The 55,915-nt window shown below is 61.9% G+C and carries 55 protein-coding genes and 1 pseudogene (1 of these 56 cut by a window edge); 26 read left to right on the top strand and 30 right to left on the bottom strand.

Features of this window, described 5'->3' with window-relative positions; genetic code table 11:
• From HMPREF2743_RS03630 to HMPREF2743_RS03605, 6 genes are all read left to right on the top strand, one after another.
• Nucleotides 1-980 carry the 3' portion of an MFS transporter gene (locus HMPREF2743_RS03630; RefSeq protein WP_070745528.1) on the top strand. Its footprint begins 271 nt before the window's first position, so 980 of the gene's 1,251 nt are visible here — the last part of the coding sequence; its start codon lies beyond the left edge, outside the window; it ends in the stop codon at nt 978-980.
• 10 nt (nt 981-990) lie between these two features.
• Nucleotides 991-1,890 carry an exodeoxyribonuclease III gene (locus HMPREF2743_RS03625; protein ID WP_070528037.1) on the top strand — a complete coding sequence of 300 codons (900 nt, stop codon included), beginning with the start codon at nt 991-993 and terminating at the stop codon, nt 1,888-1,890.
• Nucleotides 1,891-1,955: 65 nt separating this feature from the next.
• Nucleotides 1,956-2,147, top strand: a complete 192-nt coding sequence (locus tag HMPREF2743_RS03620; protein ID WP_049157254.1) for a hypothetical protein — start codon at nt 1,956-1,958, stop codon at nt 2,145-2,147.
• Between the two features lie 48 nt (nt 2,148-2,195).
• A complete protein-coding gene (gene trpS / locus HMPREF2743_RS03615; RefSeq protein WP_070528041.1) occupies nt 2,196-3,230 on the top strand; it encodes a tryptophan--tRNA ligase in 1,035 nt (344 codons plus the stop codon).
• 62 nt (nt 3,231-3,292) lie between these two features.
• A complete protein-coding gene (locus tag HMPREF2743_RS03610; protein ID WP_070745524.1) occupies nt 3,293-4,375 on the top strand; it encodes a YhjD/YihY/BrkB family envelope integrity protein in 1,083 nt (360 codons plus the stop codon).
• Nucleotides 4,376-4,381: 6 nt separating this feature from the next.
• Nucleotides 4,382-5,122: an RDD family protein gene (locus HMPREF2743_RS03605; RefSeq protein ID WP_070818177.1), complete on the top strand. Its 741-nt coding sequence runs from the start codon at nt 4,382-4,384 to the stop codon at nt 5,120-5,122.
• On the opposite strand, the gene HMPREF2743_RS03600 is transcribed toward HMPREF2743_RS03605, so the two are convergent.
• Entirely contained in the window at nt 5,097-6,317 is a 1,221-nt protein-coding gene (locus HMPREF2743_RS03600) for a D-alanyl-D-alanine carboxypeptidase family protein (RefSeq protein ID WP_070818176.1), read from the bottom strand. The genes HMPREF2743_RS03605 and HMPREF2743_RS03600 overlap by 26 nt on opposite strands.
• A 39-nt stretch (nt 6,318-6,356) precedes the next feature.
• Here HMPREF2743_RS03600 and HMPREF2743_RS03595 point away from each other — a divergent pair, with 39 nt between their 5' ends.
• A complete protein-coding gene (locus tag HMPREF2743_RS03595; protein WP_083316538.1) occupies nt 6,357-7,241 on the top strand; it encodes an amidohydrolase family protein in 885 nt (294 codons plus the stop codon).
• A 3-nt stretch (nt 7,242-7,244) separates the two neighbouring features.
• Here the strand turns inward: HMPREF2743_RS03595 and HMPREF2743_RS03590 are convergent, their stop codons facing one another.
• From HMPREF2743_RS03590 to HMPREF2743_RS03580, 3 genes are read right to left on the bottom strand one after another with little or no spacing between them, the layout of a single operon-like run.
• Entirely contained in the window at nt 7,245-8,483 is a 1,239-nt protein-coding gene (locus tag HMPREF2743_RS03590) for a hypothetical protein (RefSeq protein WP_070528056.1), read from the bottom strand.
• Between the two features lie 11 nt (nt 8,484-8,494).
• Nucleotides 8,495-9,364, bottom strand: a complete 870-nt coding sequence (locus tag HMPREF2743_RS03585) for a C40 family peptidase (protein ID WP_070528060.1) — start codon at nt 9,362-9,364, stop codon at nt 8,495-8,497.
• Nucleotides 9,364-9,648: a hypothetical protein gene (locus tag HMPREF2743_RS03580; protein WP_070528063.1), complete on the bottom strand. Its 285-nt coding sequence runs from the start codon at nt 9,646-9,648 to the stop codon at nt 9,364-9,366. The genes HMPREF2743_RS03585 and HMPREF2743_RS03580 overlap by 1 nt, the downstream gene beginning before the upstream one ends.
• A 61-nt stretch (nt 9,649-9,709) precedes the next feature.
• Between HMPREF2743_RS03580 and upp the strand changes: the two genes are divergently transcribed.
• The 3 genes from upp (at nt 9,710) to HMPREF2743_RS03565 (ending at nt 13,142) form a co-directional block, all read left to right on the top strand.
• On the top strand, nt 9,710-10,345 hold the full coding sequence (upp, locus tag HMPREF2743_RS03575; protein WP_010189385.1) for a uracil phosphoribosyltransferase: 636 nt from the start codon (nt 9,710-9,712) through the stop codon (nt 10,343-10,345).
• 117 nt (nt 10,346-10,462) lie between these two features.
• The gene (locus HMPREF2743_RS03570; protein WP_010189384.1) at nt 10,463-11,644 is read left to right on the top strand and encodes a M20 family metallopeptidase; all 1,182 of its coding nucleotides are present in this window, start codon (nt 10,463-10,465) and stop codon (nt 11,642-11,644) included.
• Nucleotides 11,645-11,717: 73 nt separating this feature from the next.
• Entirely contained in the window at nt 11,718-13,142 is a 1,425-nt protein-coding gene (locus tag HMPREF2743_RS03565; RefSeq protein ID WP_010189383.1) for an NAD(P)H-quinone dehydrogenase, read from the top strand.
• Between the two features lie 35 nt (nt 13,143-13,177).
• Here HMPREF2743_RS03565 and HMPREF2743_RS12345 read toward each other — a convergent pair whose 3' ends face one another.
• Nucleotides 13,178-13,276, bottom strand: a complete 99-nt coding sequence (locus HMPREF2743_RS12345) for an Ltp family lipoprotein (protein ID WP_246818770.1) — start codon at nt 13,274-13,276, stop codon at nt 13,178-13,180.
• A gap of 36 nt (nt 13,277-13,312) precedes the next feature.
• Nucleotides 13,313-14,620 (bottom strand): short-chain fatty acyl-CoA regulator family protein, encoded by a 1,308-nt coding sequence (locus HMPREF2743_RS03560; protein WP_070528067.1) that lies wholly within the window; start codon nt 14,618-14,620, stop codon nt 13,313-13,315.
• Between the two features lie 168 nt (nt 14,621-14,788).
• Here HMPREF2743_RS03560 and prpD point away from each other — a divergent pair, with 168 nt between their 5' ends.
• From prpD to HMPREF2743_RS12680, 5 genes are all read left to right on the top strand, one after another.
• The gene (prpD, locus tag HMPREF2743_RS03555) at nt 14,789-16,300 is read left to right on the top strand and encodes a 2-methylcitrate dehydratase PrpD (RefSeq protein WP_070818175.1); all 1,512 of its coding nucleotides are present in this window, start codon (nt 14,789-14,791) and stop codon (nt 16,298-16,300) included.
• Entirely contained in the window at nt 16,301-17,233 is a 933-nt protein-coding gene (gene prpB / locus HMPREF2743_RS03550) for a methylisocitrate lyase (RefSeq protein ID WP_070818174.1), read from the top strand. It begins immediately after the preceding gene.
• 47 nt (nt 17,234-17,280) lie between these two features.
• Nucleotides 17,281-18,429, top strand: coding sequence for a bifunctional 2-methylcitrate synthase/citrate synthase (locus tag HMPREF2743_RS03545; RefSeq protein ID WP_070818173.1), 1,149 nt, complete (start codon nt 17,281-17,283; stop codon nt 18,427-18,429).
• A gap of 206 nt (nt 18,430-18,635) precedes the next feature.
• Entirely contained in the window at nt 18,636-22,067 is a 3,432-nt protein-coding gene (locus HMPREF2743_RS03540; RefSeq protein ID WP_070818172.1) for a pyruvate carboxylase, read from the top strand.
• 23 nt (nt 22,068-22,090) lie between these two features.
• Nucleotides 22,091-22,267 (top strand): hypothetical protein, encoded by a 177-nt coding sequence (locus tag HMPREF2743_RS12680; RefSeq protein WP_168166447.1) that lies wholly within the window; start codon nt 22,091-22,093, stop codon nt 22,265-22,267.
• Nucleotides 22,268-22,554: 287 nt separating this feature from the next.
• On the opposite strand, the gene HMPREF2743_RS03535 is transcribed toward HMPREF2743_RS12680, so the two are convergent.
• From HMPREF2743_RS03535 to HMPREF2743_RS03525, 3 genes are all read right to left on the bottom strand, one after another.
• Nucleotides 22,555-23,112 (bottom strand): GNAT family N-acetyltransferase, encoded by a 558-nt coding sequence (locus HMPREF2743_RS03535; RefSeq protein WP_070745509.1) that lies wholly within the window; start codon nt 23,110-23,112, stop codon nt 22,555-22,557.
• A 915-nt stretch (nt 23,113-24,027) separates the two neighbouring features.
• On the bottom strand, nt 24,028-25,800 hold the full coding sequence (locus HMPREF2743_RS03530; RefSeq protein ID WP_070818171.1) for an ATP-binding protein: 1,773 nt from the start codon (nt 25,798-25,800) through the stop codon (nt 24,028-24,030).
• A 141-nt stretch (nt 25,801-25,941) separates the two neighbouring features.
• A complete protein-coding gene (locus HMPREF2743_RS03525; RefSeq protein WP_070745504.1) occupies nt 25,942-26,802 on the bottom strand; it encodes a sulfurtransferase in 861 nt (286 codons plus the stop codon).
• Nucleotides 26,803-27,091: 289 nt separating this feature from the next.
• On the opposite strand from HMPREF2743_RS03525, the gene HMPREF2743_RS03520 reads away from it, so the two are divergent.
• Together HMPREF2743_RS03520 and HMPREF2743_RS03515 are read left to right on the top strand one after the other, a co-directional pair.
• Complete coding sequence (locus HMPREF2743_RS03520; protein WP_070745502.1) at nt 27,092-28,150, top strand: Cj0069 family protein; 1,059 nt, start codon at nt 27,092-27,094, stop codon at nt 28,148-28,150.
• 197 nt (nt 28,151-28,347) lie between these two features.
• Nucleotides 28,348-29,511 carry a DUF4282 domain-containing protein gene (locus HMPREF2743_RS03515; RefSeq protein WP_070528092.1) on the top strand — a complete coding sequence of 388 codons (1,164 nt, stop codon included), beginning with the start codon at nt 28,348-28,350 and terminating at the stop codon, nt 29,509-29,511.
• A gap of 302 nt (nt 29,512-29,813) precedes the next feature.
• Here HMPREF2743_RS03515 and HMPREF2743_RS03510 read toward each other — a convergent pair whose 3' ends face one another.
• From HMPREF2743_RS03510 to HMPREF2743_RS03455, 12 genes are all read right to left on the bottom strand, one after another.
• Nucleotides 29,814-30,230 carry a DUF3151 domain-containing protein gene (locus tag HMPREF2743_RS03510; protein WP_012714873.1) on the bottom strand — a complete coding sequence of 139 codons (417 nt, stop codon included), beginning with the start codon at nt 30,228-30,230 and terminating at the stop codon, nt 29,814-29,816.
• A gap of 109 nt (nt 30,231-30,339) precedes the next feature.
• On the bottom strand, nt 30,340-30,936 hold the full coding sequence (locus HMPREF2743_RS03505; protein WP_070528097.1) for a Maf family protein: 597 nt from the start codon (nt 30,934-30,936) through the stop codon (nt 30,340-30,342).
• Nucleotides 30,937-30,940: 4 nt separating this feature from the next.
• Entirely contained in the window at nt 30,941-31,135 is a 195-nt protein-coding gene (locus HMPREF2743_RS03500) for an acyl-CoA carboxylase subunit epsilon (protein WP_070528100.1), read from the bottom strand.
• A gap of 9 nt (nt 31,136-31,144) precedes the next feature.
• Nucleotides 31,145-32,476, bottom strand: coding sequence for a carboxyl transferase domain-containing protein (locus tag HMPREF2743_RS03495; protein ID WP_070818170.1), 1,332 nt, complete (start codon nt 32,474-32,476; stop codon nt 31,145-31,147).
• A gap of 60 nt (nt 32,477-32,536) precedes the next feature.
• On the bottom strand, nt 32,537-34,150 hold the full coding sequence (locus tag HMPREF2743_RS03490; protein ID WP_070818169.1) for an acyl-CoA carboxylase subunit beta: 1,614 nt from the start codon (nt 34,148-34,150) through the stop codon (nt 32,537-32,539).
• A gap of 237 nt (nt 34,151-34,387) precedes the next feature.
• The gene (locus HMPREF2743_RS03485; RefSeq protein WP_010189347.1) at nt 34,388-34,651 is read right to left on the bottom strand and encodes a hypothetical protein; all 264 of its coding nucleotides are present in this window, start codon (nt 34,649-34,651) and stop codon (nt 34,388-34,390) included.
• 161 nt (nt 34,652-34,812) lie between these two features.
• Nucleotides 34,813-36,315 (bottom strand): maltose alpha-D-glucosyltransferase, encoded by a 1,503-nt coding sequence (treS, locus tag HMPREF2743_RS03480; protein WP_070818168.1) that lies wholly within the window; start codon nt 36,313-36,315, stop codon nt 34,813-34,815.
• Complete coding sequence (locus HMPREF2743_RS03475) at nt 36,312-36,497, bottom strand: hypothetical protein (RefSeq protein WP_070818167.1); 186 nt, start codon at nt 36,495-36,497, stop codon at nt 36,312-36,314. Before HMPREF2743_RS03475 ends, treS begins: the two co-directional genes overlap by 4 nt.
• Complete coding sequence (locus tag HMPREF2743_RS03470) at nt 36,497-37,318, bottom strand: carbohydrate ABC transporter permease (RefSeq protein WP_010189344.1); 822 nt, start codon at nt 37,316-37,318, stop codon at nt 36,497-36,499. Before HMPREF2743_RS03470 ends, HMPREF2743_RS03475 begins: the two co-directional genes overlap by 1 nt.
• Nucleotides 37,315-38,292 carry a carbohydrate ABC transporter permease gene (locus tag HMPREF2743_RS03465; RefSeq protein ID WP_070528112.1) on the bottom strand — a complete coding sequence of 326 codons (978 nt, stop codon included), beginning with the start codon at nt 38,290-38,292 and terminating at the stop codon, nt 37,315-37,317. Before HMPREF2743_RS03465 ends, HMPREF2743_RS03470 begins: the two co-directional genes overlap by 4 nt.
• 160 nt (nt 38,293-38,452) lie before the next feature.
• Nucleotides 38,453-39,742 (bottom strand): ABC transporter substrate-binding protein, encoded by a 1,290-nt coding sequence (locus tag HMPREF2743_RS03460; RefSeq protein ID WP_070818166.1) that lies wholly within the window; start codon nt 39,740-39,742, stop codon nt 38,453-38,455.
• A gap of 125 nt (nt 39,743-39,867) precedes the next feature.
• Entirely contained in the window at nt 39,868-40,857 is a 990-nt protein-coding gene (locus HMPREF2743_RS03455) for an ABC transporter ATP-binding protein (protein ID WP_070818165.1), read from the bottom strand.
• A 48-nt stretch (nt 40,858-40,905) separates the two neighbouring features.
• Here HMPREF2743_RS03455 and HMPREF2743_RS03450 point away from each other — a divergent pair, with 48 nt between their 5' ends.
• Nucleotides 40,906-41,565, top strand: a complete 660-nt coding sequence (locus tag HMPREF2743_RS03450; protein ID WP_246824456.1) for a hypothetical protein — start codon at nt 40,906-40,908, stop codon at nt 41,563-41,565.
• Between the two features lie 42 nt (nt 41,566-41,607).
• Complete coding sequence (locus HMPREF2743_RS03445; RefSeq protein WP_070818164.1) at nt 41,608-42,498, top strand: biotin--[acetyl-CoA-carboxylase] ligase; 891 nt, start codon at nt 41,608-41,610, stop codon at nt 42,496-42,498.
• Nucleotides 42,499-42,519: 21 nt separating this feature from the next.
• Here the strand turns inward: HMPREF2743_RS03445 and HMPREF2743_RS03440 are convergent, their stop codons facing one another.
• Genes HMPREF2743_RS03440 through HMPREF2743_RS03430 form a run of 3 tightly spaced genes read right to left on the bottom strand, consistent with a single transcriptional unit; the run spans nt 42,520 to nt 45,795 of the window.
• Nucleotides 42,520-44,412 (bottom strand): carbohydrate-binding domain-containing protein, encoded by a 1,893-nt coding sequence (locus HMPREF2743_RS03440; RefSeq protein WP_070818163.1) that lies wholly within the window; start codon nt 44,410-44,412, stop codon nt 42,520-42,522.
• A complete protein-coding gene (locus HMPREF2743_RS03435; protein WP_070818162.1) occupies nt 44,405-45,172 on the bottom strand; it encodes a polyphosphate polymerase domain-containing protein in 768 nt (255 codons plus the stop codon). The genes HMPREF2743_RS03440 and HMPREF2743_RS03435 overlap by 8 nt, the downstream gene beginning before the upstream one ends.
• Nucleotides 45,173-45,174: 2 nt before the next feature.
• The gene (locus tag HMPREF2743_RS03430; protein WP_070818161.1) at nt 45,175-45,795 is read right to left on the bottom strand and encodes a DUF4956 domain-containing protein; all 621 of its coding nucleotides are present in this window, start codon (nt 45,793-45,795) and stop codon (nt 45,175-45,177) included.
• Between the two features lie 222 nt (nt 45,796-46,017).
• On the opposite strand from HMPREF2743_RS03430, the gene HMPREF2743_RS03425 reads away from it, so the two are divergent.
• Nucleotides 46,018-46,461 (top strand): hypothetical protein, encoded by a 444-nt coding sequence (locus HMPREF2743_RS03425; RefSeq protein WP_070818160.1) that lies wholly within the window; start codon nt 46,018-46,020, stop codon nt 46,459-46,461.
• On the opposite strand, the gene budA is transcribed toward HMPREF2743_RS03425, so the two are convergent.
• The gene (gene budA, locus HMPREF2743_RS03420; RefSeq protein ID WP_070818159.1) at nt 46,458-47,177 is read right to left on the bottom strand and encodes an acetolactate decarboxylase; all 720 of its coding nucleotides are present in this window, start codon (nt 47,175-47,177) and stop codon (nt 46,458-46,460) included. The two genes, HMPREF2743_RS03425 and budA, sit on opposite strands and share 4 nt — an antisense overlap.
• Between budA and HMPREF2743_RS03415 the strand changes: the two genes are divergently transcribed.
• Both HMPREF2743_RS03415 and purE read left to right on the top strand, forming a co-directional pair.
• A complete protein-coding gene (locus HMPREF2743_RS03415) occupies nt 47,163-48,425 on the top strand; it encodes a 5-(carboxyamino)imidazole ribonucleotide synthase (RefSeq protein WP_070818158.1) in 1,263 nt (420 codons plus the stop codon). The genes budA and HMPREF2743_RS03415 overlap by 15 nt on opposite strands.
• A gap of 42 nt (nt 48,426-48,467) precedes the next feature.
• A complete protein-coding gene (gene purE, locus HMPREF2743_RS03410; RefSeq protein ID WP_070745480.1) occupies nt 48,468-48,968 on the top strand; it encodes a 5-(carboxyamino)imidazole ribonucleotide mutase in 501 nt (166 codons plus the stop codon).
• Here the strand turns inward: purE and HMPREF2743_RS03405 are convergent, their stop codons facing one another.
• The gene (locus HMPREF2743_RS03405; protein WP_070745478.1) at nt 48,969-49,862 is read right to left on the bottom strand and encodes a ribokinase; all 894 of its coding nucleotides are present in this window, start codon (nt 49,860-49,862) and stop codon (nt 48,969-48,971) included.
• 31 nt (nt 49,863-49,893) lie between these two features.
• Between HMPREF2743_RS03405 and HMPREF2743_RS03400 the strand changes: the two genes are divergently transcribed.
• The gene (locus tag HMPREF2743_RS03400) at nt 49,894-50,367 is read left to right on the top strand and encodes a YdcF family protein (protein WP_070818210.1); all 474 of its coding nucleotides are present in this window, start codon (nt 49,894-49,896) and stop codon (nt 50,365-50,367) included.
• Here HMPREF2743_RS03400 and HMPREF2743_RS03395 read toward each other — a convergent pair.
• Together HMPREF2743_RS03395 and HMPREF2743_RS03390 are read right to left on the bottom strand one after the other, a co-directional pair.
• Nucleotides 50,364-50,825, bottom strand: a complete 462-nt coding sequence (locus tag HMPREF2743_RS03395; protein ID WP_070745475.1) for a hypothetical protein — start codon at nt 50,823-50,825, stop codon at nt 50,364-50,366. The two genes, HMPREF2743_RS03400 and HMPREF2743_RS03395, sit on opposite strands and share 4 nt — an antisense overlap.
• Before the next feature lie 38 nt (nt 50,826-50,863).
• Nucleotides 50,864-51,904 carry an RNase H family protein gene (locus HMPREF2743_RS03390; protein ID WP_070818157.1) on the bottom strand — a complete coding sequence of 347 codons (1,041 nt, stop codon included), beginning with the start codon at nt 51,902-51,904 and terminating at the stop codon, nt 50,864-50,866.
• A gap of 95 nt (nt 51,905-51,999) precedes the next feature.
• Here HMPREF2743_RS03390 and HMPREF2743_RS03385 point away from each other — a divergent pair, with 95 nt between their 5' ends.
• Together HMPREF2743_RS03385 and HMPREF2743_RS03380 are read left to right on the top strand one after the other, a co-directional pair.
• Complete coding sequence (locus HMPREF2743_RS03385; RefSeq protein ID WP_070818156.1) at nt 52,000-52,494, top strand: RNA polymerase sigma factor; 495 nt, start codon at nt 52,000-52,002, stop codon at nt 52,492-52,494.
• Nucleotides 52,487-53,536, top strand: a complete 1,050-nt coding sequence (locus HMPREF2743_RS03380) for a hypothetical protein (RefSeq protein ID WP_070818155.1) — start codon at nt 52,487-52,489, stop codon at nt 53,534-53,536. The genes HMPREF2743_RS03385 and HMPREF2743_RS03380 overlap by 8 nt, the downstream gene beginning before the upstream one ends.
• An 8-nt stretch (nt 53,537-53,544) precedes the next feature.
• Here the strand turns inward: HMPREF2743_RS03380 and HMPREF2743_RS03375 are convergent, their stop codons facing one another.
• On the bottom strand, nt 53,545-54,102 hold the full coding sequence (locus tag HMPREF2743_RS03375) for a TetR/AcrR family transcriptional regulator (protein ID WP_010189326.1): 558 nt from the start codon (nt 54,100-54,102) through the stop codon (nt 53,545-53,547).
• A 215-nt stretch (nt 54,103-54,317) separates the two neighbouring features.
• Between HMPREF2743_RS03375 and HMPREF2743_RS03370 the strand changes: the two genes are divergently transcribed.
• Nucleotides 54,318-55,493, top strand: coding sequence for an acyl-CoA dehydrogenase family protein (locus tag HMPREF2743_RS03370; protein WP_070818154.1), 1,176 nt, complete (start codon nt 54,318-54,320; stop codon nt 55,491-55,493).
• A gap of 133 nt (nt 55,494-55,626) precedes the next feature.
• Here the strand turns inward: HMPREF2743_RS03370 and HMPREF2743_RS12840 are convergent.
• Nucleotides 55,627-55,915, bottom strand: a pseudogene (locus HMPREF2743_RS12840) (hypothetical protein); the annotation flags it as partial.

Raw genomic sequence — 55,915 nt, 5'->3', positions numbered from 1 at the left:
CACGCCGCCGCCTCATCATCTTGCTTATTGGATTCTTGCTCGTGGGCAACCTGCTCACGGCCGTGGCCCCTAACTACGGCGTCCTGCTGATGGCGCGCTTCATCGCGGGCCTGCCGCATGGCGCATACTTCTCCGTAGCTAATCTGGCGGCGGCCTCGATGGCCCCACCGGGCAAGCAAGGGTTTGCCATGTCGATGGTGGGCATGGGGCTTTCCGTTGCCACCGTGATCGGTGTACCAGCAGCCCAAGCGTTGGGCCAGGGACTGGGCTGGCATTCGGCCTACTACCTGGTCGTGGCCCTTGCAGCTTTAACGATGGTGCTGCTCTTTTTCCTCTTCCCGCACATGACGCGTATGCCGGAAACGGATATGTTCACCGAGCTCGGCGCGTTGAAAAACAGTCAGGTCCTGCTCACCGTATTCCTCGGCACCGTCGGCTTCGGCGGCATGTTCGCCGTCTACACCTACATCACGTGGACCATGACGGAGGTCGCCGGCATGGACCCGAACTACACGTGGATTGTGCTCATGGCTTATGGCATCGGTATGACTGTCGGCAACGTCGCTGGCGGTGCGCTGGCGGACCGAAACCTGGAATTCGGCATCATCTTTGCTCTCATCTGCATGGTTGGAGTGTCGGTGACCTTCTACTTCGTGGCGCACAGCGCGTGGGCGGGCACGATTGTCTTTGGCGTCTTGGCCTTCTTCGGCTCCATTCTCGTGCCCTCACTGCAGCTGCGCTTGGTCAACGTGGCGGGGGATGCACAGACCTTGGCGGCGGCGCTGAACCAGTCCGCCCTCAACATCGCTAATGCAGCGGGCGCGGCCATCGGCGGCGCAGTCGTGGGCGCAGGTTATTCCTATAACTCCACCGCCCTTGCCGGTGCGGGACTGGCGGTGGCCGGCTGCATCACCTGGGTTATCACCATGTGGGACAAGCGCCGCCGCGGCCCTTCCGTGAAGATTATTGAACAGAGTTAGACTGGCCGGCATGAGTTTCACCATCGCCTCCGTCAACGTTAACGGCATCCGCGCGGCCTGCAAACAGCGCAACGAGAACAACCCGGGTATGAACGCATGGCTGGAAACCACGCCCGCCGACGTCGTCCTTATGCAGGAGGTGCGCGCCAACCCCGAGCAGACCCAGAAGGCTCTGGCTCCGGCCCTGGAGGCCGGATGGAACCTGGTACAGGCCGAATCCGCCGCCAAGGGCCGCGCGGGCGTGGGCATCCTATCGAAGCACGCGCTTGGCGACGTCTCCGTAGGCTTCGGCTCCTTCGCCGAATCCGGCCGCTTCATCGCCGCCACCGTGGAAGGCGTGCGGGTGGCTTCCCTGTATTTGCCGTCTGGTGATACCGATTCCCCGAAGCAGGATGAGAAGTACCTCTTCTTGGATGAGTTTTCTGAAGTTTTGGATGAGATGGCTGCAACGTACCCGGAGGCCGTCATTGGCGGTGACTGGAACATCTGCCACCGCGCCCAAGACCTAAAGAACAATAAGGCCAATGAGAAGAAGTCCGGCCACCTGCCGGAGGAGCGCGCCTTTATGGACCGCGTCTTCGGTTCTTTCCCGGATGAGCAGCCGCAGGACAAGAAGGGGCTCGGGGACTGGCTCGGCGTGGTGGACTATGAGACCAAGACCGCCTGGGAGGCGGCTGCGGATCCGCAGTGGTTTGACGTCGCCAGGCGCCTGCACCCAGAGGCGGATGGCCCCTACACCTGGTGGACCTACCGCGGCCAGGCTTTTAACAACGATGCCGGATGGCGCATTGACTACCAGGCGGCCACGAAGGCCATGCTGGAGCGCGCGCAGCGCACGTGGGTGGAGAAGGCGCCGACGGTGGAGGAGCGCTGGTCTGATCACTCTCCGCTTCTGGTCGAGTACAAGTAGCCCACTCCAAGTAGTGGTACGATAATCCCGTCTTAACGTCCTTTTCTATTTCGCAGGAGATGCTCATGACCCGCGCAATCATCTACTTTGTCCTCGGCGCTATTCTGCTTGCCCTGGGTATCTGGTGGTGGACCATCGTCGGACCGTCCTTTGCCTTCCTTGGCCCGATCGTCCTCCAGGGCGTTGGCGGCGCGTTCATGGTGGCTGGTTTCGCCGTCATGATGGACGTTATTAGCCCGACCTCCCGCAAGATTTAACCGACGCAGCGCCGCCCCAGCGGAGGCGGCAGAGTAGAGTAGTCAACCATGACTGACTCCACTTCTGCATCGACCTCCGCTTCTCGAGTCCTCTCCGGCATCCAGCCCACGGCGGACTCCTACCACCTGGGTAACTACCTCGGAGCGCTCAAGCAGTGGATTGACCTGCAAGACTCCCACGAGGCTTTTTACTTCATCCCGGACCTGCACGCCATCACGGTGGAGCAGAACCCGGAGGAACTGCGCCACCGCACCGTGGCGGGCGCCGCGCAGCTTATCGCATTGGGCATTGACCCGGCGAAATCCACCCTCTTCGTACAATCCCACGTCCCCGCACACGCGGAGCTGACGTGGGTTTTGCAGTGCCTGACGGGCTTCGGTGAGGCCTCCCGTATGACCCAGTTCAAGGACAAGTCCCTCAAGCAGGGCCAGGACCGCACGTCCGTGGGCTTGTTTACCTACCCCGTTTTGATGGCTGCGGATATCCTTTTGTATTCCCCGCACTACGTGCCGGTGGGGGAGGACCAGCGCCAGCACCTCGAGCTCACCCGCAACCTGGCGGAGCGTTTCAACAACAAGTACGGCGAGGTCTTCCGCGTACCGGAGGCCTTCATTCCGGAAGGCTCGGCCAAGATTTATGACCTGCAGGAGCCGACGTCCAAGATGTCGAAGTCGGGGGCAAACCCGAAGGGCATCGTAAACCTGCTCGATGCTCCCAAGACCTCCGCCAAGCGCATCAAGTCCGCGGTGACCGATGACCTCGGCGTGGTGGCCTTTGACCGCGAGAAGCAGCCGGGCGTGTCCAACCTACTGGCCATCCAGTCCGCGCTGACGGGGGAGAGCATCCCGGATCTCGTGGACAAGTATGCCGGCCAGGGCTATGGCCACCTCAAGGTCGATACGGCCGAGGCGCTCGAGGCCTTCACCACTCCGCTGAAGGCTCGCTATGACGAGCTCATGGAAGACCGCGGCGAGCTCGAGCGCATCTTGGCCCAGGGTGCCGAGCACGCCACGGAGATTGCCACCCCGCTCGTGGACAAGGTCTACGAGGCGGTGGGCTTTCTCCCCGCGCGTCGCGGCTGAGTTGGCTAGCATGATGAAGACTGTGTAGAGGATTCTGTAATCAATTTTTAAGGGGAAGGCCTGTGGCGCCAACGACACGACCTGATGAGAAGAAGACAGATGATTACGGCATCGAGCGTGCCTATGCCGATGAGCCGGACGCGGTAGATAAAGTCCGTGAGAAGTCCGGCTTCATCGACCACATCATGAAGATGCTGGACCGCTACGGTAGTGAAGGCGGCAACCAGTTCGCAGCCGGAATTACATATTTCTCGGTCCTGGCTCTCTTCCCGATCTTCATGCTCACCGTGGCCGCTGCCGCGACGGTGCTGGCGAACCGCCCCGACCTCATGCAGCAATTGGAGGAGCAGATCGCCAACGCCGTGTCGGGCGATCTGGGGAATTCGATCACGGAGCTTCTTCACACCGCAATTGAACAGCGCGGCGCGATGTACGGCATCGGTGGTCTCACCACCCTGTGGTCAGGACTCGGCTGGATGAATAACTTGCGCATCGGCATTTCGGCGATGTGGATGCAGGATCCGACTGACGCCCCGGGCAACTTTGTGACCAAGAAGCTCAGCGACCTGCTGGGGCTCATCGGCCTGCTCCTGGCCATGGTTATCGCCTTCGGCGTGACGGCGGCGGGTTCCTCCGGGCTGACCCAGAAGGTTTTCGAGTGGGTCGGCATTGAGTCCTTCCCCGGTATGGGAACCGTTTTGGTTATCGCCGGCATCGTGATCGGTCTTATCGCCAACTTCCTCGTCTTCTGGTGGATGGTGGCTTTCCTGCCGCGCACGAAGGTGCCCACCAAGTCGGGCCTGATGGGCGCGGCCATCGGCGCGGTGCTCTTTGAGGCCATCAAGCAGCTGTCCACCGTCATCATGTCTTCTGCAGCAGGCAACCCGGCCGGTGCCGTGTTTGGCCCGGTAATCGTCCTCATGGTGGTCATGTACCTGGTCTGGCGCGTCGTGCTTTATGTTTCCGCGTGGACGGCGACCACCGAGGAGTCTCTCGAGCTGCTAGTCCCGCCGGTTCCGGATCAGGCTGTTATCCGCGTCCGCAACGAAATCCGTCAGGGCCCGAACACGGGCGTGACCTTGGGCGCCGGTGCTGCCCTTGGTGCGGCCGCCGCGGGTGCATGGGCCCTGCTGCGCCGGAAGTAGGGCGGGATGCTACCAGCGTCTTTTGCTCCGAACCTGTACGCGCACTTCACCCTGGATTCGCGCGCGACCTCACGCGAACTGGGCGTGCAACTGGCGGCTGCCGACGCCCGCCTCGAAGGCCTCGGCTACCTTTCCGACAACCCAGAGCGCGAGGAACTCGCAGTTGCCGCCCGCATTCTTTGTGAGCCTTCCTCCCGCGCAAGCTATGACCAAATGCTGGAATCAGGTGCTCGGCTCACGTGGGCGCAGCTGGATGATTACGCCACGACCGGCCGCTGGGGCGCGAACCACCATGCTCCCGCGCCTGATGCGCCCGTTCAGGACGCCCCGCGCGCAACTCCCGGCACCCGCGTGCTCTTGGCCGTCATCGACTACGTCATTGCGGCGATCGGTGCGTCCCTCTTCGTGAGCGTTGGGGTATTTAACTCGGATGTGAGCGAGGTCTGGCTCACCAGTGTCTCCGCTATCATTACGGTGGCCTATTACATCTGCTTCGAGGTCCGCGTAGGGGCAACGCCGGCGAAGCTGATAGCTGGATACACGGTGCGCGATGTCACCACCCACAACAAGCTCACCTGGCAGCAGAGTATCAAGCGCAACTGGTGGCGCGTGGCCTCCCTCGTGCCGCTCATCGGCCCACTGGTTGCCTTCTTTGGTGCCCTTTACGTGGTGACCACGATTGGTCCGAAGAACGCGCTGCGCGGGCAGCACGACATCCTGGCTAATGCCGAAGTAGTGAAAAAGTAGCAACCACTACCACGAGGAGTGCGACGAGTCCTGCCACGAGCCACCCAATCCAGCCCTGCGAGTCCCCAAAGGACGAAGACCCCGCAGTCGCCTCCGAGGCGGCGGGCGCAGAAGGCGTGGTAGGAACCGGGCTGGTAAGTGCAGGTTCCGAGGGCTCTTCTTTCCCAGCCGCGAAATCATCCAAAAGCCCTACGCCATCGCCGGGGCGGACGTCGGAGGCTTCGTCGAGAAGCATCTGCGCCTGCTCCCAGGCGCGGAAACCATGCTCGACGGTTGTATCGAGGAGGACCGCCTGCAGGCGGCGCCCGTCGCGATTAATTGCGCCGACGAAGGTGTGGTGCGCGTCCTCGGTATAGCCGGTCTTTCCGCCGATGCCATCCGGGTCGTTGAGGAAGAGCCCATTGTCATTCCACAGCTCATAACCGGGCATGTCACCCCAGCCGGGAAACTCCACGTGCTCAGTATCGACGATGCGCGCGAAGGTGTCGTTGGCAAAAGCCGCGCGGTAGATCAGCGAGATATCCGCCGCGGACGTCGACATACCCGCCGCGTCCAGCCCGGAGTAACTGGCCGCCACCGTCGAGCGCGTGCCAATCTCCTGTGCCTTCGCGTTGACCTTCTTTAGCGCCTCCTCATCCCCGCCAACGGCCTGCGCGAGGGCGTGCGCGGCATCGTTGCCGGAAGCCATGAGCAAACCCTGCAGAAGCTGCTCCACGGTGTAGACCCCATCGGGGCCGAGGCCGACGGCGGAGCCTTCGACGGAGGCGTCGTCAAGCGTGGCGGTGATGCGCTGGTCGAGGGGAAGCTCCTCGATAACCACGAGCGCCAGCAGCGCCTTGATGATGGAGGCCGGGCGATAGCGCCCGTTGGGATCCTTCATGGCGATGATTTCGCCGGTGTCCAGGTCACTGACCATCCATGCCGAAGCTACAACGTCCTTGTTCAGCCGAAAGCCGCGCGGGGCCGTCACGCCACACGCAGCGCCCTCAACCGCGGGCAGGGGAGTGGGCGCTTCCTGGCCGGGCGCCAACCTTTCTGAGGTGGTCGTCGGTTCCTCGGGAACGAGAGAATGCGGGCAGGCGTCGGTATCCGGCGCGGTGGTGCGCGTGGGCGATGAGGACTCTTCCTCTTCTGCGAACGCGGGCGGCGTTGCGGCCAGGGCGATGGCGGTGAGGAGCGCGGGGACATGTTTCATAGCGTGCTTAATCCTAGACCTCGTCCTAGGATGATCCTCATGCATGACGCACCACTAATTAGCCCAGAGAACAAAGACTCCGGCGCCGAGATTTTCGCCGGTCTGCCCAAGGTGACGCTCTTCGCACCGTTGCCCACGGATGCTTCCACCCCGGAGGAGCTGCGCGCGGCCACGCAGGCTGTTGTGCAGGCGCTTGTCGACGACCACGTGGTTTACGCCGAGCTCCGCCTGCGCCCCAGTGCTTTCTCCTTCGGCGCCGCTGAGGCACTCGCTGCGGCGCAGGAAGGACTCGACGTTCCCGGAATCGATGCCCGCCTCATCGTTGAGGGCGATGCCAATAGCTGGGATGCCGGCGAAGGCGTTGCCGGTGCTGCGCTGACTGAGCTATCTGCGGCTGAGAAGCTCCGCGCAGACTTCATCCCGTGGGAGAGGGACGTTGCCTCTTATGAGGACGCCGTGGCGGCTGTGCAGGCGGGTGCGACGCGCCTTGTTCATGCCACTGATCTCGTCGACGATTTCAGCGCGGATCTCGAAGGCGTTCGCCCAGGTAAAGCCTCGGCGTGGGTGCGGGATCGCCACATCGCGCTGACCTTTGCGCCGCTGGAGGAAATGCCCGCAGAGGAGCTGGCTGATCACCCTCTGCCGCTGTTGCAGCAGCTCGGCTTTACCTGCACGGTGGCGGGCGAGAAGCTCAGCGATGTGTTCCTCGCTCTGAGCGAGACCTTTGGCTATGGCCTCGAGGAGTTCTTCGACCTCACCATCAAGGCCATTGAGAATTCCTTTGCTAGCGAAGAAGACCGCCAGCGCCTCATTGAGCAGGAGATCCTGCCCGCCTATGAGGAACTGGCGGATCCGGAATTTGCGGAAGACGCTTCCGGTGTGAGCGACTCCGAGGCGGAAGAAGTCAGTGAGTCTTCCGAATAGAAACTAGAAGCGGGAGAAGCGTTTCGTCAGCATTTCCTCCAGGCCCTTCCAGGACTCCGCGTGCTCGGTGTAGGGCTTGGAGGGCACGTAACCCGCGTGCTCGGTGGAGCCAAGCATGTAGCCCAGGTAGTCCTGGAAGCGCGGGTTCTGCAGCATGTAGGAGTTGATGGAGTCATCCCCGGCCCAGTCGGCGGCGTCCGCGCAGACCTCGTAGCAGCGGCTCATTTGGTCCGTATCAACGGACTCGGGGCCCTTTTCAATATCGCGGACGATGCCGTAGAAGCTGTACTGGTTATCCGGGTGGACGGTGACTTCGAGCTCACCGGCGTTCGCTGCGGCAACGACCTCCTCCCAGGTGGAAACCTTTGCTAGGTCGTGGTCATCGTTTTCCATGATCCAGCGCACCAGCACCTTGGAGCTGGGGAAGGTGAAGATTTCGCCCCACTTACCCAAGAAAACCGGCTTGCCGTCGAGGTAGGTGCGCAGAGTGTAGACCGTCCTTTGATCAGCGGTGATCTTTACCGGGTCGATGCCCGCGGCGGCCCAGGGGGAGCTGTCATAAGGATCGGCGGATTCCGCGGCGGCCTTGCGCTCTTCCTCGGCCTTCTTGCGTGCTTCCTCCGCTGCTTCGCTGGCGGCGGAGATGCGGGTGGCGGCGTTCGTGGTTGCATCCTGGGTGAAGTCAGAGGAAGGAACGACCTTGACCACCTTGTCGAGGTCTTCGATGACCGAGCGCCAGTTGCTGTGGATAACGCGGCCCACGCCGGACCACTCGCTCATGCCCTGTTCACCGGCGTAGTGATCGGCTCCGCGGGCTGGGTTGCGCAGGATGGAATGCGATGCGAAGAAGATGACGGTGTGCTCTGCGGCGCTGACCTCTGCCAGCGCCTGCGCAATCTCGAGGCAGCGTGCGACGGTGGACACGTTCTCGTGGCTGGGACGGCCGGCCAGGTGCTTCGGCATCCCGATGAGGTCGTAGACGTGCTTCTTTTCTGGCACGACGCGGTCTGCCGCCTGGGAGTTGAAGACCTCCCACTTCGGGTGATCGAGCAAGTCATGCTTCGTGCCAGATTCGAGGAAGCAGAGCATCTCGGCTTCGGTGTTAAAAAGCAGGACCGACTCATCATCACCGAGAAAAGCCTGCCACTCGGAACCGTTTTGGCGCCACTTTGGCGCCCACAGGGTATAGAAATCGCCCTCAGAAAGGGAGAGCTTGATGGGGACAATAGCGCGGGTGTTCATGGGCAAATAGTCTACCCTGTAGGCCTCCAGAAGCCTTTGAAAGCCATCCCCATGTTGTTGGTGCGCAGCGGATTGGTTTGTACGGGGCTACCGGCTTCCACCATCTGCCCGTCACCGGAGTACATGGCCACGTGCCCATCCCACACGACGAGGTCGCCGGGCTGCAGCTCATCCGCGCTCACCTGGCGGCCCACAGTCTGGTTTTCAGCGGTGCGCGGCAGTTCCACCCCAGCTTGGCGCCAAGCCCATTGGGTCAGCCCCGAGCAATCGAAGCTACCGTTGCCGGTGCCGCCCCAGCCATAGGGTGTTCCCAGCTGGGAGAGTGCGGCTTGCACCGCGGCCTGGCCTTGCGCACTTCCTTCACCGCCAGAGGAGGATGAGGAAGCTGTGAGCGCGTGGCGAGCCCCGCCTTCCTCCTGCGGACCGCGCACTGAAGGGCGTACCGCGCGTTGAGCAATGGGCACGAGGGGTGCGGCCGACTGAAGGAGCTCCCCGGCCAGTTGCTTTACGCGCAGCATCGTCTTGCCGACGTACTCCATTGCCAAAGCCTGCAAAGCAGAGCGGGCCGCGGCCTGTGCCGCTGGGTTGGGGATGAGCAAGCCCAGGGCTAAAGGCAGCCCGCGCTGGAGCAGCTCGAAGCCCAGCCCGATGAGGTCCTTGACGGCCGCCGAGATGAGCCCGCGCGCGGAATCTAACGCAGAGCGCGCCGTGGAAAGGTCCTCGGTGGCCTGGCGTGCAGTGTCGAAAAGCGCCTGCGGATCTCCGTGCGCTATCTCCGCTAAGGGTCCGGCAGCAGTGAGATCAGGCACAGTGGGCAGGGAGACATCGGGAAGCTGCGCCGGTTGCATCCGGGCGATGTGGGTGAGTGCTGACTCCAACATCACAGACTCCCACAGGCGCTAGCAAGAGCACCGTCAGCGTCTTCGGCCTCGCGGGCCATGCGGAAGCTGGACTCCGCCACGGCACCAGCATCCGCCCTGACCTGGGCAAGGCGGGCAGAAAGGTTCTCCATGGCGGAGTTAAATGCTCCGGTGAAGCCGCCTAGAACGGGGTCCGTCGGTAGCTCGGGAGGGGGAGTGGTGGAGGTTTGGGAGACGGTGGCCAGCTCGTGTGCCAGCCGGCGGGTGTACTCGGTGTCAATAGTGAATGTTTCAAAGCTAGTCATGCCTTATTAGACTGCACCGCCCGCTGATCGGTTCCCGCCGGATTCTTATACAGTGAAGGGCATGGATATCCACGTAGTAGACCACCCCCTCGCCGCCTCCCGGCTCACGCTGATGCGTGATGCCCGCAGCGATAACACCGCTTTCCGTGCCGCCCTGCGAGATCTGGGCACCATGCTTGTGTATGAAGCAGCCCGTGACCTGCCCGTCGAGCATTTTGATTGCGTTACTCCCGTCGCCACGGCGGAGGGCACCCGCCTGCAGAATCCGCCGATTATCGTGCCCATCATCCGTGCTGGTCTGGGCATGATTGACCCGGCTCTGTCCATGATTCCGGATGCCCAGGTCGGCTTCATCGGCATGGCGCGCGATGAGGAAACTCACGAGCCGGTGCCTTATCTGGAGGCCCTGCCGGAGGATCTCAGCGGCCGCAGCGTCTTCGTAGTCGACCCGATGCTCGCCACGGGTGGTTCCCTCCTGCACTCCCTGAAGCTCCTCGCGGACCGCGGCGCTACCGACATCACGGCGATCTGCATGGTCTCCGCTCAGCCGGGCGTTGATGCGTTGGCCAATTCGGGCTTGCCGGTTCGCTTGGTTACCGCAGCGATTGATCCTGCCCTCAACGAGGACGCTTATATCGTGCCGGGGCTGGGTGACGCCGGCGATCGCCTCTACGGTCCCCGCAATATCGACCTGTAGCGAAACCGTCGGGCAGGCAGACCGCTCAGTATATCTAGCGTGTGACCTGCCCGGCTAACTGAACCGCATGGTCTAGTTGTAGACTCTTCCCAAGAGAAAACCACGGAGGAGGAAGCAGTGATCTCGGACTACGTCAGTGAGTGGTTCAGCAACCACCGCGCGGAGGTCATCGCGTGGCGCCGCCATATTCACCGCCACCCGGAGACCTCCAATAACGAGGTGGAAACCACCCGCTTCCTGTCCCGCACCCTGCGCGAGTACGGCTTGGAGCCGCATCTTTTTCCCGAAACCGGCCTCATGGTGGACATTGGTCCCGATACCGAACTTGGGCGCTTGGCCTTCCGTGCCGATATTGACGCGCTTCCCGTCACCGAGGTCACCGGCCTCGAGTACACCTCTGAGGTCCCAGGCGTCATGCATGCCTGCGGGCATGACATGCACACCACCATTGCGCTGGCCACGGCCTGCGCCTTGGCGGACCTTAATCGCGAGCATCCGCTAGATTTCGGTGTTCGTGTCATCTTCCAGCCCGCTGAAGAGGTGTGGGTGGGCGGCGCCACCGACGTCATTGAATGGGGTGCGCTCGAAGGCGTGAACTCCATCTTCGCCGTCCACGTTGAACCGAAGCTGCGCGTCGGGCGCATCGGCGTTCGCGCTGGAGCGATCACCTCGGCCACCGATGTCGTGGAAATCAACGTCTCCGGCCCGGGCGGGCATACCTCGCGCCCGCACTTGTCTGCGGACGTCGTCTATGCGCTGGGCAAGCTGCTGACGGACCTGCCAGGTTTGCTCTCACGCCGCGTCGATCCGCGCACCGGCACCGTCTTGGTCTTTGGCCAGGTGAATTCCGGCTATGCCCCGAACGCGATTCCGGAGACCGGTTCTGTATCCGGCACCATGCGCACGGCAGACATCGGAATCTGGCGGGATATGCAAACGCTCTTCTCCGAGTTGGTGGAACAGGTGCTAGCGCCCCTGGGTGTGGAACATGAGCTGGTCTACCACCGCGGGGTTCCGCCCGTGCTTAACGACGACGTCTCCACCGCCCTCCTCGCCAGCGCTGCCCAGGCCATCGACCCGCAAGCCGTGGTTCAGGCACCGCAGTCCTCGGGCGGCGAAGATTTCTCGTGGTACCTGGAGAAGGTCCCCGGCTCCATGGCTCGCCTTGGCTGCTGGTCCGGTGAAGGCGAACAGCACGATCTCCACATGGGAGATTTGGCACCTGATGAGCGGGCTATCGGCGTGGGCGTCAAACTCTTTGGCTCCGTAGCAGAACAGTTTGCCAACGTGGAGGATTAAGCGCCTAAGCATTACACTGTGACAAGGATTTCCCCAGAGTTCTTATAGGCAGAATTTTAAAAAAGGAGCGACAGTGTCACAGGAAGCCCCCCGCATCGTAATCATCGGCGGTGGCCCCGCAGGCTACGAGGCTGCGACCGCCGGCGCCAAGTACGGCGCGCACATTACGTTGGTTGAGGAACAGGGCCCCGGTGGCTCCTCCGTTCTCTTGGACTGCGTGCCCTCGAAGTCCTTCATCGCTGGTGCGAACATTCGCACCGATTTCCGCCGTGCGGATGACATGGGCCTGAACCACCAGCTCAGCTCCTTGCAGCTGAGCCTGGAGGCCCTCAACGGCCGTGTGCAGGCGCTGGCTGCTAACCAGTCCCGCGACGTCCGTGCGGGCCTAGAGAAGATTGGCGTCAAGGTCATTGATGGGCGTGCCGCCTTTTCTGAGGATCAGCATGGCGTGAAGGGTGCAGCACACAAGGTTGATGTCACCCACAAGGATGGCACCACCGAAACCCTCGACGCGGACCTCGTCCTCGTTGCCACCGGCGCTACCCCGCGCATTCTGCCGGGCGCGCAGCCGGACGGCGAGCGCATCCTCACCTGGCAGCAGGTTTATGACCTCAAGGAGGAGCCGGAGCACCTCATCGTGGTGGGCTCCGGTGTGACCGGTGCGGAGTTCGTGTCCGCCTTCGCGGAGATGGGCGTGCGCGTGACCATGGTGGCGTCCCGCGACCGCATTCTGCCGCATGACGACGCCGATGCTGCCGACGTCCTCGAGACCGTCCTGGCTGAGCGTGGCGTGGAGCTGGAGAAGAACTGCCGCGTGGAGACGGTCTCCCGCACTGAGGACGGCAACGTGGTGGTCAAGACCCAGGATGGCCGCGAGATCCACGGTTCCCATGTCATCATGTCCATCGGTTCCATTCCGAATACCAAGAACCTGGGCCTTGAGCACGTTGGTGTGGCCACCACGCCATCTGGCCACATCGAGGTTGACCGCGTTTCCCGCACCAATGTCGCTGGCATCTATGCCGCCGGTGACTGCTCCGATCTGTTCCCGCTGGCTTCCGTTGCTGCGATGCAGGGCCGTATCGCCATGTACCACTCCCTGGGTGAGGGCGTGTCCCCGCTGCGTCTGAAGACCGTGGCAACCGCCGTGTTTACCCGCCCGGAGATCGCTGCCGTGGGCTTTACGCAGGCGGAGATTGAGGCCGGTGAGGTTGCCGCCCGCACCATCATGATGCCGCTGAACACCAACCCGCGCGCCAAGATGCGCTCCCTGCAGCACGGCTTTGTGAAGCTCTTCTGCCGCGCTACCTCCGGCCGCGTCATTGGCGGCGTAATCGTCGCGCCGACTGCCTCCGAACTCATTCTGCCCATCGCCGTGGCCGTGACCAACCAGCTCACCGTGAACCAGCTCGCGGATTCCCTGGCGGTCTACCCGTCCCTGTCGGGCACCATCACGGAGGCAGCCCGCCGCCTCGTTGCTCACGACGACCTTGAGTAAGTAGGCTCTAACTCCGATTTAGTTTCGGCTCGTCCTTATAAGCCCAGTGTGCTCACCGCATGCTGGGCTTCTTCCATGGTGAACTGCTTACCGTATTCGCTGGTGAGCTGCTCTAACAGTGCCGGGCCGGACATGGGAGAGAACCTCCTGCGTAGGCGAAAATGAGAGAACTACGAGGTGGCATAGGCCGAAACCGGCGTTGCATTGAGGTCGAGGCTGACGGGCCGGCCCGCCTGCGGGAAGGCGCGCTGTGGGCACGCCGGGCGCGGGCAAGCAGCGCAGCCGGGGCCGATGGGGGTTGCCTCGGAAGGGGAGAGGTTGAGTGCATCCGCGTAGACCACGCGATCCGCCTGTGCGATATCGCAGCCTAAACCCACCACGAATTCTTTGCGCGGCGTGCCCCAGGCCTGGGCCTGGCCTTGGACGAAGCGCGCAATCCACAGGTAGGTGTGGTCATCGGGCATGGAGGCCACTTGGCGCGTGATGCGGTTGGGCGTTTCAAAAGCGCGGTGCACCACCCACAACGGGCAGGAGCCACCGCTGCGGGCGAAGTGGAAAGCGGTGGAGGACTGGCGCTTGGAAATATTGCCCGCGCGGTCGGTGCGGATGAAGGAGAAGGGAACACCTTGGTGGCCGGGTCGCTGTAACGTCGACAAGCGCTGCGCGGTGGTTTCGAAACCAGTGCCAAAGGCCGTCGCGATGACATCGATGTCATAGCGCGTTTCCTCCGCGGTGGCGAGGAACTGGGTATAAGGCATGGTCACGGCGGCGGCAAAATACTGAGCGAGGCCCAGCGTGCCAATAGTCTGTGCTTCCTCGCCCGGTAATTCGGCGACGAGTTCCGCGCAATGCTCTGGGTATGCCAGCAGGCAGTACTGGAGCGCCATTTCGAAGACGAGCTGGGATTCCGTAAGTCCCGCGCGCAGGTGCAGCTCCCGGTTGTGGAAGGCGCGGCGCCGCGGGGACGAGGAGGAAAAGCGCGTCGTAACACCGAACTCTTCCTGTAAGACGGAGGCCAAGCGCCCGCGGCGCAGGACTCGGTCCCCGAGCGAATCGGAAAGCTCCTCGGCGGCGATGTCGAGACTGTGGACGTAGTTGTGCGCGTCATAGAAGAAATCACGGACCGCCTCGAAGGGGCCGGGTTCCGCGGGGGTGTGCGCGGCGGCGTCGACAAGCCGGGGCACAAGTTCGGGGAAGCGCCCGCTGAGATCGGTAAGAGTTGCCTCAGATGCTTCGGGGAAGAGCTGGCGCAGCTCGGCGAGGGCACGCAGGTCACGGTCCCCGGCGAAATAGGTGGCATCAACGCCGAAGCGTTGGGTCAGCTGCATGAGGACGGTGACGGTGAGGGGGCGCTGGTCATTTTCCAGCTGGTTGAGGTAGCTGGTGGATAGCCCTAGCTGCTTCGCCATGGCGGCTTGCGTGAGTTTGCGTTCCTTGCGTAGTGCGTGGATTCTCGCCCCCGCGTAGTGTTTGCTCACCGTCTGACTCCTCCTAAAAAGCCTCCCTGCCTGGGAATTCCACAAGTTTCGCAAGGAACGCAAATCCCTGCAACAGATAGTCACAGTTTACACATGTGGCAGGGCGCACGGGGCGTGGTTAGTGTGAGCTCTATCGCAATCGTTGTTCTTGTCTAGGAGGGAATCCCGTTGATTAACCACGAAGTACGTACCCACAAGTCCGCCGAGGACTTTCCTATCGAAGAGCACCTGGCCTACAAGATTGCCAAGGTTGCAGCGGATCCCGTCGAGGTCCCGGCCGAGACCACCGAGATGATCATCAACCGCATCATCGATAACGCCTCCGTGGCCGTGGCCTCAGCCACCCGCCGCCCGGTGACCTCCGCCCGCGTTATCGCGCAGGCCCACCCGGCTCAAGAAGGCGGCGCCACCATCTTCGGCGTTGACGGCACCTACTCCGCCGAGTGGGCAGCCCTGGCCAATGGCACTGCCGTGCGCGAGCTGGACTACCACGACACCTTCCTCGCCGCCGATTACTCCCACCCGGGCGATAACATCCCACCGATTCTCGCTGTGGCTCAGCACAAGGGACTGACCGGCAAGGACCTCATCCGCGGTATCGCCACCGGCTACGAAATTCAGGTCAACCTGGTCAAGGGTATTTGCCTCCACGAGTGGAAGATCGACCACGTGGCACACCTCGGCCCCTCGGTCGCAGCAGGCATTGGCACCATGCTGAACCTCGATGTCGACACCATCTACCAGGCCATCGGCCAGGCACTCCACACCACCACGGCTACCCGCCAGTCCCGCAAGGGCCTCATCTCCTCCTGGAAGGCCTATGCACCGGCGTTCGCCGGCAAGATGGGCATCGAGGCAGTGGACCGCTCCATGCGCGGCGAGGGCGCCCCGGCCCCAATTTGGGAAGGCGAGGACGGCTTCATTGCCTGGATGCTCCACTCCCCGGAGCGCACCTACACCGTCCCCCTGCCGGGGGACGGGGAGCCCAAGCGAGCCATCCTGGACACCTACACCAAGGAACACTCCGCGGAGTACCAGGCACAGGCCCCGATCGACATGGCCTTTGCCCTCAAGAAGACCCTGGCAGAGAAGGGCCTGAAGACGGAGGACATCGAGTCCATCGTCCTGCACACCTCGCACCACACCCACTACGTCATTGGCACCGGCGCCAACGACCCGCAGAAGATGGATCCGAACGCCTCCCGCGAGACTTTGGATCACTCCATCATGTACATCTTCGCCGTGGCCCTCCAGGACGGCGAGTGGGATTACGGGACCTCCTACTCCAATGAGCGCAAGCACCGCCAGGACACCATCGACCTGTGGCACAAGATTTCCACCGTTGAGGACCCGGAGTGGACCCGCCGCTACCACTCCAACGACCTCAGCGAGAAGGCCTTCGGCGGCAAGGCCGTCATCACCTTCAAGGATGGCACCGTGATCGAGGACGAGCGCGCGGTGGCCGACGCCCACCCGCTCGGCGCCCGCCCCTTCGGCCGCGAGGAGTACATCAACAAGTTCAAGAAGCTCGCCGCCGGCAAGGTATCGGAGGAGGAGCAGGAGCGCTTCCTCGCTGCCGCCCAGAACCTGGAAAACCTCACCGACCTGAGCGAGCTCAACGTTCGCCTCACCGACGAGGCTATCGCCACCGCACCCGAGACCCCGAAGGGACTGTTCTAAATGGCTGGCCTATTTGGCTCCACTATCAGCAATGCAGACAAGCGCAAGAGCTTCCGCGAGGCGCTGAACGCACCGGGAATTACCACGCTGCCGGGCGCCTTCAACCCGTTGACCGCGCGGCTCATCCAGGACATCGGCGGCTTCGGCGGCGTCTACGTCTCCGGCGCGGTGCTGGCTAATGATCTGGGTCTACCGGACATTGGTCTCACCACCCTCACTGAGGTGGCGCAGCGCGCCGGGCACATCGCCCGCGCCACGGACCTGCCTGTGCTTGTCGACGCCGACACAGGCTTCGGCGAACCGATGTCCGCCGCCCGCACCGTCGCCGCGCTGGAGGACGCCGGCCTGGCCGGCTGCCACCTGGAGGACCAGGTCAACCCGAAGCGCTGCGGCCACCTCGATGGCAAGGAAGTGGTGCCGACGGATCTTATGGTTCGCCGCATCACCGCCGCCGTCAACGAGCGCCGCGATGAGAACTTCATCATCTGTGCCCGCACCGATGCCGCCGGCATCCACGGCATCGATGAAGCCATCGAGCGCGCCAAGGCCTACGCCGACGCCGGTGCGGACCTCATCTTCACCGAGGCCCTGTACTCGCCGGCAGACTTCGAAAAGTTCCGCGCCGCCGTGGACACCCCGCTGCTGGCCAACATGACGGAGTTCGGCAAGACCGAGCTGCTGTCCGCCAAGCGCATTGAGGACTTGGGCTATAACGCCGTCATCTGGCCGGTATCCACCCTGCGCGTAGCCATGGGTGCTACCGAAGAATTCCTCCGTGACATGCAGGAAACCGGCCTGCAATCCGAGGAATGGCTCGACCGCATGCAGCACCGCTCCCGCCTGTATGAGCTGGTGCGCTACGACGAGTACAACGCCTTCGACCAGAGCGTTTTCACCTACTCCAAGGACAGCTACAAGCCCACCTTTGACTAAACCCCACGTCCCAGAACTCACACCACACCCCTAAAGGAGAAAACACCATGTCTGAAACCCCAGAGATTTGCAAGGGTCTGTACGGCGTTGTCGTCGACGAGACCGCCGTGTCTAAGGTTGTCCCGGAAACCAACTCCCTGACCTACCGCGGCTACCCGGTCCAGGAGCTGGCGCGCTACTGCTCCTTCGAAGAGGTTGCTTACCTGCTGTGGAACGGCGAGCTGCCCACTCAGGATGAGCTGGTCCGCTTCTCCGCCCGTGAGAAGGCGCTGCGCCACCTGGACCGCCACCTCATTGACCTGATCACCTCCATGCCGAAGTCTTGCCACCCGATGGACGTGCTGCGCACCGCAGTCTCCTTCATTGGTTCTCAGGACCCGGAGGAGTACACCAAGGACTCCGAGCACATCCGCCGCACCGCGCTGGAGCTCATGGCGAAGCTGCCGACCATCGTTGCCCTTGACATCCGCCGTCGCCGCGGCGAGGGCTACCTCGAGCCTTCCCGCAAGAAGGGCTTTGCGGAGAACTTCCTGTGGATGGTCTTCGGTGAAAAGGAAGGCTCGCCGGCCCTGTCGCGCTCCGATATTGAGGCCTTTGATAAGTCCCTCATCCTCTACGCTGAGCACTCCTTCAACGCCTCTACCTTCGCTGCCCGCGTGGTGACCTCCACGATGTCGGATACCTACTCCGCCGTCACCGCCGCCATCGGCGCGCTGAAGGGCCCGCTGCACGGTGGTGCTAACGAGGCCGTGATGAAGAATTTCCTGGAGGTCGGTGACCCGGCCAAGGCGGAGGAGTGGACGCTCAACAAGCTCAAGAACAAGGAGCTCGTCATGGGCTTCGGTCACCGCGTGTACAAGAACGGTGACTCCCGTGTTCCGACCATGGAGGCTGCCTTCCGCGAGCTGGCCAAGGACCACGGCCAGGAGCAGTGGGTGGAGATGTACGAGAACATGGCGAAGACCATGTACGAGAACACCTCCATCAAGATTCAGCCGAACCTGGACTTCCCGGCTGGCCCCGCGTACCACATCCTTGGTTTCGACATTGAGTTCTTCACCCCGATCTTCGTGATGGCCCGCATCACCGGCTGGACCGCACACATCGTTGAGCAGAACGAGAACAACTCCCTGATCCGCCCGCTGTCTGCCTACAACGGCAAGGAGCAGCGCTCCGTTCCGCCGAAGCAGATCTAGGCGAAACGGAACTAGCTGACGTAAAAGTAGTCAGAAAACAAAACCAGCGCACGATTCTTTCTTCTCGTGCGCTGGTTTTGCTTCTTTGTCCGAATTATGTGCAGCGTGTGGATTTCTGTTGACCTATATGTCGATTCTCGCCCGCGTTGTCGCCTCGGGCACTATCCTTAAGTTCGTATTGTGCTTATCTGAAAGGATCACTCCCAGTGTCTGATACCGCCCACAAGTCCTTCTCTAAGATCTTGGTGGCCAACCGCGGTGAGATTGCCGTGCGCGCCTTCCGCGCTGCCTTTGAAGTCGGCTCCAAGACCGTTGCAATTTATCCAAAGGAAGACCGCAACTCCTTCCACCGCGCCTTTGCCAATGAGGCAGTGCGCATCGGTACCGAGGGCCAGCCGGTCAAGGCATACCTTGACATCGATGAGGTCATTCGCGCCGCCAAGAAGTCCGGTGCGGATGCCATTTACCCGGGTTACGGTTTCCTTTCGGAGCGTGCCGATTTGGCCCGCGCTTGCCGCGACAACGGTATTAAGTTCATTGGCCCTACCGCTGAGACCTTGGACCTGACCGGCGACAAGGCCGCTGCAGTCGCCGCAGCTGAGGAAGCAGGGCTGCCGACTCTGAAGGACTCGAAGCCCTCGACGGACGTCGACAAGCTGGCGGAATACGCCAAGGACTTTGAGTTCCCCGTCTTCGTGAAGGCAGTGGCCGGCGGTGGCGGCCGCGGTATGCGCTTCATCGAGAACGAGGCGGAGCTCAAGACCAAGTGCGCCGAGGCTTCCCGCGAGGCTGAGGCAGCCTTCGGCGATGGCAACGTATACCTCGAGACCGCGGTGATTCGCCCGCAGCACATCGAGGTGCAGATTCTGGCTGACTCCCACGGCAACGTCATCCACCTGTTTGAGCGTGACTGCTCCGTGCAGCGCCGCCACCAGAAGGTCGTGGAGATTGCCCCGGCACCCACGCTGGACCCGGAGCTGCGTGACCGCATCTGTGCGGATGCCGTGAAGTTCTGCGAGCACATCAACTACGAGGGCGCCGGTACCGTCGAGTTCCTCGTCGATGAGAAGGGCAATCACGTCTTCATCGAGATGAACCCGCGCGTGCAGGTGGAGCACACCGTGACCGAGGAGGTCACGGGCGTGGACATCGTGAAGTCCCAGATGCAGATCGCCGCGGGCTTCTCCCTCGAGGAGTTGGGCCTCAAGCAGGAGGAAATCCACATCACCGGCGCGGCGCTCCAGTGCCGCATCACCACCGAGGATCCCTCCAATGGCTTCCGCCCGGATACCGGCACGCTGACCCAGTACCGCTCACCGGGCGGCGCAGGCGTGCGTCTCGACGGCGCAACGGCCGTCGGCGCGGAAATCTCCCCGAACTTTGACTCCCTGCTGGTGAAGATGACCTGCCGCGGTGTCACCTTCGAGCAGGCCGTGGCACGTGCACAGCGCGCGCTCAACGAGTTCACCGTGGCCGGCGTGGCCACCAACATCGGCTTCCTGCGCGCACTGCTGCGCGAGCCGGACTTCGTCAACACCCGCGTGGACACCAGCTTCATTCCGGAGCACCCGGACCTGCTCAAGGCTCCGCCGGCCGTGGATGAGTCTGGTCGCATCATCGACTACATCGCGGACGTGACCGTTAACAAGCCGAACGGCGAGCGCCCGACCACCCTGCGTCCCTTCGATAAGCTGCCGGATCTGGACTTTAACTCTGAGCTGCCGCGCGGTTCCCGCGATGAGCTGTTGGAGCTCGGCCCGAAGAAATGGGCGGAGAAGATCCGCAAGCAGGACGCTCTGGCCGTCACCGATACCACCTTCCGTGACGCCCACCAGTCCCTGCTGGCTACCCGCGTGCGCGGCACCGCGCTGGTCACGGCCGCTGAGGCCGTCGCCCGCATGACCCCGGAGCTGTACTCCGTGGAGGCATGGGGCGGTGCGACCTACGACGTCGCCATGCGCTTCCTCAAGGAAGACCCGTGGGTGCGCCTGGATCTGCTGCGTGAGGCCATGCCGAACCAGAACATCCAGATGCTGCTGCGCGGTCGCAACACCGTGGGCTACTCGCCGTACTCCAACGATGTGTGCACCGGCTTCGTGCAGGAGGCCGCCAAGTCCGGCGTGGATGTCTTCCGCATCTTCGACGCGCTGAACGACGTCACCCAGATGCGCCCGGCAATCGACGCCGTCCTGGAGACCAACACCACCGTGGCTGAGGTTGCCATGGCTTACTCCGGCGACATGTGCTCCCCGGATGAGAAGCTCTACACGCTGGACTACTACCTCAAGCTGGCCGAGGAGATCGTGAACACCGGCGCTCACGTCCTGGCTATCAAGGACATGGCGGGCCTGCTGCGCCCGGAGTCCGCATCCAAGCTGGTTATGGCTCTGCGCAAGGAGTTCGACCTGCCGGTTCACGTGCATACGCACGACACCGCAGGCGGCCAGCTGGCCACCTACTACGCGGCAGCGCTTTCCGGAGCGGACATCGTGGATGGTGCCTCCGCACCGCTGGCGGGTACGACCTCCCAGCCTTCGCTGTCCGCCATCATCGCGGCGTTCTCCAACTCCTCGCGCGATACTGGTATCTCCCTCAAGGCAGTCTCCGACCTGGAACCGTACTGGGAGGCAGTGCGCCAGCTCTACCACCCGTTCGAGAAGGGTATTCCGGGACCGACCGGCCGCGTCTACCGCCACGAGATTCCGGGCGGCCAGCTGTCCAACCTGCGTGCGCAGGCTACCGCGCTGGGCTTGGAGGACCGCTTCGAAATCATCGAGGACACCTACGCAGCCGTCAATGAGATGCTCGGCCGCCCGACCAAGGTGACCCCGTCCTCCAAGGTGGTCGGTGACCTCGCACTGCACCTCGTGGGCGCTGGCGTGGACCCGGCTGACTTTGAGGCCAACCCCACCAAGTACGACATCCCGGATTCCGTCATCGCCTTCCTGCGCGGTGAGCTCGGTACCCCTCCGGGTGGCTGGCCGCCGCTGCGCGACAAGGTCCTGGAAGGCCGCGCGCCTGGCGACGTCACCGTCAAGCCCGTACCGGAGGAAGAGAAGAAGCACCTGGCCTCGGATGATTCCACTGAGCGCCGTGCTTCCCTCAACCGCCTGCTCTTCCCGAAGCAGTTCGAGGAGTTCAACGAATTCCGCCGCACCTACGGCAACACTGAGGCGCTGACGGACACTGTCTTCTTCTATGGTCTGGAAGAAGGAAACGATTACATCGTTCACTACTTCCCGGAGGGCTCCAACGACCGCGCAGACCTCAAGCCCATCACCTTGCGTCTTGACGCGATGGGTGAGCCGGACGAGAAGGGCATCCGCAACGTCGTGCTCAACGTCAACGGCCAGATCCGCCCGCTCAAGGTGCGCGACAACAACGTCGAGTCCACCGTCGCCACCGTGGAGAAGGCCGACCCGTCCAACGAGGGACACGTGGCCGCACCGTTTGCCGGCGTGGTGAACCCCACCGCCAAGGCTGGCGACGAGGTCAAGGCCGGCGACCAAATCGCCGTCATCGAGGCCATGAAGATGGAAGCCTCCATCTCCGCCACCAAGGATGGCACCATCGAGCGCGTCGCCGTTGGCGCTGCCACCAAGGTTGAGGGCGGCGACCTCATCGCCGTCATCAACTAAAGGCCGACTTAGGTCATGAATGGGTGAGCAGCGTCATTCTTGGCGCTGCTCCCCGGTGGTTTTCGGCGGTGGGGTGGGATTTTTCCGCACTGCATTGGCCTAAGTCAGAAGGGCATCTGGCAGAAGGCATCGTTGGGTCCAAAAACGCCATCTGTACTGAGCAAAAGGCGTTTTTAGCCGTGAAAACGCCTTTTGACTGATGCCTTTTGCCAGGCGCCCTTTGTCAGATGCCTCCAGCATCTCGATGGAGGCATGCAGACGTTGCGCGTTGCTAGGGGAGCGAAGAAGCTAGTCGCGTTTCGCGAAGATACGTGCAGCGTTCTACGGAAACGGTCGTTGTGACCCGACCTAGGTTGTAGGTGGGTGAGCAACGTCGCTCTTGGCGCTGCCGTCGGCGCGCCGCCGAAGGCGTCGAGTATAGTCGACACTTTTAGAAGAAACCGAGGAAGTGTCGGGTATAGTCGACACCTTTTGTCGGCTTGTGGTACTAGAAGCGCTTGAGCATCACGTGGGCATCCGGGCGGCCCGGGATGTCGATGTCGACGAAACCTTCGGATTCATATAGCTTGCGGGCGCCGGTATTCTCCGGTTCAATCCACAGCGAAATGGCCGGTGCTTGCTGCGCCTCGGCGAGGTCACAGGCGTTGCGCAGGAGACGTCGCCCAGCGCCGAGGCCCCTGTAGCGGGACTCCACAGCGATGAAGAGCTCGGGAATCTCCTCCGGATCTAGGTCGGTGGCCCACTGGGACTCATCAAAAGGATCGGCCTCGGGGTTTCCGGTGTAAGCAGCGCCCTTCGCTTCAGTGGTGTAGTAGCGCAGCCACGCACCACCGACGGGAACGCGGTGGCTGGAGACGGCGATGACGCCGCCGTCGACATGGGGCGACCATTCGTCGACGTACAGCCCCACATCAGGTGTGTGGAAATCCCCGATATGGGCGTCCTCGTCACCGAGGACATCGGCGAGGAAAAGGAGACGGGAGAGGTAGGTACGGTCGTGCTCCTTGGCCAACCGTACGCCGAACTCGGAATCGTTAACGCTCATGCCTTTCGAGGCTACTTGATCTCTGAATTTAGCTACTCACTGAGTGACTCGAGGGGCGTGGGTGGATTCTCTATGGTCCAGAGAAGAGTACTCGTGTCGGTGGTATGGCGTGTAACTCGCGGGTTCAGTAACTCCTCGACTTTCAAGATCGAGCGGAAGGCGTGAAGGGCCTCCCTACGACGTCGTGAGCTTATGAATGGCTCATTGTGGGCCGCACGGTTTCTGACACGATTGATTCGTGCTAGGTGTTGTTCGACTTCCTTGCGGCGTGTGTGCGGCGCAAATGCTTTGTGCAGTGCAGGAATCCACAACAATTGCTCATGAGCTGCGTCTGTTAAGTGGCGCCAGAATCCAAAGGGGAGCTCGGCGACTAAAGCTCCAGGACTGACATGTTTCGTATGATTGCGCCGCAGAGCTTCGGCTATTGATTGTCGATTCTTATCATTCGAATCTATTTGTACTCCGTCGCGCATTCGGTGGAGAGGTGCATTCACTGGTGACTGAGGATCTATCAGCCAATGCTGGTCGCCCAGCCACCACCGCTCCAGAACAGTGTTATAAGAGTTTCTGAGTAGTACTTCGGCATGTGAGGCGTCGTGGAGAAATGCCATCGCGACGCTGATGTTCCATTCATACAGTGCTAATGCAGCTTTGCCGTCTTGATGGGCAGCACGAAGGAATGGCTCCCAACGCGGTGTTGAGAGCCATTGCGTAATCCACTGGCTATCCTGATGCGCCACTGCTGCATCCCCCCGGAGCGACAAATCAGCACCCCGGTAAGTAGTACTCAGCGGGTCAGTGACCCAGAGCAGAGCTCCACCGGGGTATCACGTCAGAGAGTACTTAACTGTGCTAATCGAGGCAAGGTTTTAGCAGTTTTGTACTGCTCTCTGCTGACAAAGAAGCGCTAGCGAACTACTTGATCTCCAGAATCGGCTCGCCCTTGTTGATCTGCGTGCCGGTGGACACCTTGAGATCGGTCACGGTGCCGGATTTGTGGGCCTTGACGGGGTTTTCCATTTTCATGGCCTCGAGGACGACGACGACCTCGCCCTCTTCGACTTCCTGGCCTTCTTCGACGGCGACCTTGATGACGCTGCCCTGCATCGGCGCGGTCACGGCGTCACCGGACACGTTGGCTGCTGCGCCTTTACCGCGGCGCTTCTTCGACTTCTTGCGCTTGGTGCCGCCACCCAAGAGCAAGTTGCCCGGCAGTGCCACCTCGATGCGGCGGCCGCCAACCTCGACGACGAACTTCTGGGAAGCTTCCTGCTCCTCGTTCTCGGGTGCTTCGGCGGTGTCGGTGTACTCGGGCAGCTCGTTGACCCACTCTTCCTCGATCCACTTGGTGTAGACCGTGAAGTTGCCGTCCTCGGCGGTGAAGGCAGGATCGGTGAGGATTGCCTGGTGGAAGGGGATAACCGTGGGCAGGCCTTCGATGCGGTACTCGGACAGCGCGCGGCGTGCGCGCGCGATGGCGGCCTCGCGGTCTGGGCCCCAGACGATGAGCTTGGCCAGCATGGAATCGAACTGTCCACCGATGACGGAACCCTCGCGCACACCGGAATCCATACGCACGCCCGGGCCGGAAGGCTCGGAGTAGGAGACGATGGTTCCAGGAGCCGGCATGAAGCCCGCGGCGGCGTCCTCGCCGTTGATGCGGAATTCGATGGCGTGGCCGTGCGGAGTTGGGTCCTCGGAGATGGAAAGCTCGCGACCCTCGGCGATGCGGAACTGCTCGCGAACGAGGTCATAGCCGGTGGTTTCCTCGGTAACGGGGTGCTCCACCTGGAGGCGTGTGTTGACCTCAAGGAAGGAAATGAGTCCATCCGCACCTACGAGGTACTCCACCGTACCGGCGCCGTAGTAGCCAGCCTCGCGGCAGATACGCTTGGCTGACTCGTGGATGGAGGCGCGCTGCTCATCGGTGAGGAAGGGGGCAGGGGCCTCTTCGGCGAGCTTCTGGAAGCGGCGCTGTAGGGAGCAGTCGCGGGTGCCCATGACGACGACATTGCCGTGCTGGTCAGCCAGAACCTGGGCTTCGACGTGGCGGGCCTTATCCAGATAGCGCTCGACGAAGCACTCGCCGCGGCCGAAGGCAGTGACGGCCTCGCGCGTGGCGGACTCGTAGAGATCCTTGATCTCCTCGCGGGTGTGGGCCACCTTCATGCCGCGGCCACCGCCACCGAAGGCAGCCTTGATGGCAACGGGCAGGCCGTGCTCGTCGGCGAAGGCCTCGACCTCCTCGGCGCTGGCGACGGGGTCCTTGGTACCGGGTGCCATAGGGGCGTCGGCACGCTCGGCAATGTGGCGGGCGGTGACCTTGTCACCCAAGTCTGCGATGGACTGCGGGGAGGGGCCAATCCAGGTCAGGTCGGCGTCGATGACGGCTTGGGCGAAGTCGGCGTTCTCGGAGAGGAAGCCATAGCCGGGGTGGATGGCGTCGGCGCCGGACTTGGAGGCGGCGTCGAGAATCTTGCTGAAGTCGAGGTATGACTCCGCCGAAGTTTGACCGCCGAGTGCGAAGGCTTCGTCGGCAAGCGTGACGAATGGGGCGTCAGCATCGGGCTCGGCATAGACCGCTACGGATGCGATGCCAGCGTCGCGAGCCGCGCGGATGACGCGGACCGCAATCTCACCGCGGTTGGCCACGAGGACCTTGGTGATGTTCTTGGTTTCAACTGCCACGGCAGGAACCCTCCTCCATTTTTTCTGATAGGACTGCGTACTATTCTTGCACACCAAAACATGAGGATACCGTCATATCTTGGTTTCGTGTCAAAAAATAAACCCGCACCAGCGTGGATGCGGGCTTATTTCGGCGTGTTGCTAGCGCTCAACGGGCATACGAACCATGTTGCCCCATTCTGCCCACGAGCCATCGTAGACGCGCGGCGCCTTAAAACCGAGCAGGTACTTAAGGACGAACCAGGTGTGTGCTGCCTGGGCGCCGACGTGGGAATAGAGGACGGTTTCCGTGTCCGGCTCCAGCTCGCCGTAGTTGACCTTCAGTTCGCTCAGCGCGCGGAAGCAGCCGTTGGGGTAGACCGCGCGATCCCATTCCAAGTTGATGGCCCCGGGGATGTGGCCGTGGGTCAACGTGGTGCCGTAGGCGGACTCGCCGGTGCCGTTCTTGAGGGCGGCTTCGCCGCAGAACTCGTCTGGGCTGCGGGTGTCGACCACCGTGGCGGTGGATTCGCGCAGCTCGTCGACGAAGATGCGTGAAGATTCCTCGCGAGAGACCTCGGGGTAGGAGGAGGTAGATGGTTCGGGGACCATGAAGGAAGTATCGCGCTCTTCGGACATCCAGGCGTCCCTGCCACCGTCGAGAAGCCGCACGTCTTCGTGGCCGTACAGCTCAAAGATCCACAGGGCGAATGCGGCCCACCAGTTGGATTTATCGCCGTAGAGGACCACGGTGTCCTCGCGCTCGATGCCCTTGGAGCGAAGGAGGGCTGTGAAGTCTTCCGCACTGATGATGTCCCTCGTTGTGCTATCGAGCAGTTCCGTCTGGACGTTGATGCGGATGGCGGTGGGGATGTGGCCGATATCGTAGAGGAGCGAGTCCTCATCGACCTCGATGACGTGGAGGCCGTTAATGCCCAGTCGCGCGGATAGCCACGGTGCGGACACAAGACGCTCGGGGTGCGCGTATTCCTGGAAAGGGGGATTCGGGTCGAGTTCGGCCACGGTCCACCTGCCTTTCTCGTTAAGGGGGAACGTTCGCTTCAACCTTAGCGTGCTTGGTCGACTAGTGGTCACGGGGGAGAGCCTTTTGTGGTGTTGGATACATTTCTGCGACGTGGAGCCGCGTGTGACATGCACTGGTTATAACAAGCGTGCAGGTCAGCGGCTAAAAACTGCGTTAAGCTTGTCTTTTACCGCTTTTTAGTGTCGATTCTTCAGGTGAGCGCGTGGGCCGAACCTGGGTTATTTTAAGAAGTGACACTCATTAACCCCCTAGCGAAAGGGAATTACTGTGCACAAGGCAATCGTCGTCTTCGAGGTTGAGGGCGGATCAGACAAGCAGATCAACGGACACCGTAAGGACACCATGCCGATCGTCGACTGCATCAAGGATGCGGGCTGGCACGCAGAGGTCGTGTTCTACCGTCCCGAGTGGTCTGAGAAGCTCTTTGAGTACGTATCCGAGAACTTCGATGCCTACATCTCCCGCGTGAACCCGGGCAATATCCCGGGCGGTGAGAAGGGCTACTTTGACCTGCTCTCCAAGCTGTCCGACGCTGGCCTGGTCGGCATGTCCACCCCGTACGAGATGATGGCCTACGGCGCTAAGGATGCCCTAGTCAAGCTCAACGACACCGATCTGGTTCCGGCTGACACCGCCGCCTACTACGACGTCGAGTCTTTCCACAACACCTTCCCGACCTCCCTGTCCTACGGTGAGCGTGTGCTCAAGCAGAACCGCGGCTCCACCGGCTCCGGCATTTGGCGCGTGCGCCTTGCCGACGAAAAACTGGCCGAGTCTGTCGAACCGGGTACCGCACTGCCGCTCGACACCAAGATTAAGTGCACCGAGGCTGTGGACAACCACACTGAGGAGCGCGAGCTCGGCGAGTTCATGGACTTCTGCGATCAGTACATCGTGGGTGACAACGGCATGCTCGTGGACATGCGCTTCATGCCGCGCATCGTTGAGGGCGAGATTCGTATTCTTCTCGTGGGCCCGGATCCGGTCTTCGTGGTGCACAAGAAGCCGGCCGAGGGCGGCGACGCTTTCTCCGCAACCCTGTTCTCCGGTGCCAAGTACACCTACCAGAAGCCGGAAGAGTGGCAGGAGCTCGTCGACATGTTCGCTGAGGTCCGCCAGGTCATCGCTGAGAAGCTCGGTGGCGACAACATCCCGCTGATCTGGACCGCGGACTTCATGCTGGCTGACGGTGAAAACGGCGAAGATACTTACGTCCTTGGTGAGATCAACTGCTCCTGCGTGGGCTTCACCTCTGAGCTGGACATGGGCATCCAGGAGAAGGTGGCCGCTGAGGCCATCAAGCGCGTGGAGGCCAAGCACGCATAAGCGATTATTTTCGCGCTAGTCTTGACAAGTTTCCCCTGCCACGGCAGGGGAAACTTTCTTTTTTCTGGGGCAAGTTCCCCACGCCGAGCTGCCGGTGAGCGAGATCTCAGGTACGTTCGAAGGGGTAAAAAATTACGCCAGTGTAGCGCTGTAGCGTACTGCGAAAATCGATGATTCTCCGAAAGGTCTAAGGAATAATGACGAACCCCAACCAGTTTGGTGAGAACGCCGACAACAGCGATAACAACGTGGGCGACAACAACTTTAACGGTTCCAACGGCGACAACGCTGGGAACGACAATTTCGGCGGCTTTGGTGGCTACGGCAGCGCCCAGTCCAACAACGATAGCTCGGAGTCTGGCTGGAATGCCCAGGAATCGAACTCTGGCTTTGGCTGGGGTGGTCAGGCAGGCTACGGCGACTACTCCGAGAGCTCCGCTGAGACCTCCTCGTTCGGAAGCGCGTCTTCCCAGAATTCGCAGCCGGAGTCTGAAGGTGAGGCCAAGGACAGCACTCTTGGCTCCAGCTTTGCTGCGTCTGAGTCTGCCTCTGGTTCTGCCAACGCGGAGTCAGCTGACCGCAAGTCTGAAAGCCATGACACCCGCGCTAACCATGACTCTTTTGGTACCTCCTACGCTTCCTACAACACCGATAGCAGTGCTGGTGCCGAGCACTCCGCTGAGTCGGCGAACTCGAATCAGGGCTACGGCAACCACGGTTACGGCAACAGCGGCTTTGGCAACGAAGGCTTTGGCGGCACTGCGCAGGCAGAATCCAACCAGAGCCAGGGTTTTGGGCAGCAGTCTGGTGATGGCTTCGGCGCCCAGGCTTCTCACTCCAACTCCACGTCCGGTTTTGGTAGCTACCAGCAGCAGAACCAGGGCTTCGGTGCCCAGGAGCAGCAAGGTTTCGGCTCCCAGGGACAGCAGGGATTCGGGGCGCAGGAACAGCAGGGTTTTGGTCAGCAAAACTCGCCCTTTGCAGCCTCCCCGCAGAATCAGTACCCGCAGCAGGCAGCGCCGAATGGCGGTTCTTCCAAGGGCACGGGCTTCTTCAAGGCGCTGTTTGACTTCTCCTTCAGCAACTTCGTCACCCTGAAGTTCTCCTCCTTCATCTACATTCTGCTCGTTATCCTGGCAGGTGCAGCATGGGCGGGAATGATCCTCTTCTCCTTCTTTGCTTTCGCTGACAGCTTTCTCATCGGAATCTTGACGTTCCTGGGCGCTGTCATTTTTGGTGGAATTGGGTTCCTCTTCTACGTCATCCAGTTCCGTTTGATCCTGGAGTTCTTCGTGGCGAACATCCGCACCGCGCAGAACACCGGTGACCTTGTTGCCAAGGCAGACGGCGACAAGGCTTAATCGCATACCAATCCCTGCGCTGCTTTAAGTTAGACAGACTAATCCCGCGGCCTCAGTATTCGAGGTCCGCGGGATTTTTGTATTTAAAGCGCCGTGCCCGTCTGAGAGGTCCGCTAGCTGCCACGGATGGTTCCAGTCATATGGTTCGGGTCAGAAGGTTCATGTGCCCCCAAACAACCCTTCTTTGGGCACCTAGATGGTTCACCTGCCCCCAGCTAAACCTTTTGAGTAGAACCAGGTTGCCAGAACCATGTGGTGGGCCGGGGGGAGGCGGGCCAGCGCGCAACGGCGCTACTGGCTGCCTAGTCCAGCAGCGTGGCGACGGACTCGGGGTCGGCGTCGGAAAGCATTTGGCGGATGCGGTCATACTCCGCGTCCTCACCGATGGCCTTCGCAGCATGGCCCAGTGCGGCAATCGCGCGCAGCACGCCCTGGTTGGGCTCATGGGAGAAGGGGACCGGGCCCCAGCCCTTCCACCCATTGCCGCGCAGGCGGTCGAGGCTGCGGTGGTAGCCGGTGCGCGCATAGGCGTAGGCGGTGATGAAAGCGGTGGGCTCAGCGCCCTTGTGCTTGTCTAGTTCCTGCTCCGCCAGCAGTGCCCACAGCAGCGGGGAATCCGGGTGGGCGACAATTCCGGCGGTGAGATCGGAAGTGCTGTCAGCACCCGGATCGGCCGGCAGCTTGATGGGCGGGGGAGCGAGCATATCTTTCATTTCCATGCCGCCCCACTCTAGCCATGTGGCGCTACGGCCACCAGAGGGGGCGAACCTGGGAAGGTTCGCCCAAAGATAGAAGAATTAGCCCGCAGCTGGATGGATTCGCCCGAAACTAGGACTGGGCCCAGAAGTCGGAGACGTTGAGCCCAAAGGAGTACAGCGCGCGGCGCAGCACCGGCAGCGAAAGGCCGATGACGGAGGAAGGATCGCCCTCAATGCGGTCGATGAACCAGCCGCCGAGGGCCTCCAAGGTAAAGGCGCCGGCGCATTCCAGCGGCTCGCCGGTGCGGGCATAGGCCTCGATATCGGCGTCCGAGGCCTGGGCGAAGTGCACCGTCGTGCGCGAGGCCTCCACGAAGCGCTCGTCGCCGCGCAGTACGCAGTGGCCGGTGATGAGCTCCGCGGCGCGACCGGCCTGCGCGTGCCAGCGCTCTACGGTGGCCTCGGGGGTGTGGGGTTTGCCTTGGAGGGAGCCGTCGAGAAGCAGCATGGAATCCCCGCCCACCACGACATCCTCGGGATAGTCAGGAGCAATGGCCTCTGCCTTGGCAGTAGCCAAGGCGCAGACGATCTCGGCGGGCTCAGCACCCGCTAGGCGCTCCTCGATGGCCCGCTCATCCACGTGGGCGGGGGCGATGACGGGTTCCACGCCCGCACCCCGCAGGATGGACAGGCGGGACGGGGACTGGGAAGCCAGAACCAGGCGCATGTGCTTAGTAGTAGCGGACGTTGCGGAAGGCGGACGGGTTAAACACGTCGCCCGGCTGGCCCCACAGGTCGCGCTCGGAGCGGGTATCGGCGGCCTTGGCGCGCGCCTCGGAGTCGAGCTGGCTGAGCACCGTGGTCAGGGCCGCCACCTCAGCATCGGTGGGGTTGCCGTTGAGAACGGTAAACAGGGAAGCGGTCATAGGAAACCTCTACAAAACGATATTGCCGTGTTTCTTCGGCAGAGTCGGAATAATCTTGCGATCCAGCAGGCGCAGGCCCTCAATGAGGGAACCGCGGGTGGCTGCCGGGGTAATGACAGAATCGACGAGACCACGCTCAGCGGCCTGGTACGGGGTGAGGTAGGCGGCGGCCTCCTCCTCACTCAGCTCCAGCTCGGCGGCCAGCGCAGGGGCATCGGCCACGGCGATCTCGGCGGTCGGCCACGCATAGGACAGGTCCGCGCCGAGCTCCTTGGAACCGAAGGCGATGTATCCGGTGCCGTGCGCGCGGCGGACGATGACACTGATCTTTCCCACGCTCGCCGCGGAGTAGGCGTGCACGAGCTTGGCCAGCGCTGCCTTCTCCACGTCCAGCGCCGGAGTGTCGACGAACTCGATGATGGGGGTGTTGAAGGCATCGCAGAGGCGGATGAAACGCGCGGCCTTAGCGGCAGCTTCCGCGTCGAAGGAGTCGCGGTTGGCGATGATGCCCACCGTGCGGCCCTCCACGCGGCCGAAGCCGGTGAAGACACCGCGCACCTGGGCACCGAGCTCGAAGACATCCTCACAAGTGGCGGTGACCACGTCGGCGAGATCGACGGCGCCGTCATCGCCCACGAGGACATCGAGCGCGTGGTCGGCCTCGCTGATGTTGTCTTCCACCGAACCCGAAACGATGGTGGCCTCGGTGCGGGGAGCTGCAGCACGGTTATTGGAGGGCAGGTAGGAGAGCACGCGCTTGGCGACGTTCACCTCGTGCTCCCCGTGCGCCTGCAGGTCACCGTCCGGAGCGATGACGACATCGGACAGCGCGGCCACCAGCGAGGCCTCCTTGGAGTCCGCGTAGACCGCCGTGACCTGCGGGATGAGGCCGGAAGCGGTGGTGGCGCGGGCAAGGATGCGGGCCTGCATGGCGGAGGAGACAATGCCCTCCTGGGTGCGGGGCTTGTCGCTGGCGACGAGTGCGACGATGGGCACGCCGGTCTTAATGGCCAAGTCATAGAGCTTGGTGACCTTTTCGCCATAGACCTCGCCCATGGTGCCGTCGAACAGCGAGGCGTCCTGCGCATAGGCGCAGACCTTGCGGCCATCGACGGTGCCGAAGCCGGTGACGACGCCATCGGTGTAAGGGCGGATGTGCTCGCGGCCGAACTCGGTGGAGCGGTGGCGAGCAAGCGCGTCAGTCTCTACGAAGGAACCGGCGTCAAAGAGCGCCTCGATGGCGCTGCGGGCCGCCGGGACTTCGCCCTGCGGCGCCCGGGACTCGGTGAGCTTGGAGCTCAGGTCCTCGATCTTGCCAGCGGTCGTCTTCAAGTCAGTCATGGGACACTAGTGTAATACAGTGCTTCTTCTGCACTAATCTGTGCTTGATCCGAGCGCGGCCTAGAGCGGGATGTTTCCGTGCTTTCGCGAGGGGCGCGCAACATTCTTGTCCGTGAAGAAGCGCAAGTTTTTGGCGATTGCACTGCGGGTTTCGGAGGGGAGAATGACGGCGTCGATAAGCCCGCGCTCCGCTGCCTTATACGGGTTGAGCATGTGGTCTTCGTATTCGCGCTCGAAGGATTTGGTCAGCTCAGCCACGTCGAGGCCCTTCTCGTGGGCGGCCTTGATCTCCTTGCGGTAGATAAAACCGACGGCGCCGGCAGCACCCATGACCGCGATCTGGGCAGTGGGCCATGCCAGGTTGACGTCCGCCCCCAGGCCCTTGGAACCCATCACGCAGTAGGCGCCGCCGTAGGCCTTGCGCAGGGTGACAGTGATCTTCGGGACGGTGGCTTCGGCGTAGGCGTAGAGGAGCTTGGCGCCGCGGCGCAGGATGCCGTCATGCTCTTGGTCGGCACCGGGAAGGAAGCCGGGGACGTCGACCAGCATGATGATGGGGATGTTGAAGGCATCGCAGGTGCGCACGAAACGCGCGGCTTTCTCTGAAGAATCGATGTCGAGGCAGCCGGCAAAGACCTGGGGCTGGTTGGCAACGAAACCAACAGTGCGGCCCTCGATGCGCCCGAAAGCGGTGACCACGTTATCGGCGCGATCGGCCTGGATCTCTAGGAAGTCGCCGTCATCGGTGAGGGCCTCGATGACCTCCTTGACGTCATAGGGCTGGTTCGGGGAGTCCGGGATGATCTCATCCAGCATGAGGTCGTCGGCGGTTTCTTCGCCCAGGTCTTCGTAGGGCTCAACCGGGGTCAGCTGCCGGTTGTTAGAGGGCAGGTAGGTCAGCAGATCGTGGACCCAATCGAGCGCTTCTTCGTCGCTCGAAGCGGTGTAGTGCGAGGTGCCGGACTTGTGCATGTGGACGCCAGCGCCGCCGAGTTCTTCCTGACTGACTTCTTCGCCGGTGACGGTCTTGATGACGTCCGGTCCGGTCACGAACATCTTGGACTTCTCATCCACCATCACCACGAAGTCGGTCAGCGCGGGGGAGTAGGCGTTGCCGCCGGCGCAAGCGCCCATGATGACGGAGATCTGCGGGACGACGCCGGAGGCCTTGACGTTCTGGTAGAAGGTCTTGGCAATCCAGTCCAGGGACACGGCGCCATCCTGGATGCGAGCGCCGGCGCCCTCGTACAAGCCAATGAGCGGGCGGCCGGTGGTGATGGACAGCTCCATGATCTTGATCATCTTCTCGCCGTAGACCTCGCCGAGCGCACCGCCGAAGACGGTTCCGTCTTGGGAGAAGATGCAGACCTCGCGGCCGTCGATGGTGCCCCAGCCGGTGACGATGCCATCGGTCAGCGGGCGCTTCTTGCCCATCCCGAAGTCCGTGGTGCGGTGCACGGCGAGCATGTCGGTTTCTACGAAGGAACCTTCATCGAGGAGGTAGTCCAAGCGTTCCCGAGCCGTGAGGCGGCCCTGGGCGTGGACCTTTTCGTGGGCTTTTTCGCCCATGGGCTGCGCCGCTGCTTCGCGACGCCTCTTCAGTTCAGCGATCTTGCCTGCGGTGGTGTCGGCGCTCAGGGAATCAAGCTCCGACAAATGTGAGGAAATAGTCATGTTTCGACAGTGTAGAGAAGTTTTGTATAGGAATGTATAGCGGCAAGCGGGTGATTTCCCTCACAGCCTGCGTTTGTGCAGGTAGGCGGGGTGGGAAAGGTGAGGGTTTCCTCGCAAACGGCGTGTTGGATGCATGGCTGTCAGTGTAGTGACCGCGGTTTTCGAGTGTTTGGGCGGTAGGGGTCAATAAAAAGCCTCGCCCCTAGGGTGTTGGGGCGAGGCTTGGATTATGCGGTTTTATTCGGAGGTTGGGGCTAGCCAACCCAGGCTGTAGAGGAAGAGTTCGGCGTCTACGAGATCCTCTTCCTTGGGGAAGGTGCCCGTGAGCGTGGCGTAGGACTCTTCAATGTCCTTGTGGGTGGCTGGGATGAGACCGTGCTTGAGCAGGTCTTCGGCGATGTGCGACACCAGCGGCGCCGAGTGCACCGTGTCAAGGTTGATTCCGGTGGCGCTCTTGAATTCGTTAGTGATGGCGGAAAGGAATCCGGTCAGGGTATTCATTTGGCTCACCTCTCTATTTCTTGTCGTAATGATGCGGCCGTCCGCATCATGGGGTTGAACCAACTATATAGGTAAAATCCCCCAAAAGCTAGCTTTCGTTCACGGCGAGTTAACTTTTAGTTAACCTAGCGCGAAATGTGAGGTGAGGAACACGGCGCCTTCTAGACCTCAACTGGCAGCCAGGCGTAGCCATATGGCCCGAGCTCCACAGGGCCCAGGTCGACGGTCTGATCCGTGAAGTTGTGCAGGCACAACAACTCACCGCGCTGGAATCCCAGCACGCCCGTCTGACCGGTTTCCACGGCTTCGAAAGGCGCGGTGCCGAGTTCCGGATGCGCCTTACGCTGCTGGATTAGGCCGCGGAGGCGGTGGAGGAGCGAGGAGTCGTCGGCAAGCTGCTCTTCCACCGAAACTCCAACGCCACCGACGATGGGCCGGCGCGTCTGGGCAGAGGTGCTGAACCCTGCACCCTCGCCAGGCTCCCACTGCATGGGTGTGCGCACGGCATCGCGGTCGGGCAATTCAGGGGCATCGTTCATGCCAATCTCATCGCCGTAATACAAGAAAGGTGCGCCCGGCAGAGTCATGAGTAGTGAATAAAAAAGCTCAATCTTGCGGTAATCATTCCCCAACAGCGGGGCAAGGCGCCGCGCGATGCCCACGTGGGCACGCATCTGCTCATCCGGCAGGTAGTGCTGATACATGATCGCGCGCTGGTCCTCGTCGACCATCTCGAGGGTCAGCTCGTCGTGGTTGCGCAGGAAGGTGCCCCACTGGCAGCCCTGGGGAAGCTCTGGAAGTTCCGCCATGATGTCGTAGACCGGTGTGGCGTCCCCCAGTGCGAGGGCTTGGTAGAGCCGCGGCATCACAGGGAAGTTGAACACCATGTGGAAGCGATTGCCCGTGCCATAGAACTCCATGGTTTCTTCGGGTGGCTGGTTGGCCTCCGCGATCATGATGGCCTCGGGGTAATTCTCGTCGATGAAGGCGCGGACTTTCTCCACAAACTCGACCGTCTCCGGCAGGGACTCGCCACCTAGCCCATCGCGTTCGTAGAGGTACGCGATGGCGTCGAGGCGGAAACCGTCCACGCCCTTATCCAGCCAGAAGGAGAGAATTTTGAATACTTCCTCGTGGACCTTCGGGTTGTCGTAGTTCAGGTCCGGCTGGTGCGAGTAGAAGCGGTGAAAATAGTACTGCTTGCGCTCCGGGTCCCACGCCCAATTCGAGGTCTCCGTATCGGTGAAGATGATGCGGATCTCCGGGTAGCGCAGGGGATCATCGCCCCACACGTAATAGTCGCCGTAGGGGCCTTCCGGATCGGTGCGCGAGGCCTGGAACCACGGATGGTCGGTGGAGGTGTGGTTGAAAGCCAAATCCGTCATGAGGCGCATGCCGCGAGCATGGAGCTCGGCAACGAGCTCGTCAAAGTCCTCCATCGTGCCGTAATCAGGGTGGATGGAGTAGTAGTCGGCGATGTCATAGCCGTCATCGCGCAGCGGGGAGGCATAGAAAGGGGAGAGCCACAGGCAATCCACGCCGAGCCACTTCAGGTAGTCCAGCTTCTCAATAACTCCACGCAGCGTGCCAACGCCTTCGCCGCGGGTGTCCTTGTACGAGCCCACGAGGGCCTGGTAGAAGATGGCGTTATCGTGCCAGGTCATCGGAGATCCTTCCGTTTGGCCCGCCACAGCAGATACTCCGCTAGGCACAGCGTGCCCGCGAGGAGCCCCGGCCAGATGGCGGGGGAGGGGTGAAAAAGATTGAGGACTGCTTGCACCAGCGCCAGGAAGGCAAAGAAGCCAACGAATCCCAGCGCGGTGTCCCACAGCAGTTCACGGCGCATTAGGCCTTAACACCTCCGGCGGTGAGGCCGGCGACGATGCGGTGCTGGAAGATGAGCACCATGATGATGAGCGGAACAGTCACCAGCGCGCCCGCAGCCATGGTGGCGGCGTAGGGGTACTCGAAGGCTGAGGGACCCGAGAAGCGCGCGATAGCTACGGTCACCGGCTCAGTGGCGGTGGTGGAGAGCTGCTTAGCCAGCATGAACTCGTTCCACGTCGTGATGAAGGCGATGATAGCCGTGGTAAACAGTGCCGGCGCAGCCAAGGGCAGGAGAACGAGGCGGAAAGCCTGACCGCGGGAAGCGCCGTCCACGCGGGCAGCCTCCTCCAGCTCCCAGGGCAGCTGACGGAAGAAGCTCAGCAGCGTGTAGACAGTCAGGGGCAGCGCGAAGGAGATATTCGGGATGATCATCGCGCGGTAGGTGCCAATCCACTCGAGGTTGCCAAAGAGCTGGAAAAGCGGGGTCACCAACGCGATGGCCGGGAACATCGAGGCGGCCAGGATGATGCCGGTGACAATACCTTTGCCCGGGAAGTCATAGCGCGCCAGTGCATAGGCGGTGAACACGCCGATGAGGACCGCCACAGCGGTCGTGACCAGAGAGATGATCAAGGAATTGCCCAAGGCATTGAGGAAATCATTGCCCTTGTCTGTGGCCAGTGCATCCCGGAAGTTATCCAAGGTTACGTGCGTGGGCCACGGGGTGGTGTCGAAGGTATGGGACTTGTGCCGCAAGGCGGTGACAACCATCCAGTAGAAGGGCGCGAGTCCCCAGAACATGATGAAGAGGATGCCGAGGTAGTGGCCAAGCTTTTTCATGACTTCTTCTCCTTCTTCTGGCGAGCAGTACCGGAGACATCAGCGCCGAGGAAGCGCACCAAGATGAACGCGACGGTGAAGATAAGCAGGAAGATAAGGGTGGACAGCGCGGAGGCCGAGTTGAAGTGGCCCTGGCGCATGTCCTCCACGACGAGCTGGGAAATGGTGGCCGTGGGCGAGTTGGAAGAGGCGGAGATCATGATGACCGGCAGGTCGTACATGCGCAGCGCGTCCAGCGTGCGGAAGAGGATAGCCACCATGAGTGCTGGCCGCACCAGCGGCAGGGTAATGGTGAAGAAGGTTTGGATGCGGGAGGCGCCGTCCACGCGGGCCGCGTCATAGACATCGCGCGGAATCATCTGCAGGCCCGCCAGGATGAGCAGCGCCATGAACGGGGCTGTCTTCCACACGTCGGCGATGATGACCGCGAGGCGGGCATAAAACGGGTCTGTGGTCCACGCAATGCGTGAGCCGATGAGCGCGTTGACGATGCCGTCCGGCGCGAACATGAACTGCCACAGCTTCGCAGTGACTGCGGTGGGAATGGCCCAGGGGACCAGCACCGCCGCGCGCACGAGACCGCGACCGCGGTATTCGCCGTTCATCACCAGCGCCATGAACATGCCCAAAATCGTTTCCAGGGTCACCGTGACCACGGTGAAGAAGAGCGTGATCTTGAGCGCGGGCCAGAAATCAGTGGCAATGACGCCGTCCGGGCACGCGGTGGCCTGGCCGGTGGCAGACATACAGCGATTGGTGATCCAGTACAGGTAGTTCTCGAGGCCTGCGAATGCGCCTTCCTCGAATACACCCGTAGTCGGGTTAAGCCGCTTGTTGCCCTGGAAGGACAACATCACAGCGCGCACGATGGGATAGCCGATGACCACGGCCAGCGCTATCAGCGCCGGTGCGATGAGCGCAGCAACGCGCAGATACTGTCTGCGAGGCTGCGCGGTAGCTGGTGCTCCAGCCATGCGGTGCCTGCCTTTCTGATTTATAGGGGGAGGGGTTATCGGGGGTTGGGGAAAATCATAGCGGGTGGCTTAGACATTCATTAGAACAAAGCCAGATCAAAGAAGGAGGCGCGGGCAAGTCACGTGGACTTACTCGCGCCCCCATTTCACGCTGGGAAGATTAACCCTGGGAGGCTGCCTCGATGGCTGCCTTCATGTCCTTCGTAGCGTCATCGACGGACTTGTCAGCGGTCAGTGCCGCGTAGGCGTTATCCTGCACGGCCTTGGAGATGGCGGTGTAGAACGGGGAGACCGGACGCGGAGCGGCGTTCTCCAGGGACTCCTTGAGAGCCGGAAGGTACGGGAACTCCTCGACGAGGGACTCATCGTCGTAGATGGAGGCCAGTACCGGCGGGAAGGAAGCCTCGGCGAAGGACTTCTGGTTCTCCTCGTTGATGATGAACTTCATGAAGTCCAAGGCCGTAGCCTTGTGCTCGGAGTTGATGTTGATGCCGTTGTTGTAGCCACCGAGGGTGGAGACACCGACGCCGTCCTTGCCCACCAGCGGCTGGACCTCAAACTTCACGCCAGCCTCTTCGGCATTGGTGTACATGTACGGCCAGTTGATGGCAAAAGCGGTCTTGCCCTCGGTGAAGGCCAAGTTGGTCTCCTCCTCCGTTGCGGCGGTGGAGTCCTTGGAGATGGTGCCGTCCTCGTAGGCGTCGACAAGCGCCTGTAGGCCTTCCTTGGCCTCGTCGGAGTCAACGGCGACGTTGCCCTCGTCATCCAAGATGGAGCCGCCCCAGCCCTCGATGAAGCCGGCGGTGTTGACGGTCAGGCCCTCGTACTGCTTGAGCTGAGTGGTGAGGCAGGAAGCATCATCCTTAATAGCTTCGCAGGCAGAAGCGATGTCCTCGAACTTCTCCGGAGCCTTCTCCGCCAACTCGGTGTTGCGGAAGAGCAGCTGGCCGTTGGTGTTCTGCGGCAGCGCGTAGAGGGTGTCGTTGTAGGTGGCGGATTCCACGGTGGGCTCCAGCAGCCCGGAGGTATCCACCTCGAGGTCACCGGTCAACGGTGCCAGCCACTGGTTAGCGGCGAAGTCCGCGGTCCAGACCACGTCCAGCGCCATGACGTCGTAGTCGGAGTTGCCCGCCTGCAGGGATTGCACGAGGGTCTCGCGCTGAGCGTCGGCCTCGCCGGCGAGCTCTTTGAGCTCGACCTTCTCGTCCGGGTGCTCGGCGTTCCATGCCTCGATGATGGGCGTGATCTTGTCGGTATCGTTCTTGCCCATGGCAAAGGTGATGGGGCCGCGGCCGTCACCATCAGTCGAGGAGGCATCGGAGCCAGTGCTTGACGACGATCCCTCGTCGCTCGACGAGCAACCTGCCAAGGTCAGTGCGAGGGCAGCGGTGGTGACGACAACGCCGCGGCGGACGGAACGCAGCGAGCTGGGGAGAAACGGCTTCTTCATTGAATATTCACCTTTCGGAAAACTTCTGATGACTACAAAATAGGGGATCATCCCCACATCGCACGCGGTTTTGACTTTTAATTCACTCCAAGCGGGGGTGAAATCACCCCTGTTTGTGTTGCTGCTTAAGTTTCGATGCGCTGGCCGGTCTCCGGATCGAAGCGGTGTGCCTCGCGGGGGTTAAAGGTCAGCACGACGTTCTCACCGCGTTGCGGAACGTCGTCGCTCGCGCGAGCCACGAAGCGCTGCTCGCCCACCATGACGTAGACGAAGGATTCGGAGCCCAGCTCTTCCACGAACTCCACCGTGCCCTGGAAGCCAATCGGCCCCTTGTTAATGAACATCTTCTCTGGGCGTACGCCGACGCGTCCGCCGTTGTAGTCGAAGATGTTCATCGCAGGGGAGCCAATGAAGCCGGCGACGAATTCGTTAGCAGGAGCGTCGTACAGCTCGCGCGGTGGCGCGACCTGCTGCAATTCACCGTCCTTGAGCACGGCGACGCGATCTCCCATGGTCATGGCCTCCACCTGGTCGTGAGTGACGTAGACAGTGGTGGTGCCGAGGCGCTGTTGGAGGCTGGCCAGCTCCGCACGGGTTTGTACGCGCAGCTTGGCGTCGAGGTTGGACAGGGGTTCATCCATGAGGAAGGCCTTCGGCTCGCGCACGATGGCGCGGCCCATGGCCACGCGCTGGCGCTGACCACCGGAGAGGTCTTTGGGCTTGCGCTGCAGGTACTCCGTGAGCCCAAGGGTCTTCGCGGCTTCCTCTACTTTGGCTGTGATTTCAGCCTTGGGCTTCTTGGCCAGCTTGAGGGCAAACCCCATGTTCTGGGCCACGGTGAGGTGCGGGTAGAGCGCGTAGTTCTGGAAGACCATGGCGATATCGCGCTCGCCGGGCTCCAGTCCCGTGACGTCTTTGCCGTCAATAAGGATGCGGCCGCTGGATACCGGCTCCAGCCCCGCGAGGGCGCGCAAGGTGGTGGACTTACCGCAGCCGGATGGGCCGACGAGGACTAGAAACTCGCCGTCCGCAATCTCGAGATTGAGGTCTTTGACCGTGGGTTTCTCGGCACGGGGATAGGTGATGCCGACGTTCTCAAAAGTGACCTTTGCCATGGATTCACACTAGCACCTGGCGGTGCGTGCATTAGGCTGGAATTCGCTATGAAGAAGCTCGCTCCTTTCCTCGCGCTGCTCTTGGTCGGTTGCTCCGGTACGGAATCCTCGGAGTCCTTTGCGCCACTGACAACCGTTTCTACGGGGACCGCTGATGCGTCTTCGGCATCTTCGGAGTCCACTACGGAGTCATCGACCTCTGCGACGAAGTCTTCGTCGGAAGAGCCTTCCCCGACGATGCCCGCGAAGGAATCTGCGACGTCATCGTCGGCCACTGCGTCCGAAGAAGCCCAGCGCGATACCGTGTTCCGCGCTATTTTTGCGGATACCGTCGATGCGTCTGAGGTCCGCTCACAGTTGGTGGACAACGGCCACGTTGATCGGTCTACCATGCGCGCCAGCATGAAAGGGATGGGGCTGGAGGTCTCGGACTCGGAATTGCAGGAATATGGCGAGTGGGTCTGTGAGTGGGTCACCCCAGCAACCCGTTATGTGTTGGTAACTGAAGGAAAGCCGGATAACCTTGGGGCACAAGACCGCGCTGATTACGACAAGTTGATTGGGGATACTGTTTCTTTCCTGGCAGATACGCGGCAGATCACCGTCACGCCTGAGCAGGTCACCCATGCGTTGCCGCAGGCGGTGCTGACTACCTGTCTTGACGATGCTACGGCCCGCACAATTCTGGCCAATCCGGATTACTTTTAGTTACTGCTAGGAGGCCGTGGCCCGGCGGGTAACCTGGGGTGCATGACTGCACTTGATATGGACCGAATTCGCGAGGCGCTGAGCGAAGACTTCGCTGTTATCGATTACACCGAGTCCACCGGCTCCACCAACACCGATCTCATGCAGGCCGACAAGGTGGCTGATGGCACCGTACTGCTGGCCAATGAGCAGGTTGCCGGCAAAGGCCGCTTGGGCCGCCAGTGGGTGAGCCCGGCGGGATCACAGCTCATCTTTTCCGTTCTGATCCTCCCGGATTCGCTGGATCACCTCGGAACCCTGCCCCTGGCGGCCGGCTTGGCCGTGACCGACTCGGTGGAGAAAGCAGTACTCAAGTGGCCGAATGACGTGCAGATTGATGGCAAGAAACTCTGCGGCATTCTCGCCGAGGCCGGCCCGGTGGGCGAGGCCTTCAAATCTGCTCCGAAGACGGAAGTTTCCAAGGCTGAAATCAACAAGGCCGAAGTGAACAAGGCTGAGATTAATAAGGCAGAGATCAACAAAGCTGAAGTCAGTAAAGCTGAAATCGCCCCCAAGACTCAGACTGCGAACCCGCCTTCAGCTCGCGTGGTCGTGGGCATGGGCATCAACGTCACCCTGACCCGCGAGGAACTGCCCATCGAGGCCGCGACATCGCTCGCGCTCGAAGGCCTTGAGACCGACCGCACGCAGCTGGCGGTCACCGTGCTGAAGAACCTGCGTCGCCGCATTACCCAGTGGGAGCAGCAGGACCCACAGCTAATGGCTGATTACCGTAAGGTCTGTTCTTCCATCGGGCAGGAAGTCCGCCTCGAAGCCCCGACCGGCGACGTCATTGGCACCGTCGAGGGCGTGGCTGACGACGGCCGCATCAACGTCGGCGGTGAGTACTACTCCGCGGGTGATGTCACCCACCTGCGCCCAGCTGGTCAGTAGTGGATTCAGCCAGTAGTTGAATTAGACGCTCGTAGCGTCGTCTTCGCGGCGGCGCTCCTGGTTCGCTTGCGGCATCTGTCGCGCCGATGGGGCGGCACCTTCCTCCGGTGCTTCACCTGGTCGGCCCATACCGCCGCCCATGCCACCGCCGGGGCCACCCATCATGCCGGTAGAGACTTCACCAGCTGTAACTTCGGTGTCGTTTCCGTTGACGGAGAAGGTGTAGCTCTCACCGTTGGTGATATCGGCGTTGGAGTAGACCACATTGCCGAATTTCTTCGTGGCGGTGAAGCTGGTGACTTCAGTGCCGGAGGAGTCGGTGACAGTGACTTTGTCGCCCTCTTCACCGGATATATTCGCGGCCACGAAACCTTGAGCTGTATCGCTGGTTGGGGTGATGGCCATGCCGGCCGAGCCCACCGCTAAAAGAGTTCCTCCAGTGACGGTGAGGTCGCCGTTGACATCGAGGGCGCCATTGCCGTCATCCGTCGGCCCCCATACGGTCACGGTGCCGCCGGAGATCGTCGCATCACCATTGGAGTCCAGACCGTCGCCGCCGGCATTAACCGTGACTGTGCCACCGGTAATGGTGACCTGTTCACCGCTGTTCTCCATGCCTCCGCCGCTAGGACCGCCGGGGCCGCCTGCAGCGTCGGTGCCGCTCGGAGGTTGTGGCATGTCGCCGTTGTCCATGCTTGGCGGCTGCAGCATCTCACCCTTATCGCCGGTCGGCGGTTCAGGCATCTCGTTCGTGTCTGTAGTCTCCTCGGTATCGGTGGACTCTTCGGACGCAGCCTTCTCCGCAATGGCCTCCTCACCGGCCTGGGCGGTGATGGAGCCGGAACCATTGATGCCATCGTCGGCAGCAGTGAGGTTGATATCGCCGGCGGAAATAGTGATAAGACCTGCTTCTAGAGCCTCTTCGGATTCGGACACTGTCACGTTTGCACCGTCGAGGATGGCAGCCACCTCTGCGTGCACACCATCATCGCCAGCGGCGAGTTTAAACTCCCCGGAGGTCAGCCGGATAGCGCCATCGGAGTGTAGGGCATCGTACTCGGCATCAATGGTGACTTCGGTGCCTTCACCAATGATGTAGACACCAGCGTTGATGCCCTTGTCGGTTGCTGTGCCCTTGATGGTGCCTCCCTCTAGAAGGACGTCTGTGGAGGAAGAGATGGCATCGTCCCCGGCGGTCGCGGTAATCGTGCCACCAGTGATACGCACCCAGCCCTTGGTTTCATCGTCATCCTTGGTGGACTTCAGGGCATCGCCATTTTTGGCGGTGATGTCGAGCTTTCCGCCCTTGATGGTGAGTGAGTCCGTGTCGCGTAGGCCGTCGTCGCCAGCGTTGACGGTGATGTTGCCGGAGAGTACAACGAGGTCATCCTTGGACACGATGCCATCAGTGTCGTCGCCATCGGCTGACACCTGCAGCGAACCATCGCCGCTAAGGGTGAGATCAGCTTCGGAGTAGATAGCACCGGAGATGTTTGAGCCCTCGGTATAAATGGCGACGTCATCGGCACTGTTGACGGTGATAGTGCCCACGGAGGCGTCGGCAAGCACCAGTACTACCTGGGCGTCCTCCGGGGCGGAGACAGTCACATCGCTGACATCGCCACTGATGCGGTAGACGCCCGCCTTGGTGATGTCACCGCCCTTATACTCTTGGGCATCATTAATCGACCACTCGTCGTCGTTGATGGTGGTGGCATCGGAATTGAGTGCGCGTATCTGTTCCGCTGTGCCTGGTGACGCCGTATCCAGCCCGTTTGTGTCGACAGCATTGGTGTTGCTGACGGATGCGGTGGTCGTGGTAGCGGTGGACGCCGAGTCCACCGGTGAGCACGCAGCGAGGGTAGCGGACACTGCGAGGGCGGCGATCGCGGTTTTGAGTATGTTCTTACGCATAGTGGGGCTCCTTAAAGTAAGTGTTCAGTAGTCGGTGCCATTTGTTGGAGGGCAGTTCGGGGTACAAGGCGGCGAGCCCAGTACCGAATTTCGAGACTCTGGTGGGGCGGTGTCCTTGTGACCACAGGATGCGATCCAAGGGTGAGGGGTTAGCGCCCGACTTTGTCTCGATGAAGGCGAGATCTAAGCCCGAAAGGTGACGGTTGTCCGAAGTCCAGGTGAGATCAACGTCGATGGTGGCGCGGCCGATGCCGGGAGGACGCAGCGTGGCGCGGCGGTAGGTGTTGCTCACCGTTGGGGAGAGGGATTCCGGCACCCATTCGGGCAGATGGCGCAGTTCTTCGGCTACGAAACCTCGCGCACCTTCGGCGAGCCTCTCGCTCAGCGCTTCGGCCGCGCTGATCGGGACTCGGCTCTTGACCGTGACTCCTCGTGGGCCGCGCGTCTTGACCTCGCAGAAAGCCAGGCCAGAATCGACGTAGACCCGCTGGCGTACCTTGAACCGGCGGCGCCGTTTCTGAGCGGTCATCCGGTAGGAAAGCTGTTCCGGCGTATCGAAGTAAGTGGTGGCATAGGCCTGTAGCCGGCGCCCACCAATCTCTAGGGCGCGGGTAGTAGGCGGCAGTGCGGCGAGAACTACATCGAGCTCATCGAGGCGCAGGAGGTATTTGCGGTCGACGCGCGTCATCATCGCTGCCTCGGCGTTGATGTCGGTGAGGCTGATGGAAGGTAGCGCCGCCAGTCTGGTATCGATGCTCATTTTTACCGGGCCAGCTCCAGGCGATGTGCCGCCGAATCAAAAGGGTTGCGGGCGCTTTCTTCCTCGGCTGTCGCTGTTGCACGACGCTTGGCGCGGACGCTGACCCGGGTGGTGTCATTGACTAGGTCGAGCTCGAGGACGGTGGTGGACAAGATATCGGCATTGAGAAGTTGCGACAGCGCGAATTCAAGCTCCGTCCTGTCTGAAATTGCCCGATCGAGTTGGATTTCTTCGCTAAAGTAGGCTCCGAAAAGTCGGCGGGAATCGGACACCGCGATGGTGACAAGCAGCAGTGCGACGACGCCTAGCGTGAGCGGGTTCAAGGTCGTCGAGAGGCCACAGATGAGGCCGATGGCTAAGGATGCGAAGAAGTAGGCGATTTCGCGCTGCGAGATCTCCGAGGAGCGCAGGCGGATGATAGAGAGGACACCGAAAAGGCCGAGGCCAAAGCCCATCGAAACGTCCACGGTGGTCAGCATTGTGGACACTCCGAGCACGCCGATGTTGACGCCGAGGAAGGCGACGACGAGATCGGCGCGGTGGTGCCGCGGGAAATACACGGCGAGGATCAAAATGAGGATGGCAACAATATCGACGGCCATCATGATTGTCGTGGTGGTCATGGAAACTCCTCTTGGCTAGTGACCATTTAATGATGGGTCAACAAAATGTGGGAACCCTTCCGAATGTTTGGGAGTGTCTGCAAAGATTGCGAAAAGCTTCCCAGGGAGGTTGCTGTGTGGTTCCTGTGTGCGTCACCGGACAGTTATTTCCCACACACGATGCGTGTGTGGGAAAGTAGCTGGCACCCATGACGCAACCGAGGGGGAGGTACCATGTGCCCCATGAATCTCATGCAGATGGGCCGCGGCGAAGTTGTTCGCGCGGACATGACCGCCCCGTTTCGCACGCTGCTCTTTCCTTTTCTAGAGCTCGTCGTGATTACTGGGCTGTGCTGGATCGCCATCGGCTGGTGTGACTATAACGGCATTGACCTGGCGCTTCGCAATGGCTTAGTAGCTATATGGGCCTTGCTTGCCGTCTGGCGCTTTGTCCTTCCCCTCATCAAAGCCCGCCGCAAACGCTTCATCGTGACCAACCTGCGCGTCATCGCCCGCGAAGGCAAACGCGTTGATTCGATCCCACTCACCGATATCCGTGGTGCCCGCCGTCGCCGTGGCGGGATCTCATTGGCACTCCACGGCTATGACAAGCCGATGTATTTCCCCTCCATCCCCAAAGCAAAGCGCGTCGAGGACATTCTCAACGAGCAACCGGTGTGGGGTTAGTCCTTAATCTCCGTCGTGTGTAGCTGCTGGTCCAAGTCATCAGGGGCCAGGTTGGCGGAGCGGAACTCGTGGGTCAGCGGCAGACGCAGATCGAGGTCCGTTCCGGGGCAGAGCTCAATGGTGGCCTCATCCACCGTGTAGTCCAACACGTGCCCGCCGGAGGTACGCGCAGCGTCGATGAAGTGCACGTGGCATCCGGGAACGGAAATTCCTTTTTCAAAGACCGGCGTGCGGAAACCGCCGATGATACCCTCGACGTCGTCAAAGTGCAGCTCCTTATCGCCGCCCACCGCTTGGGCCATCGGCGGGTAGGGCTTGCTCTGCTTGACCACCGTGCGGGTAACCACGTTGCTGAACCGCCCAGAGATGCGCACCGCGTACATGAAGTTAGCGGAAGGTTCTACCTCATCGATGAATGCCGAAAGCTCCTCGCGCCTCAGGCCCTTGGGCGCGGCCACCTTAATACGGGGGACGAAGTTCGTCGCCACCGCAAAGGGCGTGCCCTGGTCTAGGTCAGCGACCGTTGCGGTACCATCGCCGCGCAGCTGGTAGCACACCCCGTCGAGGATAATCATCTCCCCGTCCAGCGCATCGAAGGTACCAATGCCGAAATTGCCCTTGCCCAAGAGCTCGCCGATGGTCATTTCGCCGTCGTAAATGCCATCCAACAGCGCGGTCATGAGGGAGTTCTGAAAGATGGTATGCCGGACGATCATGGCCCCAAGGCTAGTATTGAAAGAGTGAGTGAACAACACAAACCCCTCGTTACTGTTTATGGAGACGGCCAGCTTGCACGCATGATGCAGCCGGCCGCCGCGGAGCTCGATATCCACCTGCGCGTGCTGGCCTCCGCGCCGGATAAGTCCGCCGCACAGGTGATCCCGGACGTGGTGCTCGGTGACTATCACGATCTCGACGTGCTCACCGCCGCCGCAGAAGGCGCGGATGCAATCACTTTTGAGCACGAGCACATACCCACCGAACACGTGCAGGCGCTCATCGCCGACGGTCTCAACGTTCAGCCCCAGCCTTCCGCCCTCCTCTACGCGCAGGACAAGCTGCTCATGCGCCAGAAGCTGGCCGAGCTGGGCGCCCCGGTGCCGCGCTTTGCTGCCATCGACTCGGTGGAGGATGCGCGGGATTTCGCCGCGCTTGTCGACGGTCACGTGTGCCTCAAAGCCCGCCGCGGCGGCTACGACGGCCATGGCGTGTGGTTCCCGTCCGCGGAGGAGCTGGAGCCGCTGGTAGAAGAACTTCTCGCAGCAGGCACCCCACTTATGGCAGAGGAAAAAGTTGCTCTTACCCGCGAGCTGTCCGTGCTCGTCGCCCGCCGCCCCTCCGGTGAGGTGAAGGCTTGGCCGGTCACCGAATCCGTGCAGCGGGACGGCATCTGCGCCGAGGCTTTTGCTCCTGACCCGAACCTGTCCCCAGAGCTGGCAGAGCGCGCCATGCAGGTAGGCATTAAGGTGGCCACCGAGCTGGGCGTTACGGGCGTGCTGGCGGTGGAGCTCTTCGCCTTCGCAACGAAGCAAGACGCCGGCTCCATCATTGCGTCCGCCTCGGGTGCCCCGGGAGTATGCGTGGAGGAGGATATCGCAGTCAACGAGCTAGCCATGCGCCCCCACAACACCGGCCACTGGACCCAGGATGGCTGCGTGACCTCGCAATTCGAGCAACATCTGCGCGCCGTGCTGGACTTGCCGCTCGGCTCCACCGCGCCGTTGGCGCCGATTACGGTCATGGCCAATGTGCTGGGTGCCGAGGAGGATCCGCAGATGCCCATGCCGCAGCGCGTCCGTGAAGTCATGGAGCGTTACCCCCAGGCGAAGATCCACCTCTATGGCAAGGACCACAAGCCGGGCCGCAAGATTGGCCACGTCAACGTTGTCGGTGAGGACGTGGAGGAAACCCGCCGCATCGCCCACGATGCCGCCCACTTTCTCGTCCACGCGCAGTGGGCTTAAGCCCGCAGCGAGCTTGAAACCTATTTAATAAGGAGAGTTTTTATGGAACCACTCGTCGGCCTGATCATGGGATCCGATTCCGATTGGCCCACCGTCAAGCCCGCCGCAGAGGTGCTCGCCGAGTTCGGTGTGCCCTTTGAAGTGGGTGTCGTTAGCGCGCACCGCACCCCGGAGAAGATGCTGGCTTATGCCAAGTCCGCGCACGAGCGCGGCCTCAAGGCCATCATCGCCTGCGCCGGTGGCGCGGCTCACCTGCCGGGCATGGTCGCCGCGGCCACGCCACTGCCGGTCATCGGCATTCCGCGTGCGCTGAAGGATCTCGACGGACTCGATTCGCTGCTCTCCATCGTGCAGATGCCGGGCGGCGTGCCGGTAGCCACCGTCTCCATCGGCGGAGCGAAGAATGCCGGCCTGCTTGCCGTGCGCATCCTCTCCGCGGGTGACCCGACACTGGTGGACAAGATGGAGGCTTACCAAGAGAACATGGCCGCCGAGGTGGAGAAGAAGGACGAGAACCTGCGCTCCCAGCTCCTCGGGGAGTAATTAGCTGGGGAGCTTGCTCCCGAGATCGGGGTAGGACGCCTGCGCGCCTTCTCCAGTGACGGCGTAAGCCCCGACTCGAGCGGCATAGGTGGCGGCCTCCACGAGGTCGTCGCCGTGGAGTAGTCTCGCGCATAGCGCGCCGGCGAAGGCATCGCCCGCGCCGGTCGTATCGACGGCGGTGACCTGCGGGGAGGGGACGTCGACAAGCTCAGCCCCTTCGGCCACGAGGGCTCCCCGTGCACCCAGCGTGAGGACCACCGAGGCAAAGCCGGCCTCCGTGAGGCGCCGCGCCAGCTCCTCCGGCGCGCCCTCGCCGCTAAGGCCCAGTTGCTCTAGGATGAGCCCGGCTTCGTGCTCGTTGGCCAGCAGCGGATTAGCACGCAGGAGAGCTTCCGTTTCAACCTCGATGACCGGCGCGAGGTTGACCACGACCCGCCCCGTCGCTAGCTCAATAGCCTTGGCAAAACCCTCCGCCGGAACCTCGCCTTGGAGCAGAACCAGCTCCGATTCGGTGATAGGGGAGGAGTGGGGGGTGACGAAGGAATCGTCGACAAGCGCATTGGCCCCCGGTACCACGATAATGGTGTTTTCGCCCTGCTTATCCACGGTAATGACCGCCAGGCCCGTCACCTCTTCGCTGGCCTCGACGTGCGAGAGGTCCACGCCGCTGGCCTGCAAGTAGTGCATCGCGGGCGCGGCATAGGCATCGCTGCCCACCGCGCCGACGAAGCTGACCTTGGCACCAAGCCGAGCGGCAGCGACCGCCTGGTTCGCTCCTTTGCCGCCCGCGGTGATGGTGCCGCCGTGCCCCAAGAGGGTTTCGCCCGGTTGCGGGTGCCGCGCGGTGTGGACCACGAGGTCAGCGTTGATGGAACCGACTACGCACATGCTCATGCTGACTAGTATGCACGCTAAGCTAGCGGGCATGCAGTTTCCGCTTCTGGTGTTGGGCGCGCGCGTGGAGGGCGGCGAGCCCGGCTCGCTGCTGCGCAGCCGCTTGGACCGCGCGGTGGTGCTGGCGCGCGTGCTGCCGGAGGAACCGATCATCGTGTCCGGTTTCGGTGAGGCGGAGCCGATGGCGCGCTACCTCATCGAGCGTGGTGTGGACTCAGAGCGGATTCGTGTGGAGCCGCTGGCTGCCAGCACCAACGAGAACCTCGAGCGCGCCCACGCGTTGTGCCCGGACTATGACTATTTCCGCGTGGTGACCAATGACTTCCACGTGTTGCGCACCCGGATGTGGGCCTGGCACCTGGGGATCCGCGTTCACATGCACGGCGTGCGCACCCCGCGGAAAGACCGTCTGTGGAACTACCTGCGTGAGGTGGTGGCAACTCCTCATTCGCTGCTGCGCATCGTGTGGCGGCGGGTGGTTGCGCGGTGGCGGCCTGTGGCTTAGGCGCCGAAGAACATGAGCACGATGGCGATGAGCCAAATGACAAACCAGTGGCGCTTTTGCGGCGTGGTTGGGTTGGCCTTCTGCTGTAGTGACTTGAGGAAGTACCAGGCGCCGGGCAAAGCGAAGCCGATGCCCATGGCCACATCGCCGTCAGTAATTCCGGAGAAACCTATGAGGACCGAGAACAGACTCAAAAGCCCTTTGAACAGGGAGAAGCTGTGGATCGTGCCGCCCGTCGAGTGCTGCTCAAGGGAATAATCCGTTTGCGGCGCCGGGGCGTATGCGCGCTCAGGCTCAGCAAAAGGTGCCGCGACGGGATCCGCATAAGGCTCTACGGAAGGATTCGCAGAAGGCGCCGCGTAGGATTCGCGCGCAGGTTCCGCGAAGGGATTAGCCCCACGGCCGTTGAATGGCTTGGCCGGCTCCTCGAAAGGATTGGAGTCAAAGGGATTGCTCATGCGATTTACCCTAGGCCACCAGTGCACCGAACCCCGAATTAGAGCTTGGCCAACGTCTTCCTGATTCCTTCTTTCAGCGTGGCGCGTGATTGTTTCATCGGATGCGCAATCGCGCGCAGGCCCATGTACGCAATCTGGTCCGCCGCCCGGTTCAGCGGGTCGCCCGCATGCCCCATCACGCGGCGAATGGTCACTTCGCAGACTCCCTCCACGTCATGCCACGCTTGCTGGAAGCGCGAGCGCGAGCCCGAAGACAACCCCCTCCACACGCCCCGCGAGCGCATTGCCTTTGAGCCCTTCTGCCGAATCTGTTCCACCGCTTCTAATGCGGCGACGGAATCTGACTCGATGATCGCCTTGGTTGCGCCGACCTTGAGCAGGTACTTCAGTGCCAGGGTCAAGGATTCGAGCTCAAGTTCATCGGTGCTGGCCGTCGTCTTGCGCGTGCGCAACCGGTAGTCACCATTGCTGGCTACGAAGCACATGGATCCCTTGAACACCGTGTCCGAGGAGGCATCCGTGGCGATGCGCACGGTGGCGCCTTCGGGCCAGGAGGAGGCCGTCGAGAAGTTCGGCCACCAGTGCGCCTTCGGCGTTTCTACCTTTACGACCTGCTTCTTGCGCGGGGCCTCGCCTTCCTTCTTCGCGCGGCGCGCGGTGATCCCGGCCTGCTTGCGCCGCACGGAGCTGGCGCTTTTCGACGCCCTATTCTCCTCCGCAAAACTCCCCGTCACGGCATAGCCGCGTTCCTCCAAGGCGGCGCGCAGTGCCGCTTGCCGGCGCCCAGTGACGATCCATTTGCGCCCTCGAATATTCTTCGTGGCCTTCTCGAATTCGCGGACGGCTACCTCAACGATGTCGCCCTTCTGAATCTGGCCCTTGCGCACGAAGCGCGTTTTCTGGGTATTAACGGCGATGACCCAGCCGTCAATCGTGCCGTTCTCGGCGGAATCCCAGCGCTCATCCCACAGTGCAATAGCCACGTGCACGGGTGCTGAGATCATGTCCTTGGTGATCTTGCGCGTGCCGTAGGTGCGCGACTGCGTGCCCGTCAGGGCGGAGAGCTCGAGTGGTTCCATAGCTCTACTAGTAAACCATTTCAGCGCCTCTCTGTAACGCTTGGCTTTCTAATGCAACATACTCAGTGAGCCCACGAACAATATGGAGTTATTTAGTGTCTGTACTTACCTTGCCTGGCTCGCGCAAACGGGAGTTCTCCCGCCTGTTTCGCGAGTATTACCCGGCGGTTCTGGCCTACCTGCGCCGCCGCGTCCCACCGAGTCACGCAGAAGAGCTGGCGGCTGATGTGTTTGAGCGAGCGTGGGCTGGCTTCGACTCCTTGCGCGGCACGCCGCTGCCGTGGCTCTATGGCATCGCCCGCAACGTGATGCGCGAGTTCTACCGCACTCGCCGGGAAACGGAGAACCTTGATGACCATGAACTGGAATCCTATGCCGGTTATGACGCCGTCGATGCCAATCTCGACATCACTCGTGCGTTGATGCAGTTGCCGCATGCCGAGCGCGAAATCCTCACCCTCCATGCGTGGGAGGGCCTCGACCACCCCGATATCGCCGAGGTCCTCGGCATTTCCCGCAATAACGTGCGCGTTCGCTTGCACCGCGCGCGTACCCACCTTTCCGAACTCACAGGAGAAACCGATGCCTAACTCTCTCGATATGCTCCGCGCCGCCAATCCGGTACCGGACGCCGCGCTTGACGACGCATCCCTCGCCCGCTCCGAAGACACCCTCGCAAAGATTACGAAGGGCCGTCCCACGTGGACAATAGCGGCGGCCTCCGTCGCGGTGCTTGCGCTCATCGGTGGTGCCTTCCCGCTGCTCAATAACTCGGAGCCCGTGGCCTCGGCCGCGGAGATTCTGACCCAGGCCGGCGAAGCTGCCGCAACCCAGCCTGATGCCGTGGATAAAGGCGTGACCGCGAAGGAATACATGAAGCGCGTCGATACGCTTGGTGATGCCACCGCGATCACCGAATACGCGGTGGATGCCGGCGGTGCCGTGGAGGTTTCCTCGCAAGGAGAGGTTCCGGGCTTTGATCCGCAGCCTTCCATCAATCCAGAAGACCTCGTCGTTGCGACCGATCGCGCCGGGCTGGAGAAGCTGGCGGATTCCTTCCCCAACCGCGCGCTGGGCGCGCTGGAGCTGTTGCTCCAGCCGGGCTTGAGCAGTGAGCAGCAGAAGATTGCCTATGACATGCTGGCGGACGCCGACGGCAACGAGGTTGGCACCGTCGAGGGCGAAGGCGAGGACCAGCTGGTCACCGTGATTCGCGATTCCGACCGCGTCTCCTTCTCCGTCTTGCCCGCCACCGGCCAGCTGGTGCGCGTGGTCGGCCTGGTGGGACCAGACGTGGAAACCACCATCGATGCCACCGCGATCCTAGACTGTGTGTCCGTGACGGGCCTCGAGGGCCCAGACCGCATCTCGCTGGCCTGTGCGGATAACAACTACTTGGTCAATGAGCTGGACTGGCAGCGCTGGGGAGCCGACTCCGCGGAGGCGGAGGGCGTGGCCATTGAGAACGATTGCGACCCCAACTGCGCGGAGGGCACGTTCAGTGAGGATCGCGTCAAGGTGGTCGTCGACAAGCGCGTGGCGTGTGGATACCACGCCGAGGTCTACTCCCGCGTTCGCGTGCAGTACCCGGATGGGCGCGAGGAAGAGCAGCAGATTGGCTGCGCGCCCTAGGTGAGTTCTTAGGTAAGCTGACGCAGGGCGAACTGGCCGTACATGTCACCTAAAGCCTCGGCGGTGTAGTCACCGTCGGGGCTGAACCATTGGGCGACGCCGATGCCCATGTCGATGAGCGCCCAGCAGGCGATTTTGAGGTTTTCGGCGTGGAAGTCGCCCTCGTTGACCACGGCCATCCAGCGGGCGACATAATCGCGGCGCAGTTGCAGGACGACGGATTTGTGGGGCTCTTCGAGGTTGGTGAGCTCGTTGTTGACCACGCGGACGCGCCGGGCGTGGGTGGCGTGGTAGATGACGTGGGCTTTCATGGTGGCGACGAGCTTGTCGCGGGGATCGCTCAGCCCGGCGAGGCAGGCGGCGTTGGCGCGCAGCAGGTCCTCCATGGCGGTGATGGTGACCTCGGCGAGGAGTTCTTGCTTGGAGGAGAAGTGGTTATACAGGCTGGAGGCGCGCATGCCGACGGCTTTGGCGATGTCCTCCATGCCGGTGGCATGGTAGCCGCGCTGGTCAAAGAGGTCGAGTGCGGCGGCAGCGATTTGGTCGCGGCGTCTTTGGTTGGCCATGGCGGGCGTCCTCCTCAATGAGCTAATGGCGGTTAGTATACCTGCGGGGGCAGGGTGAAGGTTGGCTGGGGGAGATACTGGCCCTGAAGTCTGGTTATCGTTCCGAATCCCGGCTGTGCCGCGCGTTGTGATGAGACACTTGACAGCCTGGGGAGAGTCAGGTCACAATTAACGCTAATCGCCATTCGTATTGCCTGTTAGTTGGAGAATTGACCATGTCCCACAACCTCTTCGAGTCCACCACTGATTTCCTGGGTGTCTTTGACAGCCTTTCTGAGGCCGATGCTGCGGGGTGGAAGCGCGCGGCGCAGTTCCGCGACTACTCCTACCCGGTGATTAACCGGCACTGGCAGGCCGCGGAGTATCCGCTGGACTTGGTTCAGCGTCTGGGGGAGCTGGACGTGATGACCGATGGGCTTTCGGTGGAAGGCCATGAACAGATGTCCACGCTTGGCGCTGGCTTGACGCTCATGGAAGTCACGCGTGCCGATGCTTCGATGGGCACGGTGATTGCGGTGCAGGCGGGGCTGGCCATGCGCTCAATTTCGATGCTTGGTTCTCCGGAACAGCAGGCTTCGTACTTGCCGCAGATGGCTGCTTGCTCTTTGTTGGGTGCCTTCGGGTTGACCGAGCCCGCGCACGGTTCGGATTCCATCGCTTTGGAGACCACCGCGGTGCGTGACGGCGATGAGTGGGTTCTCAACGGCGAAAAGAAGTGGATCGGCAACGGCGCTTCCGGCGGCATCACGATCATCTATGCGCGCATGGAGGATGGCAACGTGGGTGGCTTCATCGTGCCGCAGGAGACGGAGGGCTACTCGGCGACTGTCATTGAGGGAAAGCTTTCCCTGCGCGCCATCCACCAGGCGCACATCACCTTGACTGATTGCCGCATTCCCGCCGCCAACCAGCTTCCGGGCTGCCGCAGCTTCAAGGATGTGTCGCGTGTTCTGATTGCGACTCGCATTGGTGTGTCCTGGATGGCGCTTGGCTCCGCGGTGGCCTGCTACGAGATTGCCCGCTCGTATGTGCTGGAGCGAGTGCAATTTGGTCGGGAGTTGGCGAAGGCGCAGATTATTCAGCAGCGCTTGGCCAATATGGTGCTCGATTTGAGCCAGATGATGCTGACCTGCCGCGAGGTCTCCCAGCGCGAGGATGCTGGCACGTTGGCACCGGAACAGGCTTCGGCGGCGAAGCTCCACAACACCCGCGCTGCTCGCCGCATCGCCGCCGACGCCCGTGACATGCTCGGTGGTGTCGGCATTTTGCTGGAAAATGATATTGCTCGCCATTTCGCGGACATCGAGGCCATGCACACTTACGAGGGCACCGACACTGTGCAGTCCCTCATCATGGGCAAGAAGATTACGGGCTTCTCGGCCTATAAGTAACCAGCCGGCCGGGGATGTGGAAAGGCTCGCTTGGTGGTCCTTCTAGTTTGGTCCTCTTACTTTGGTCCCTTTGCCCTCGATCGGCGCCTGCCTTTGAGTTGTGAACATCCCCCTGTTTGATGTGGTTGTTACTTTACGCGCTCGTTGTCTCGGGCGCTAGGGGTTTGCCGTTGTTGATTTCTACCGTTTTAGGTGGTGGCTTGTAGACGGATTTCCGGGGTCTGGGTCTGCGGTGCGGGTGCGTCGCGTAGTAGACGGTTTCCTTTGCTCGGCGATGTTCAAGGATGTCACGCCACGTGCCTGAATACACTTCACTAGGTGTGTATCCATTCAGCCCGCTGTGGCGGTCACGGTTATTGTATTCGTCGATAATCCTGCCGATGACTTTCTGCGCATGCTGGATATCATCATAGGTTTCTAAC

The organism is Corynebacterium sp. HMSC036D02 (assembly GCF_001836165.1).
Classification (GTDB): Bacteria; Actinomycetota; Actinomycetes; order Mycobacteriales; family Mycobacteriaceae; genus Corynebacterium.
This window is presented reverse-complemented; position numbering and strand designations above follow the sequence as displayed.

Bases quoted from the DNA above. Each gene is read 5' to 3' on its own strand.
- HMPREF2743_RS03600 (WP_070818176.1), bottom strand. From the start codon at position 6,317: ATGAAACATGTCCCCGCGCTCCTCACCGCCATCGCCCTGGCCGCAACG.
- HMPREF2743_RS03515 (WP_070528092.1), top strand. From the start codon at position 28,348: ATGACGAACCCCAACCAGTTTGGTGAGAACGCCGACAACAGCGATAAC.
- HMPREF2743_RS03415 (WP_070818158.1), top strand. From the start codon at position 47,163: ATGCCGGACGATCATGGCCCCAAGGCTAGTATTGAAAGAGTGAGTGAA.
- HMPREF2743_RS03475 (WP_070818167.1), bottom strand. From the start codon at position 36,497: ATGCGCCGTGAACTGCTGTGGGACACCGCGCTGGGATTCGTTGGCTTC.
- HMPREF2743_RS03620 (WP_049157254.1), top strand. From the start codon at position 1,956: ATGACCCGCGCAATCATCTACTTTGTCCTCGGCGCTATTCTGCTTGCC.
- HMPREF2743_RS03375 (WP_010189326.1), bottom strand. From the start codon at position 54,102: ATGGCCAACCAAAGACGCCGCGACCAAATCGCTGCCGCCGCACTCGAC.
- HMPREF2743_RS03465 (WP_070528112.1), bottom strand. From the start codon at position 38,292: ATGGCTGGAGCACCAGCTACCGCGCAGCCTCGCAGACAGTATCTGCGC.
- HMPREF2743_RS03460 (WP_070818166.1), bottom strand. From the start codon at position 39,742: ATGAAGAAGCCGTTTCTCCCCAGCTCGCTGCGTTCCGTCCGCCGCGGC.
- purE (WP_070745480.1), top strand. From the start codon at position 48,468: ATGGAACCACTCGTCGGCCTGATCATGGGATCCGATTCCGATTGGCCC.
- HMPREF2743_RS03440 (WP_070818163.1), bottom strand. From the start codon at position 44,412: ATGCGTAAGAACATACTCAAAACCGCGATCGCCGCCCTCGCAGTGTCC.
- HMPREF2743_RS03370 (WP_070818154.1), top strand. From the start codon at position 54,318: ATGTCCCACAACCTCTTCGAGTCCACCACTGATTTCCTGGGTGTCTTT.
- HMPREF2743_RS03580 (WP_070528063.1), bottom strand. From the start codon at position 9,648: ATGACTAGCTTTGAAACATTCACTATTGACACCGAGTACACCCGCCGG.
- HMPREF2743_RS03425 (WP_070818160.1), top strand. From the start codon at position 46,018: ATGAATCTCATGCAGATGGGCCGCGGCGAAGTTGTTCGCGCGGACATG.
- HMPREF2743_RS03535 (WP_070745509.1), bottom strand. From the start codon at position 23,112: ATGAGCGTTAACGATTCCGAGTTCGGCGTACGGTTGGCCAAGGAGCAC.
- trpS (WP_070528041.1), top strand. From the start codon at position 2,196: ATGACTGACTCCACTTCTGCATCGACCTCCGCTTCTCGAGTCCTCTCC.
- HMPREF2743_RS03435 (WP_070818162.1), bottom strand. From the start codon at position 45,172: ATGAGCATCGATACCAGACTGGCGGCGCTACCTTCCATCAGCCTCACC.
- HMPREF2743_RS03605 (WP_070818177.1), top strand. From the start codon at position 4,382: ATGCTACCAGCGTCTTTTGCTCCGAACCTGTACGCGCACTTCACCCTG.
- HMPREF2743_RS03595 (WP_083316538.1), top strand. From the start codon at position 6,357: ATGCATGACGCACCACTAATTAGCCCAGAGAACAAAGACTCCGGCGCC.
- HMPREF2743_RS03500 (WP_070528100.1), bottom strand. From the start codon at position 31,135: ATGACCGCTTCCCTGTTTACCGTTCTCAACGGCAACCCCACCGATGCT.
- HMPREF2743_RS03455 (WP_070818165.1), bottom strand. From the start codon at position 40,857: ATGGCAAAGGTCACTTTTGAGAACGTCGGCATCACCTATCCCCGTGCC.
- HMPREF2743_RS03485 (WP_010189347.1), bottom strand. From the start codon at position 34,651: ATGAATACCCTGACCGGATTCCTTTCCGCCATCACTAACGAATTCAAG.
- HMPREF2743_RS03585 (WP_070528060.1), bottom strand. From the start codon at position 9,364: ATGTTGGAGTCAGCACTCACCCACATCGCCCGGATGCAACCGGCGCAG.
- HMPREF2743_RS03405 (WP_070745478.1), bottom strand. From the start codon at position 49,862: ATGAGCATGTGCGTAGTCGGTTCCATCAACGCTGACCTCGTGGTCCAC.
- prpB (WP_070818174.1), top strand. From the start codon at position 16,301: ATGGCTGGCCTATTTGGCTCCACTATCAGCAATGCAGACAAGCGCAAG.
- HMPREF2743_RS03470 (WP_010189344.1), bottom strand. From the start codon at position 37,318: ATGAAAAAGCTTGGCCACTACCTCGGCATCCTCTTCATCATGTTCTGG.
- HMPREF2743_RS12345 (WP_246818770.1), bottom strand. From the start codon at position 13,276: ATGTCCGGCCCGGCACTGTTAGAGCAGCTCACCAGCGAATACGGTAAG.
- HMPREF2743_RS03495 (WP_070818170.1), bottom strand. From the start codon at position 32,476: ATGACTGACTTGAAGACGACCGCTGGCAAGATCGAGGACCTGAGCTCC.
- HMPREF2743_RS03590 (WP_070528056.1), bottom strand. From the start codon at position 8,483: ATGAACACCCGCGCTATTGTCCCCATCAAGCTCTCCCTTTCTGAGGGC.
- HMPREF2743_RS03510 (WP_012714873.1), bottom strand. From the start codon at position 30,230: ATGGAAATGAAAGATATGCTCGCTCCCCCGCCCATCAAGCTGCCGGCC.
- budA (WP_070818159.1), bottom strand. From the start codon at position 47,177: ATGATCGTCCGGCATACCATCTTTCAGAACTCCCTCATGACCGCGCTG.
- upp (WP_010189385.1), top strand. From the start codon at position 9,710: ATGGATATCCACGTAGTAGACCACCCCCTCGCCGCCTCCCGGCTCACG.
- HMPREF2743_RS03445 (WP_070818164.1), top strand. From the start codon at position 41,608: ATGACTGCACTTGATATGGACCGAATTCGCGAGGCGCTGAGCGAAGAC.
- HMPREF2743_RS03450 (WP_246824456.1), top strand. From the start codon at position 40,906: ATGAAGAAGCTCGCTCCTTTCCTCGCGCTGCTCTTGGTCGGTTGCTCC.
- HMPREF2743_RS03395 (WP_070745475.1), bottom strand. From the start codon at position 50,825: ATGAGCAATCCCTTTGACTCCAATCCTTTCGAGGAGCCGGCCAAGCCA.
- HMPREF2743_RS03625 (WP_070528037.1), top strand. From the start codon at position 991: ATGAGTTTCACCATCGCCTCCGTCAACGTTAACGGCATCCGCGCGGCC.
- HMPREF2743_RS03505 (WP_070528097.1), bottom strand. From the start codon at position 30,936: ATGCGCCTGGTTCTGGCTTCCCAGTCCCCGTCCCGCCTGTCCATCCTG.
- HMPREF2743_RS03490 (WP_070818169.1), bottom strand. From the start codon at position 34,150: ATGACTATTTCCTCACATTTGTCGGAGCTTGATTCCCTGAGCGCCGAC.
- HMPREF2743_RS03400 (WP_070818210.1), top strand. From the start codon at position 49,894: ATGCAGTTTCCGCTTCTGGTGTTGGGCGCGCGCGTGGAGGGCGGCGAG.
- HMPREF2743_RS03430 (WP_070818161.1), bottom strand. From the start codon at position 45,795: ATGACCACCACGACAATCATGATGGCCGTCGATATTGTTGCCATCCTC.
- treS (WP_070818168.1), bottom strand. From the start codon at position 36,315: ATGACCTGGCACGATAACGCCATCTTCTACCAGGCCCTCGTGGGCTCG.
- HMPREF2743_RS03390 (WP_070818157.1), bottom strand. From the start codon at position 51,904: ATGGAACCACTCGAGCTCTCCGCCCTGACGGGCACGCAGTCGCGCACC.
- HMPREF2743_RS03545 (WP_070818173.1), top strand. From the start codon at position 17,281: ATGTCTGAAACCCCAGAGATTTGCAAGGGTCTGTACGGCGTTGTCGTC.
- HMPREF2743_RS03380 (WP_070818155.1), top strand. From the start codon at position 52,487: ATGCCTAACTCTCTCGATATGCTCCGCGCCGCCAATCCGGTACCGGAC.